Source organism: Marinobacter persicus, assembly GCF_002934325.1.
In the GTDB taxonomy this organism is placed as follows: domain Bacteria; phylum Pseudomonadota; class Gammaproteobacteria; order Pseudomonadales; family Oleiphilaceae; genus Marinobacter; species Marinobacter persicus_A.
On sequence record NZ_PTIV01000018.1, the window covers coordinates 1 to 57,671 of the forward strand.

Genomic DNA, 57,671 nt, shown 5'->3' on the forward strand with positions numbered 1-57,671 from the left:
AGTGCTTGAAGCGAGGCATCTGACAGCTCCTTGTCTGTTTGCCTGATCCTACCAAACTGACCCTCGGATTCGGAGTTTTTCTACAGCCTCAACGCCCCGTGCAGGGTGATCGTGTTGCCGGCTCTGGAGAAAACCGATGAGCCGGCCGAGAACGCCGACAGCGCTGACTGCAATAGCGAACACTAGTTCTGGTCAGCCAGTCGAGCCAGGTCCTCACTGATTTGCTGTGGCGAGAGGTCTGGGCGCAGGAGTAATCGGGCCTGGCCTTTGTGGTCGAACACATAGACGGCACTGCTGTGAGAAACGTTGTAGTTGCCGTTTTCATCCGGTTCGTCGTAGCCGAAGGTCGTGCGATAGCGTTTGCTGAGAGCGCGCAGTTGAGGTTCGGTGCCAGTCAGGCCGGTTATTCGTTCCCCAAAGAAATCCACGTAGCTGGCCAGTCGCTCGGGGGTGTCCCGTCCGGGGTCCACACTGACAAAGAGTACATCTACCTGTTGGCGTTGGGGTTCGGGAAGTTCGTTGATGGCCATGCGCAATCTGGCCAGGGTATCCGGGCATACGTCCGGGCACGAAGTGAAGCCAAAATAGAGCATTCTCAGGTGGCCAGCAGAGTCTCCGGCGTGCACGGGCTCGCCGTTGGTGCCAGTGAGCTCGAAGGCCAGTTCTGGCATCAGCCCGCTGATATCCTTGCCGTGCCAGTCAGCGTCATTGCTGCAGCCGGCCAGCAAAGTTCCTAGAGCCAGCAGTGCAGTTAGCAAATACCTCACGACACACCTCCATTGGCCAGGGATTGAGACCGGGATTGATGCGGTCGCGGTGTATCCCCGTGCATGGCCCGGCGCAGCAGAATCAGTATGCCCAGGATGCTCATCATCGCCGGGGGAATCCAGGTCAGCAGGCCGCCCAGCAGTTGGTCGGTCTCCGGGGCCATGGGCCAGGCGCGACCACACACCTCGTATACGTCGTAAACCATTTCCCGGGAAAACACGATCCAGGCGCCCAGCACCATCTGGGGCAGGGCCGCCAAGGCCAGCATCAGCATGCGCTTTCCATAGCCCAGGGCGGCGCTGGTCGCCGGTGAACGCGGGTCAAGGATGAGCCACCAGAACAGCAGGCCATCCAGCAGCATGCTCCAGTTCATCAGCCAGTACAGATCCCGGGAAAGCATGGCGTCGAAGTGCACGGTCGGCCACAGCCAGAAATAGATCAGGCCAACGAACAGGACCGTGGCAATGACCGGTTGTTGCAGCACCCGATACAGCCAGGCGAGGGGCCGAAGCCAGGGTTTGCTGGCCAGCCCCAGCGTCCGGTGCCAGAAGCGAAGCACCGGCAGGGGATTGGACAGGGCAATCAGGAACGGCCCCAGGTGGTGGAGGATCAGATGCTGGCCCCGATGCACGAAGAACATGTACTGGGAGTAGTAATCAAAGCGCGTCTGCATGACCCCGTAACACAGCAGCACGCCGATCACGAAGGTCACCACTTTGCCGGGTCCCGGGCGCTCATGCGCCGGCATACGCAGCAGCGCCACGCCATACAGCCCGAGCGCCAGCAGGGAGCCGGCAACGGTCAGGGGCGAAAAATCATAGGGCAACAAGTAATCAACGCCGGACATGGGGCCACTTTATCTTTCTTATTGGACTGCCTTGAGTTTTGCTGGCATCCCCGGCTATTTCAAGCTGGCATGCCCGGCTACTTCGAGAAAGGAGAGTGATACCGGCGTTTGACACATCAGGCATGGGGTGTAGCGTGGAAGTAAGGCGACAGTCTTCAACACACTGGAGAGGAGGACGTAGCCATGATGCTTGATCTTTATACCTGGAGTACGCCGAACGGGCAGAAAGCCTCGATCATGCTGGAGGAATCCGGGTTGCCGTACCGGGTGACGGCGGTCGATATCTCCAAGGGTGAACAGCATGACCCTGAGTATCGAAGAATCAGCCCGAACGGCAAGATTCCCGCCCTGGTGGACCACGATGCCGAAGGCGCGGCCGGCCAGCCCCGCCGTATTTTTGAGTCAGGCAATATTCTGATTTACCTGGCCGAGAAAACCGGGCAGTTGTTGCCCCAGGCCGGCGAAGCCCGCACCGAGGTTCTGGGCTGGCTATTTTTCCAGCAGGCCCATCTCGGCCCCATGGTAGGGCAGTGGCACTGGTTCAAGAACGCCGCGCCGGTTGAGAGTGACATTGGAATCAAACGTTATCGCGAAGAGAGCCTGCGCCTGCTGGAGGTCATGAACGGTCGCCTGGGTGAGGCTTCCTACCTTGGCGGGTCGGACTACAGCATTGCCGATGTGGCCAGCTACGCCTGGACCAAGACAGCCATTGACGAACTGGCCCGGGAAGATGCCGAAGCGGTGGCGGGCTTGCGGCCGTTGCTCGACTGGCTGAAACGGGTCGGTGAGCGGCCCGCCGTGGAGCAGGGCATGGCCATTCCTAATGATGAGCAGAAACAGGACACCGCCGACCGGGCGCCGTTTAAAGGCCCGGCTGGCGGTGGCAGCGTGTTGCCCTGACAAGGCCCCGGGCTGGGTCGAAGATCGTTGACGGTGGGTTTTGTACTCAGGGCTGTTTCATTTTTTGACCAGTAAGGAGCTTTAATGCGAGTCAGGGCTTACCGTTCTGAACAATCGCCCAAACAGTCGCAGCATGACGATGAGGGACCGCGGAAACCGTCAGATCCCATGGTGGAGCCGGGCCAGAAGAACCAGCCTCCGCAGTGGCTTCGGGTGGTGAACTTTCTGCTGCTAACCTTCTTGATCTTCTATGCCGTGGAAATGTTGACCCAATCCAATGCCCAGGAACTAACGTTCACCGAGTTCCGGGAGCGGGTGACCTCCGGCCAGGTTTCCGAGGTCACCATCGAGGGTCACCAGGTACGGGGTATGCTGAAAGCCACCGAGGGTTCCAGTGACGCATCCGGGGAGCAGCCGTTCCAGAGCTATGTGCCCGAAGTGGGCGAAACCCGCATCGTGGAATTACTCGAACAGAACAATGTGCCCATTACGGCGAAAGAGTCCGGACCGGACCTGTTGTCGCGGTTGTTGGTCAACTTCCTGCCCTGGCTGATCATTTTCGGCATCTTCCTTTACATCTGGCAACGGGTTGCCCGCCAGATGACCAGCCAGCAGGGGGGTGGCGGTCTGTTCAGCATGGGCAAGAACAAGGCCAAGCGCTTCCGGGAGGACGACCCCCAGAAAACCTTTGCCGACATCGCCGGTTCGGACAACGCTAAGAAAGACCTGACCGAGATCGTCGATTACCTGAAAAATCCGTCCTACTACCAGCGCCTGGGCGCCAAGCTGCCGCGCGGCGTGCTGATGGTGGGGCCGCCGGGCACGGGCAAGACCCTCATGGCCCGGGCCGTGGCTGGGGAAGCCGGCGTGCCGTTCTATTCCATTTCCGGCTCGGAATTCATTGAAATGTTTGTCGGCGTCGGCGCCTCCCGCGTTCGCAACATGTTCGAGGAGGCCCGCAAGGAATCCCCGGCGATCATTTTCATTGATGAACTGGACGCCATCGGCCGCTCCCGGGGCGCCGGTGTGGGCGGCGGCCATGACGAACGGGAGCAGACCCTGAATCAGATCCTGTCGGAAATGGACGGCTTCTCGCCCCACGAAACCGTGGTGGTCATGGCCGCCACCAACCGTCCGGACGTGCTGGACCCGGCCCTGCTGCGCCCTGGCCGGTTTGACCGGAAGGTGACCCTGGACCGGCCGCACCGGGAGGCCCGGGAACGCATTCTGGGCATACACACCAAGTCCAAGCCCCTGAGTGATGATGTGGATCTGGCGGCGGTTGCCCGCCGGACGGTGGGCTTCTCCGGGGCGGATCTGGAGAACCTGGCCAATGAGGCGGCCTTGTTTGCCGGCCGTGAGGAAAGCCAGTTGATTGAACCACGCCACTTCGACCTGGCCCGGGACAAGATCCTGATGGGCGCCGAGCGTGAACAGGTGCTGAGTGACGATGAGAAACGGGTGATCGCGTTCCACGAATCCGGCCATGCCCTGACGGCCCTGCTGTTCCCCAAGGCCGATCCGCTGGAGAAGGTCACCATCATTCCCCGGGGGCAGGCGCTGGGGCTGACCGAGCAGGCACCGGACGAGGATCGCCTGAACATGAGCGCCAGCTACGCCCGGGACCGGATTGCCGTCATGCTTGGTGGTCGGGCCTCGGAGCAGCTCATTTTCAATGAAGTGAGCAGTGGCGCGGAGAACGACATCGAGCAGGCCACCAAGTTGGCCCGTCGCATGGTGTCGCGCTGGGGGATGAGCGATGTCATTGGCCCCGTGTCGGTGAGTTCCAGCCAGGAAGAGGTGTTCCTGGGGCACGAGATTTCGAGGGAGCGGGACTTCAGTGAAGCCACGGCCGAAAAAATTGATGATGAAGTCCGCAAACTGATCATGGGCATCGAAAAGGACGTGGCCCAGCGGCTGGCGGATAACCGCAAGCGCCTGGAGCGCCTGGCCACCACCCTGCTGGAGGAGGAGACCCTGGAAGCGAAGGAAATCCAATCCCTTTTGGACATCGACGATCAGGCGGGTCAGTCAGAAAAACAGGGCTCGGTGGACGGCAAGCAGGAAAACCAGGATTGAGGCAGCGGCGCGGTTGTTACCGCGCCTCACCCTCACAGCGTCTCAATCTGTTCGAGTAGCTGTTCGGCACGCCGGAGCAGGGCGGCGCGCCTTTCCGGTGCCTGCTTGTCCCAGTTGCGGTACATCATGCCCATGCGCGGGTTACTGGCGAAATCGTCTCGGTGCCGGTCGATAAAATGCCAGTACAGGGCGTTGAACGGGCAGGCCCGCTCGCCGGTGGCGTCCTGTACCTTGTAGTGGCAATGCTTGCAGTGATCCGACATGCGCTGGATGTATTTGCCGCTGGCGGCGTAGGGCTTGGAGCCCAGGTAGCCTCCATCCGCATGCATCACCATGCCCAGCACGTTGGGCAGTTCCACCCAGTCGTAAGCGTCGGCGTAAACCGCCAGGTACCAGTCGCAGATCTCCTCGGGTTTTATTCCGGCCAGCAATGCAAAATTGCCGGTGACCATGAGCCTCTGGATGTGATGGGCGTAGGCGTTGCGTCGGGTGGCGTCGATGGCCTTGTGCATGCAGCGCATTTTTGTGTCCCCGGTCCAGTAGAACCAGGGCAGGGCGCGGGTGTTGCACAGGCGGTTTTCCCGGGCATAGCCGGGCATGTTCAGCCAGTAGATGCCCCGGACGAACTCTCGCCAGCCCAGGATCTGGCGAATAAACCCTTCCACCGCGTTCAGGGGCGCGCGCCCGGAATACCAGGCCTGGGCGGCCGCCTCACACGCGGTTAACGGATCCAGCAGGCCGCAGTTGATGTACGGCGAGAGAATGGAGTGAAACAGCCAGTCCTCGCTGTCGGACATGGCATCCTGGTAATCCCCGAAACAGGGGAGGGCGAAGTCGAGAAAATGATCCAGGGCGGCCCGGGCGTCTTCAGCCGTGACGGCAAAGTGGAAGTCGTCGGTGGTGCCGAAGTGGTCGGCGAAGTGGGTGTCCACCAGCTCGATCACCTCTTGGGTGATGGTATCCGGCTCCACCCGAAATGGCGCTGGCGCCGGCGGTTTGCCAGTCCACTTTTTCCGGTTGTCGGCATCGAAGTTCCACTGCCCGCCCTCGGGCTCGCCGTCCGGCGTCATTAGCAGGCCGGTTTTTCGGCGCATCTCCCGGTAGAAAAATTCCATGCGCAGCTGTTTTCGGCCCTTGGCCCAGCTGGCAAATTCGCCCTTGCCGGCGATGAAACGGGTGTCCGGGCGAATCTCCACCGGCACGCCCAGGCGCTCGGGCCACTGCTGGATCTGTTCGTGCAGGCGCCACTCGCCGCACTCGGTGGTGACGATCCGGTCGAAGGCGCCGCTGCCCAACTGGTCGGCGATCACGGCTTCGAGACTCTGGTGAGGATTGTCCGGGTGAAAGCGCTGGTAATGCACCTGCCAGCCGTGGTCACGTAACTGGTCAGCAAAGTGGCGCATGGCACTGAACAGCAGCACGAGTTTTTTCTTGTGGTGGTTGGTATAGCTGGCTTCCTCGGCCACTTCCGCCATGACTATTCGGTCTCGGGTTTTGTCGGCGTGTTCGAGGGCAGAAAGCTCGGGTGACAGCTGGTCGCCCAAGACAAGAATCAGGTTGGCCATGGCCGGCTCCGTTTCAGTTTTATCCTTTGGGATTATCCACAAGAGGTAGGCACAATACGCCATGGGCGCAAGGGTGGTTCAGTGCGCAAACTGGTACACTGCCGTGATTCGAATCAATCGATCAAGCGTGCCGGTCAGGCATAATGCCCGCCTTCCCGCACGCCGATATTATTTACGTTCAGAGTGTTAACTATGGCCTCCGATACCGCTGCATCCGCACAGACCGTTGAACTGCCCGAATTCATCTGGGATGAAAACCTGATCCGCCGCTATGATCTGAGCGGCCCGCGTTATACCTCCTATCCCACGGCGGTGGAGTTCGATCGGAACTATTCCGTGGAAGATATGGTGAAAGCCGCCGGGCGCAGCAAGCAGGCCGGTGGTCCGATTTCCCTGTATACCCACCTGCCGTTCTGTGCGCACCTTTGCTACTACTGCGCCTGCAACAAGGTGATCACCAAGAAGCGCGACAAGGCGATGCCTTACGTGGAGCGGTTGCTGAAAGAAGCCGCCATCCAGGCCAAGCTTTTTGGCGCTGACCGGCCGGTTAAGCAGCTGCACTGGGGCGGTGGTACGCCTACTTTCCTGCCGAAAGACGTGATGCAGCATCTGATGGCCGGCTATGGCGAACTGTTCAACCTGCAATCCGGCGATGATCACGACTACAGCGTGGAGATTGACCCGCGGGAAGTGGATCAGGATACCCTGCCCACGCTATGGGATCTGGGCTTCAACCGGATCAGCCTGGGTGTTCAGGACGTGAACCCGCAGGTACAGAAGGCCGTTAACCGCATACAGCCCCAGGACATGACCCAGGGTGTGCTGGACGAAGCCCGGCGCATTGGTTTCCAGTCCATCAACCTGGACCTGATTTACGGCCTGCCGTACCAGACCCCGGAGAGCTTTGCCGAAACGCTGGAAGAAGTCATCAAGATGTCTCCGGATCGTCTCTCGGTGTTCAGCTATGCACACCTGCCGGATCGCTTTTACCCGCAAACCCGGATTCAGGCGGATACGCTGCCAAGCCCGCAGCAGAAGCTGACCATCCTGCACAACACGATCAATCGCCTGCTGGAAGCCGGTTACGAATACATCGGCATGGATCACTTCGCCAAGCCCGATGACAGCCTGGCCGTGGCCCAGCGCCAAGGCCGGCTGCACCGGAATTTCCAGGGCTATACCACGCATTCGGATTGCGATCTGGTGTCACTGGGCGTATCGGCCATTGGCCAGACCGACGATGCCTATTTCCAGAACAACCACGACCTGGAAGCCTGGGAGAAGTCAATCGATGCAGGACAACTGGCTATTATTCGTGGCGTAAACCTGAGCCGCGATGACCGGGTTCGCCGGTGGGTGATCGGCCAGTTGATCTGCCAGTTCCGGCTGGACCGTCAGCAGTTTGCCAATGAGTGGAACGAGGATTTTGACCGGTATTTCGCCGACGAGCTGAAGCGCCTGAAGCCGATGATCGAAGATGAACTGATTGGCGATGATGGGCGGGTGCTGCAGGTACAACCGGCAGGGCGCTTGCTGATTCGCGCCATTTGTCAGATCTTTGATCTGTATCGCAAAGAGGGCGCCAGCCAGCGTTTCTCCCGGATTATCTGAACAAACCCGGGCCGGCTGTCAGCCGGCCTTTCTCTGGCGCCAGGCTGCGGGTGGTTTCCAGGTCTGGCGCCAGGAGTCAAACTCGTGCGCCGGCATGGGCCGGGCGATACCAAAGCCCTGCGCATTGAGGCAACCGAGTTCGATCAGGGTGCAGCCCTGTTCTGTGGTTTCCACGCCTTCGGCAATCACATCGAAATTGAAGGCTCTGGCCAGTCCGATGATGCCCTTGATGATTGCCCTGTTGCCTTTGTCGTCTTCCATGTCACGGACGAATGACTGATCAATCTTCAGCGTGTCAGCTGGTAGTCGCTTGAGGTAATCCAGTGCAGCGAAACCGGTACCGAAGTCATCCAGCGAGACGTGCACGCCCAGTTTCCGGCATTCGGTCAGTACTTTGCCGGCCAGCTCGATATCATTGATGGCCGTACTTTCCAGAATTTCCAGTTCCAGACTGGCGGGATTAAAGCCGGGATAACGACGGATGTGGCCGCGTAACGTTGATATAAAGTCCGGGTCCAGCAAGTGCACGGCATTGATGTTCACGCTGACGCTGACGTCGATGCCCCGGGCTTTCCATTTTTCAACCTGGGAGATAGCGGTATCGAGAACCCAGTTGCCGATGTCGATGGAAATCGGGTGCTGTTCCACCTGAGGCAGGAATGCGCCCGGCGGTATCATGCCACGCTCCGGATCCTGCCAGCGTAACAAAGACTCAACACCCAGCAGTTCTCCGGTGGCCATATCCACCTTCGGTTGATAGTGCAGACAGAGTTCGTTTTCGACAATGGCCTTTTCCAGCCGATGGAGCAGTTGTGAAAACGCGCTCTGGTCACGTCCCTGTTCCGGATCAAACCAGCTGAGGCGGGCCCTGCCATTGTGTTTGGCCTGGTGCAGAGCTTCGGTGGCGTGGCGAATCAGGGTGTCGGCGTCACCGTCATCTTCCGGGAAGGCGGTGGCGCCGATGCTGGCAGTCAGAGTCGTCGTGAAGCCATCGAATTCGATGGGTTGCGCCAGCTCCTGTTGCAGGCGTTCCAGCAAACGACGACCCTTTGCCGGGTTCTCAAGTTGTTCAATGACAACCAGCAGTTCGTCGCCGCCTGTGCGGGCAATGGTGTCGCAATCGCGCATGATGGATTGCAGGCGCCGTGCAATGCGTTCAATCAGTACGTCGCCGGCGGCATGGCCGTATTTCTCGTTGATCTGGCTGAAGTGGTCGAGGTCAAACGCAGCCACAACGATCTGGTCATTTGAGTGTTTTGCCAGCATGAGCGCGTGTTCCAGCCGGTCTCTGAGCAGGATCTGGTTGGGCAGGCCTGTAAGCGGGTCGTGGTAAGCCCGGTACTCCAGCTCGCGCTCGTGTTGAGCCGCTCTGTCAGTAATGTCGGAGGATACTGAGACATAGTTTTCAATATTGCCATGGCGGTTGGTGATGGCGTTGATGGTGGTCAGCTCGGCAAAAAACTCGCCATTCTTGCGCCGGTTCCAGATTTCTCCCTGCCACTTGCCGGTGGTTTTCAGTTCCTGCCAGAGCTGCTTGTAGAACTCCGGGCCCTGCCGGCCGGACTGAAGCATGTTCGGATTGTGGCCCAGAACCTCCTGGCGGGAGTAACCGGTGTTTCGGGTGAAGGCGTCGTTCACTTCGATAATGTTGGCCCGGCTGTCGGTTACGGTAATCCGGTCATGGGTGTGCTCGAACACGGCTTTGGTCAGCAGGAACCTAAACTGTGTTTGCTGGAAAATCAGTACCGCAAAGGTAAGGCAGGCCAGCAGCGTCAGTGGTGAAATGAGTAGATAGCGCCAGAGCTCTTCCCGGGCCGAGGCCAGAAGCTGGTCCGTTTCACCGCGAATGGTCTCGGCGAGTCCGGTCTCCAGGCGGGTAAGTAGCCTGGCTCTGTCAGACTGCTGAACAAACCATTCTTCGGGGCGCGTTTCCTGCAAAAGCGTTGAGGGCTCGGAACTGTTGATCAGCCGGTTGCGTAATGCCGTTATCGGCGATTCGAGCGTCAGGTCTGCATAGCTGGCACTGTTATCGATCTGGCTGCGATAGCCCGTTAACACGGTCTGTTGTTTGGCTGCCAGGGCCACCAGCTGTTGCTGCTGCGGGTCTGTCAGTTCATGGGAGATAATGGCCCGGGCAATGATCAGGCGCTCCTGGCCGAGTAACTCCTTGAGACGGTTGAGAATAAAATAGGCATTGAGCTTGCGCCCGATCTGGTTGTGCTCTGTCATTGCTGACAGGCGGCCGATCAGGTTGTTGAGCTGTTCGATCCGACTGGTGAAGTATTGATCTGTTTTGTCAGAAGTGGTTGTTTCCTGATCAATCCCGGACCGAATGTCTGCCAGCTCGTATAATGAGTGGCTGAGCGTTCTCAGATCACTTAAATAGGAGGAGCTGGCACTCCGGGGCATGGGCTGATCGAGTTGCACCCGGAGCGAGGTAAGGTGATTGTCGGTGGCGGTCCGGGCTTCGCGTAGATATTCCCGGAGCTTGGCCGGGTTGTCGCTCTCAAGGAGCGTGATGCTGGTGCTGCGTTCGCGCTGTAACTGGCCAACCAGGTTCCCGGCCTCTACAGCCAGCGATGTGTGTCTTTCCAGCCGTTCGAGATCGCGGGTGACCTGATAGCGATCTGCCGCACTGAAGAATGTCATCCACACCACGGCAACCACCAGTGGTGTGAATGCGAGCAGAAAGCGGACTGACAGGGGAAATCGGTCAAACTTTCTGAGAGCTTTGGTTAGCCAGGGAGTCGAGTCGTTCAAGCTTGGTTATCCGGCCTCATGCATTATGGTCATTAACCTTGAATTCGTTAGCCAGATCCTGTAGCTCTCGAGCAAGCCGTGCCTGCTCTTGGGTTACTTCCGTGATCTCCTGCGACCCAGTCAGGGACAGCATAGCAACTTCACTGACAGATTCCATGCTGGTGGCCAGTTCCCGGGTCACCGCTACCTGCTCTTCCGAGGCAGTGGCAATCTGGGTGGCCATGTCTGAAATCCCGTTTACGTCAGTCAGGATTTCAGCAAAGGTTTTCTCCATCTCTGAAGCCTGTTCACTGGTTTCGTTAGCCAGTGTGTGGCTTGAGACAACGGAGCGGCTGGCGCTGCCAGTGATGTCCTTGAAGCCGTTGATGATTTCTTCTATCTGGGTAGTGGACTCATGAGTCTGTTGAGCGAGGGTACGAACCTCATCTGCCACTACTGCAAATCCTCGCCCGTGTTCACCGGCACGGGCTGCCTCAATCGCTGCGTTCAGCGCCAACAGGTTGGTCTGGTCCGCAACCTTGCGGATGACATCCACTACATCACTGATAGAGCCGCTGCGTTTTTCAAGCTCTTCAATGACTTGATTGACCTCCTGAACTGATTCGGCCAGAGAGCGAATCTGAGACACGCTTGAGTGTAACACACGCTCGCCGGTCTGGCTTTTTTCCATGGCGCGGCTGGCGGCATCGGCGACTTCCTGGGTGTTCTGGGAAATTTCCTCTGAGGTGGACGACATTTCCTCAGTAGCGGCAGCCACCTGTTCGATCTGTTGCTGCTGTTTTTTAAGCTGGCTGGCGTTCTGGGTAGCGGTACTGCTGGTTTCCTCAGTCGCCGTGGCCAGTTGGACGCTGGAACGGTCAATCTGCAGCAGTGCGACGCTGAAGTGTGAGAACAGCTGGTTGATAGCCTCGGCAATGGTGCCGATTTCATCCTTGCTGGTCACCGGAATCTCGAGGCTCAGATCTTTGTTGTCCATGGCCTCATGCAGTTTGCTGCGCAGGGTATGTACCTGACAATGAATGGCATGGATGATCACGAGCATCAGGATGATTACCAGAGCTGTAGCGGCAGCCGCTATGGTCGAGACGGTAATCAGACTGTTGCGCGCGCGGGAAACCGCCTGTTCGGCCATGCTGTCTACCTGCTCCAGCATCTGACCTCCGATGCTGTTCATGGCCTCAATCCGTGTGGTTGATGCTGAAAACCACTCGGCTGCTTCCAGTGCGTACATGCCCGCAGCGCTGCTGAGCAGTGTTTCTCTCTGCTCCAGCAGTGCCCGGTTTTCCGGAGTGCTCAGGAAGGCTTCAAGCTTTTCGCGGACGCTGCCTTCGGCTGACAGCAGGGTCAGGGCTGAATGGAGGTAAGCATCCTGACGACCGGCCAACGACGTAATCTGGCCCAGGCGGGGCAGATTAAAGTTTCCACTTCGAATCAGGCTGGCGCCGGCAGCTCGCTCACGCCCTGACATTTCGCCCGCTTCTGCAAGCGCAAAGTAGGCATTGAGCTGACGGGTAAGTTCGGGGTCGGTGGCCCGGCGTATAAGCAGCGGGACCCGGTTTACAATCTCCATGATAACTTCGGTATATCGACCGCCGGATTCCGGTGCCGCGATATTGCGGTTGTCGATCTGCTGTCGCAGAGCAGGCAGGCTCTTGGTGTGTTGCTCAAAGCGTTCGATGCTGCTCTGAACCACACCGTCAAAGGTAGAGTCCGCAAGCAGGTTTTCGAGCTCAGAGCGGTAGCTGGACACAGCACGGTCGGTGGCCTCTCGTTGGGACTGCAACGCCTGAGCTGCCTGGCGGGCCGCATCAGAACCGGCACCGCTGGCCAGCAAAACAGCAGAACGACCCCGTTCTTTTTGCAGTTGCTCGACCACGGGGTCGCCAACTTCTGCAAGCCGGACCATGTCTTGCAGTTGCTGCATGCTTTTCAGTTCACCGGCCGTGTCGGTGATGTTTTGCGCCGCAAACAGAATGAGAGCGATAAGCGGGGGAAGCACCAGTGTGATCAGTTTTCCGCGCATCGACAGATTGTTGATGAGATTCATGCCTGAGCCTCTTGGGTAGATAGGCTGGCGATTATGACCAAGTGCAGATGAGTGGGGTATCGGCGGATTGGGGTAAGTGTTTAGGTAGAGGATTTTTCGTAACGCATTGTAAGTAAAATGTTAATCGGCTGATTCCGTGAGGTTTTCAGGGTGGGTCAGGGGTAGTACGTAGAGTACCTCTTTGTAGTTGTAGGTATTACCAGCTTTCGATGGCTGTGCTGATAAAGGTCAAGGTGTGTGGGGCGGCCTCTGGTTATGGTGCCGATATGCTTCCTCTGGAGAGTGCCATGGAACTTGTGTGCCCCGCCGGCAGTCTGCCGGCTCTGAAAAAAGCAGTGGATAACGGTGCCGATGCCGTTTACATCGGCTTCCGCGACAGCACCAATGCCCGCCAGTTTGCCGGCCTGAACTTCAACGACAAACGCGCCCGCGAAGGCATCGAATACGCCCATGCCAGAGGCAGTCGGGTATTCTGCGCCATTAACACCTACCCGCAACCAGACGGCTGGGAGCAGTGGAAGGGGGCGGTTGACCATGCCGCGAGCCTGGGTGTGGACGCCATCATCCTGGCTGACATGGGCCTGCTGGATTACGCCGCCAACAAATACCCGGATACACCCCGGCACCTGTCCGTTCAGGGCTCGGCCACCAGTTACGAAGCCCTGGCGTTCTACAAGGACAACTTCGATATCCGCCGGGCGGTTCTTCCCCGTGTGCTGTCATTGGACCAGGTACGGGGCGTGGCCAGACACAGCCCGGTGGAGCTGGAAGTTTTTGCGTTCGGCAGTCTTTGCATCATGGCCGAAGGGCGCTGTTACCTGTCCTCCTACCTGACCGATGAATCTCCCAACACCCGGGGTGCCTGCTCGCCGGCCAAGGCCGTGCGTTGGCAGGAAACACCGCAGGGGCTGGAATCGCGCCTGAACGATGTATTGATTGATCGGTATGGTCAGGGCGAGTCGGCCGGTTATCCCACCTTGTGCAAAGGCCGCTTCGACGTTGAAGGCAGTGTGTATCACGCCATTGAAGAGCCGGTCAGCCTGAACACCATGGACTTGCTGCCAGAATTGCAGGAACTGGGCATCAGCGCCGTAAAAATTGAAGGCCGCCAACGCAGCCCCGCCTACATTGCCGATGTTGCCCGTACCTGGCGCCAGGCGCTGGACAGAGTGCAGGCTGATGCTGAGCACTTTGCCGTGGACAGCGCGTGGCATCACACGCTGTCGGGACTTTCCGAAGGTGGATTGACCACCATCGGCGCTTATCATCGCAAGTGGAAATAAGGTGTACCGTTTATGATGAAGCTCTCTCTTGGCCCGATCCTGTGGTTCTGGAGCAGGCAGTCCGTTTTCGACTTCTATGGCGAGGCTGCGGAATGGCCAGTGGACACCATTTATCTGGGTGAGGTGGTGTGCTCCCGTCGTCGGGAACTGAAACCGGACGACTGGCTGGATCTGGCGCGGGATCTGAAGGCCTGTGGCAAGAACGTGGTGCTGTCCACGCTCACGCTGATCGAGTCGGAAGCGGACCTGCGCCGCCTGCGCAAGTTCTGCGAGCAGGACGAGTTTCTGGTGGAAGCGAATGACCAGAGCGCTCTGCAGGTGGCCATTCGCAACCGCATCCCGTTCATTACCGGCCCCTCAATGAATATCTACAACACCGCTACCCTGAAAATTCTTGCGAAACAGGGATTGCAGGGCTGGAACCTTCCGGTGGAACTGGGCAAGGAAACACTCGAGCAGCTGATTGCTGAACTGAAACACGAAGATCTGGACTTGCCGGCGGAAGTGTTCTCCTGGGGTTTCCTGCCCCTGGCCTGGTCGTCCCGCTGTTTTACCGCCCGCCATTACAACCTGCCCAAGGACAACTGTCAGTTCCGCTGCCTGGAGCATCCGGACGGGATGGAGCTGCGTTCCCGGGAAAACCAGGAACTGTTCCGCCTGAATGGCATTTCGACGCTATCTGGCTCGCGCTACGATCTTATGCGGGAACTGCCGGATATGGAGCAGATGGGGGTTTCCACCGTGCGCCTGAGCCCGGAGCATCAAGGGATGGGCGAAGTGGTCAAACGTTTTGACCAGGTTCGGCGAGGGGAAGCTCCCGATACTGACCCGCTACAACTGGTAGAAGCGCCTCCTTGCAACGGTTACTGGTATGGCAGGCCGGGGATGGATCTGCAAAAAGGGAGTTCCTGAATAGATAGGATTCATAATAGATACGATTCATAATAGATCCTGGTTGTCGCTGTAATATCACAGCTTAGGAGAATCGATGAGTAAGGACGTGCCGTGCATGCAACGTTGGTACGCACATTTTCCCGGCGTGATCCGGGTGTGGTTGTGCATTTATGTGACGGTAACGTCGTTCCAGTATCTGATTTCGGGTGAGCACTTCAGTCTGTTGACGTTTTTTTTCAATGGAGGGCTGTTACTGGTTGCCCTGCTGGATATAGCGCGGCGCCTGGAATCTACTCGATTGCTGGTTATCTTCACCATCCTGGTTTTCGGTTCTGACTGGTTGCTAAAGACGGTGCTGGCCGGGCAACCGATCATCGCCTCCCTGACGATGACATCGACTCTTATTCTACAAGGATGGCTTGGATACCTCTTCCTGTGTTTTGCCGGCTTGAATCGTGATCTGCCAGACACACAGAAGAAAGTGATCTGGTTTTCCTGGGCTGCCGCACTGTTTCCGGCCTTGATTTCTTCATTCCTTGTGGTCTTGCTGTCTCTTTATCTGAACGGCCCGGCAGACTGGAAAACCTTCGGAAATGATTTTCTCTGGTGGTCCGTCTCACGTTTTACCTCCATTGCACTAGTCGCCCCGGCCATACTGTTTCTTATCGAGCAATACGAATCAGATAGCGGCTTCAGTGATGAATTTTTTGATGGTCACTTCCCTTTATTTGCTTTTGGTGCTGTTATTGCCGCGCTGGTGTTCTTCTCTGTGGCCAACCCGCCAGGGCCAGAGTTACCCAGTTACAGTTACTTTTTGCTGCCGGTTCTCTTGGTAGCGTCTGTGCGCTACCCGCTTTACCAGAGCCTTTTTGTGTTGTTGCTTGTTGGGCTCGCGAGCTATACGGCTGATGCGATTGCCTCTTCCAGTCCGGATGAACTGCGGGAAAGCGGGCTCGCGTTAGCGGTCTTTCTTTGTATAAGTAGTGCTGTTGTATGGCACATGGGTGTGCTGGACAGAGAGCGAAGCCATTCCCTGGCGTATTTGAAGCAAGTGGCTGAAGTGTTTCAGCACAGCCAGGAGTCGATCATCATCGCGGACTCAAAAGGCACGATTCTGAACGTTAACCCGGCGTTTACCCGCATTACAGGCTACGCCCGCGGTGAGGCCGTGGGTAACAACCCTCGAATCCTGAATTCCGGCAAGCAGAACCGGCATTTCTACGAAGATCTGTTCAAGCAACTACGAGCCAAAGGCTTTTGGTCTGGCCAATTCTGGAACAAGCGGAAAAACGGCGAATATTACCTGCAGCGAGGGACAATCTCCGCCGTGTTTGCGGACAACGGTAAGCCAGAACACTACATATCCATTATGGAAGACGCTTCGATTTACAACGAAGCTGAAGAAAGGATCCAGACTCTGGCCAACTATGACCCGCTGACCGGACTGCCCAACAGAGTATTGCTGAAGGAGCGTTTTTCTGAAGCTTTTGTCCATGCCCGGGAGACGAGGGGCGTCTGGTCACTTCTGTTTATTGATCTGGATGATTTTAAACAGGTAAATGATGCGCTGGGCCATTACTATGGCGATGAATTGCTCAAAGCCGTATGTGAAAGACTGAAGCTCCACGTGAGAAAAGCAGACACTCTGTGTCGATTTGGTGGGGATGAATTCATTCTTCTGATGCAGGGCGGCGCGAAAGAAGCTGGCCAGCTGGCTCGGCAGCTGATAGATGCAATAAAACCGGTGTTTGATATTGAGGGTGCTCAGCTGCATGTGGGGGCGAGTGTGGGTGTCGCGGTGCTTTTTCTGGATGGAGATACGTTAGGTGAGCTGATACAGGCGGCCGACACAGCCATGTATCACGCAAAAAATGAGGGGCGTGGCCGGGTCAGTTTTTTGCTAAATCCATGCAAGATAAGGTGCAGTTCCGGGTTGCTCTGAAACCAGCATTGCAAAAAGCCATTACTGAAGATGAACTGTTCCTGTTGTACCAACCGAAAGTTGAGCGTTCTGCGGATGGTCGCTTTCGGGCGGTTGGATACGAAGCCTTGGTCCGGTGGAATAATCCGGAGACCGGAATGGTGTCTCCTGGCGAGTTCATTCCGGCAGCGGAAGACAGCGGGCAAATTGTTGAGGTTGATCGTTGGGTAATGAAGGCAGCTGTCGCCCAGTTGGCCCAATGGTTAAAAGAGCCACAGACACAGGTTTTACCCGTTGCGATCAACGTTTCAGCGGCGCTTTTCTCCCGGTCGGAATTTGTTGACGATCTGCGAGCTATTGTTGAGTCCTCCGGGGTGCCTTCCAGCCTGATAGAATTGGAGATAACCGAGCATGCCGCAATCGTTGATATGGAAAATACCCTGAAGACGCTCCGAGAACTGAGAGCTATGGGGTTTCGGCTGGCTATTGATGATTTTGGTACCGGGTATTCAAGCCTGGCCTATCTGAGAGAATTCCCGATCGATCATTTGAAAATTGACCTGAGCTTCGTGCGAGACGTCCATATCGACCCCCAAAAACAGGGCCTTGTAAAGGCGATTATTGCAATGGCGCATTCGCTGGGTTTGAAAACAATCGCAGAGGGAGTGGAAGGCAGAGAAGAGCTTGAACTTCTCCTTACCAACGACTGTGATGCCTTTCAGGGCTACTACTTCAGCAAGCCGATTCCCGCCTCTGAGTGTGGCAGGATAAAACTGCCCTCTGTGACCGCCTGATGAAGGTATCAGGCGGTCTCGCGGTCACTTCCCGAGGGTGTTGACGCCGGGAAAACGATCAGAAACATACTGACTATGGCACTGGATGCAGTTGCCGGTCATTTTATCAAAGATTTCTCGTTGCTCGGCGGTATTTTGATTTTTACCGGCTTCCGCCAGAGAAGCAGCAAGCTTGTGAAATTCCTTATCCAGCTTGATAAACCCCTTCGGAACGGCTGACATCAGGTCTTTTCTATCCTGGTCGGTCAGCTTTTGTTGCAGGATGAAGCTGTCATGGATTTTTTGGGCGTTTGTTGCCACAGCTTCGTGCTGCCCCATGACCATCCCGGAATGAATGGTACCCATGGCGGTTTGTACCGAGCGCATTTCTTCCTGCAGCAGCCTGCTCAGCTTGTCCGTCAGTTTTGGAGTGACAGGTTCGGCCGCCAGCGAGCTGGTAGATACCGCTAGCCCGAGTAAAAACGTAGCCATGTATTTGCCTGTTGTAGAAGCCATAAAATGATTCCTTTTGCTTGTATGTTTACCTGACCATAGCAGTATCGCCAGGCTTTTTCAGGGCCGGGTTTTTTGTCCAGCCCAGATCTTCGAGAATGGCGTAGAGTGCCGGTAGTGCCAGCAGTATCAGTACTATAGAGACCAGCAAGCCGAACACCACAGAAATCACCAGTGGAATCACCGCCATGGCCTGGGTGCTGGTTTCGGCCAATAGAGGCAGCAGGCCTGCGACCGTTGTGCTGGTGGTAATCAGGATCGCCCGGAAGCGGGCCCGGCTGGCGGCACCGGCAGCTTCCCGGGCGCTCATGCCCTGTTGCCGGTAGCTCTTGATGAACTGCACCAGCAGGATGGCATTGTTCACCACAATGCCGGCCAGTGAGGCGGCACCGATCAGTGAAGGCATCGACAGGTTGTAGCCCATGATCAGGTGGCCCCACACCGCACCCATAAGCGCCACCGGGATCGTCAGCATTACGATAATCGGCTCCAGGTAACTGCGGAACTGGAACGACAGGATCAGGAAGATTCCCAGCAGGCCGATCAGCAGCCCCCGGGCAATGGACTGGCCGGTTTCCCGGGAACGGGCGGTCTGGCCTTCCACTTGCAGGCTGATTTCAGGCCATTGTTCCTGAAGTTTTGGAAACACCTGGCTCTGCAAATCCGTCACGATGGCATCGGCGTTGGTTGTCTGGCCGTTTACATCGGCAGACACGGTAACCGTGCGCAGGCCGTCAACCCGCGTAACCTGCGCCCATTGGCGTTCCTCGGTAATATCCGCAACCTCCCGCAGCGGCACCATCCTGCCTTTGCCAGTGGTGATCACGGTATCTTCCAGAAACTGTCGAGTGTTGCGCTCGGCACTGGTCTGGCGCACCAGAATTTCGATGTGCTGGTCACCAATCTGCACCGTATCGACAATATCCCCGAGCAGTCCGGATCGGATCTGGCTGGCCACTTCGGATGCCGTCAAACCGAGGGACAGGGCGCGGTCGTTCAGGCTTAGGGTGCGCTGTGGCTTGCCCGGACGAAGATCATCCAGCACGTTGAAAGTGCCGTTATAACTGGCAACTTCATCACCCAGATACCGGGCCGCAGCTTTCAACTCATCCAGGTTGCTACCCTGCAGGCGCACTTCAATGGGAATACCGGCGGGCCCGAATCCGGGCTCCTGTATATTGAGGGCAATCACCCCCGGAATCTCACCGATTTCCTGATACCAGCGATCGGTGAGGGTGGCGAGATCCACCGTACGCAGCTCCGCCGTCAGCAAATCAGCCATCACGGTGGCCACATGGGCGCCTTTTTCGCCCGCTCCAGCGTGCTGGTTGAACCTGGTCTGGATGTTTTGCACCAAGGGTTGCTGGTCGGGCTGGTCTGGTGTGTATTTGTCATTAAGCTGCAGCATGGCGGAAGTGATGTGTTGGGTAATGGCCTGGGTCTGGTGCAGTGGCGTCCCCTGTGGCATCAGTACCCGGGCTTCAAGCACGTCGCCTTCGATTTCCGGCATGGCCTCCATGCGTACATGGCCGCCGGCCATCAGCCCCACCGAACCCAGCAGTATCAGCAGCATGGCGGCCAGCACGCCATATCGGAAACGGATGGCACCGTCTGCCAGACGCCCGACTTGCTCCCGGGCTTTTTCAAAGCCGTTGTCGAAGGCAGTGCGAAAGTGGGAAGGGGCTTTCTCGCGCTTTTCGTCCAGTCCGATTTTAAGGTGATGGGGCAGTATCCAGAAGGCCTCAATCAGCGAGGCGGCCAGTGCGGCAATCAGCACAACCGGCAGCACCTCCAGCACCGCCCCCAGCTCCCCGGCCAGAAACGCCAGCGGGATAAACACGGAAACGGTGGTCAGGAAGGACGACAGCACGCCCGGCAGGATCTCCTGCGCGCCCTTGGTGGCAGCTTCCAGCGGCGAGTTGCCGTGGGCCTGCCACCGGGCAATGTTATCGGTGATCACCACGGAGTCGTCCATCACAATGCCGATTGCCATCAACAGGGCTACCAGGGTAATCATGTTCAGAGACAGACCGGTGATGGCCATCACTACAAAGGCACCGGCAAAGGCGGCCGGCAGGCCGAACAGCGCCCAGAAGGCAAGGCGGGGGCGGAAGAACAGGGCCATCACCAAACCTACCAGCAGCAAACCGGTAATACCGTTGCCGACCAGCATCTTTAGGCGATCTTCGACGATGGAGGTCATGTTCTGGGTGATTTCCAGCTCTACATTGCCGCCACGGCGGGCTTTTTCCTCGTTGATAAAGGCTTCCAGGGAATCCATCACCCGCAGGGCATCGTCGTGTCGGTTTTTGTGGATCTCCAGAACGATGGCGCGCTGGCCGTTGAAGTCCACCCGTTCCTCCTCCCGTTCGTGGGCCTCGGTGATGGTGGCAATATCGCCCAGCGTCAGTACAGCACCGGCTTCGCCGCCGATAACGGGCAGCTCGGCCAGAGCCTGCAGGGAACGGCGTTCATCCACAAACCGCAGCTGGATGTCCTGGCTGTCGGTTTCAATGGTGCCCAGGGGCATGTCCAGGTTCTGGCTGTTGATGGCCTTGGCGATGTCGCGCACGACCAGGCCATACTGGCGCAGCAGATCTCGGGACACTTCGATGTGCCACTGACGCTGGGACAGGCCCACTGGAATCACATCAGCCACTCCGTCCATGGCGAACAGACGGTCTTCCAGCTGGCTGGTGTAGGCCTCCAGGTGAGAGAAGCTCATGGGCCCATAGACTGCGATGGCCGCTACCAGACTGGTACGGTACAGCTCGCGAATGATCGGATCTTCGGCTTCTTCCGGCAAGTCGGTCAGGGCTTCGATCTCGGTGCGGATGTCGTCCAGAAAGCGCCCCATGTCGCCTCTGGGCTCCATGCTGGCAATGGTCTGAGCCTGATTGTCCCGTGCCGTGCAGCTGATTTCCTGCATGTAGTCTACCCGTTGCAGGGCTTCACTCAGGCGCTGACAGATGGCTTCTTCCACATCCGCTGCCGTGGCGCCGCGATATTCCATAGTTATGCTGACTTCCGGCGGCAGGTAGTCCGGAAAGGTCTCCCGGGTCAGATTGGGGGCGGCAAAAAGCCCGACCGCCAGAATCAGAATCAGCAGCAGGTTGCCTGCCGTGGGGTGCCCGGCGAACCAGCGGATCATGACTGATCTCCCGGGGCAGGTTGTTGTTCACTGTCTCCGGTGGCTTCCTCGGTTTGCGGAGCCAGCAGAGTGCCGGTGATGGCTGGCACCAGGTCATGCAGAACCAGTCGATCCCCGGGCTTCAGGCCTTCGGCGATCACGGTCAGGTCGCCTTGTTGCCAGTCAACGGCGACCTCCTGGCGCTGCAGGCGATTGTTGTCATCGGCGAGATACACCACGCCCTGGTGTACAGCACTGGCCGGAATCACGATAACCGGCTCAGGCGTCGTCGCGGCAATGCTGGCTTGAACGAACATGTTGCGCACCAGCGGCGGGCGGGTCGGTGGATTGGCGTTGCGATAAGGTTCTTCCACGGAGATTACTGCCTGAACCGTGCGCGTGGCCGGGTCAAGGCTGCTGGTCACGCGGGTAAGCTTGCCGGGCCAGTGGGCATCCGGCACATTGGTGGGCGTTATCCGGATGTGGAGATCGCCAAGGGGTAATTGTTCATGAAAGTCGGTAAAGCTGGAGGATGTGCCTGGCAGGCTGTCGCCCGACAGTTGCGACAACACCCGGCGTAACTCCGATACTTCCAGCTGTATCTTGGCCTCGGCTCGGGTGATATCGTCGGCTATGAACAGGCTCTGGCCCGGGCTGATGTGCTGGCCGGTGTCGATGTCGGCCTGATGCACCCGCATATCCCAGGGCGCATCAAAACGGGTGTCTTCCAGATCTTCCCGGGCACTGGCCAGCGCCGATTCTGTTCTGGCCATGCGAGCTTCCAGTGTCTCCCGCCTGGCCGGAATCAGGTTTTGTTGGTTTCTCAGGCTCTGGACCGCCTGTTCCTGTTGCAGCGTAACCCGCTGTTGCTCGTCGTATCGGGTCTGGGACAGGGCGCCCCGTTCGCTCAGGGTCTTGGCCCGTTCCAGCTCCCGCCTTGCCAGATCCAGCCGGCGTTTTTCCAGCTTCAATAATTCTCTGGTATTGCGCTCTTCTTGCGCCAATTGGCGCAGTTCGGCTTCAATGCCTGCCAAGTCCGCCCTGGCAGAGGCTTCGGCCAGTTCATAGCGGGTGGGGTCGATCTCAAGCAGCCGAGTGCCCTCGGCGATCATGTTGCCGCTCTCCAGCTTCGGGTGTTTCCAGATAACCCGTCCACCCACATTGGCCACGGCATTCCAGCTTTGGGCAGGGAGCACCTGGCCATAACCCCGGGCCTCGGTGCTGAATGGCCTTGGTATGATCTCCATTGTCTGCACGGGTGTCGCCGCTGTTTGCGACTCGGCCCGCTCCGGTGGCTGTTTCAGCTTGACCATGATGACAACAAAGGCAATGCCGGCGATCAGGGCCAGAACAAGCGTCAGTTTATTTTTCCGGCTCATCGGGTATCTCCTGAAGGCTGGCGTTGTAAAGTCTGAAGATCCGGGGTGCGGTTTGCTGGAGGGCATTGATCTCGCCACTGATCATCCCCTGAACTACCAACCCCTGAATGGCTCCGAGATACAACACCGCTGCCGCTTCAGTATCGATGCCGGAAGCGATGTGTCGCTGTTGGATGCCCTGGTTCAGCAGTTCGACCACCTTCTTTCGGTAGCGTGCGAGAGTCTGGCGGATAATGGATTTGGCTGGGCCGTTACCCGGCTTTTGCAACTCTCCGAGCATGAGACGCGGAATGCCCGGGTGCCGGACGATAAAATCCACGTGTGCGAGGAACATAGCTTCCAGTGCCTGGTCTGCCTGCTGATGCTCGTCGGCAGCACTGAAGACTTGCCTGGTGAGCTGTTCTGAGACCCAGCAGGCTACTGACTCCCAAAGTCTGTTCTTGTTGGGGAAGTGTTTGAACAGGGCGCCTTGTGACAGCCCAACTTCGTCCGCAATCCGCGCGGTGGTGAGAGTGGCCGGATCTTGTTCCGCACACAGCTGGACGACCGCCTCGATGGTGGTGGACTGGCGGAGCTCTGTGCTTTGGTAGGTGCGTTTGGCGCTAACAGGCATGGCGTTCCCAAAGAAAGTAATTAATTAATTACTTTTATTCTGGTCAAGCTTTAGCCTGTTTGCAAGAGTTCTCTGTCACCCCCTCTGTCAACATAACGCTGTTGCTTTGCTCATGCCTCGGAGCGCCAGCAACCTGCGGTTAAAACTGATCAAGGTCGGCGTGAGCAGCAAACAAGAAAATTCCTGCGCGCAACGGATTGAGTTGAATCAAAGAAAAACCCATATATGAAATTATACCCACAACGGGGGAGCGATTTTTCCGGTTCGTCCTTTTAGCATAATATAACAAATACTGCTAATGCATGAATGTGCCGGGTGATATATCCATGGGGAGGACTCAAGCCGCTGGGAGCAGGAAGTCAAATTGCCGTTACCCAAGTGTCAGGTGGCTTCACGTCTAGCTACAAAGCAGTTGATTGAGATTTGCAATTAAGCTATCTGCCAATGCAAGGTTTTTACTCAAGTTGCTCAAAAGCTGGAATGGGTGCAACTTTGCCATGGTGGTGCTGATGGTGGCGAGACCTTCCCGCTTACCTAACCTCCTGTCGGAAATTTTCTGAATTCGTTTAGTGCCCGTGTGCATTGTCCGCGCCGGGCGATTAAGTTATCTGGTGATTCGACCATGATGGAGATATTGCATGAATAAACCGGTACTCAAGCCCTTTACAGATGCCCAGGAAAACATGCTGGAGCAGGTTCAGCCCATTGGTCGGATTGAGTCTATTCCTCTGGATCAGGCCCTGGGGCGGGTGCTGGCCGAGGACATGGTCTCCGGCCTGAATGTCCCTGCCCATACCAACTCGGCAATGGATGGCTATGCCGTGAGCAGCGCTGGCCTGAAAGAGGGGCAGTTATTGCCGCTGCAGGGGCAATCGCTGGCGGGCCATCCGTTCGACGGGGAACTGGTGCCGGACAGCTGCATCCGCATCATGACCGGTGCAGTGCTGCCAGCCGGCGCCGATGCCGTAGTTATGCAGGAAAACATGGCCATTGAAGAGCAGGGCGTGCGTCTGCTGAAATGCCCTGGGGCTGGCGAGAACGTGCGTCTGGCCGGTGAAGACATTGCCGAGGGTGCTTGTGTACTGAATGCCGGCAGCCGCCTGAAAAGCGTGGATATCGGCTTGCTGGCTTCGCTGGGCATTGCCGAGGTGCCGGTGTATGAACGGCTTCGGGTCGCAGTGCTTTCTTGCGGTGATGAGCTGGCGCTGCCGGGGCAGCCGCTGGCCGCCGGGCAGATCTACGACAGCAACCGCTATGTGCTCAGAGCAATGCTGAGCCGACTGGGTGTAGAGATTGTTGACCTGGGGCTGTTGCCGGACAAACCCGAGGAGATTGAAGCAGCGTTCCAGCGGGCCATGAAGACGGCCGATCTGCTGCTGACCAGCGCCGGTGTGTCCGTGGGTGATACCGACTACACCCGTCAGGTGTTGAACCGGCTGGGGGAGGTAAACTTCTGGAAAGTGGCTATGAAGCCCGGCAAACCCTTTGCCTTTGGCAAGCTTGGAGACGGTTGGTTCTTTGGCCTGCCGGGCAATCCCGTGGCGGCAGTGGTCACCCTGGACCAGCTGGTGCAGCCAGTGCTGCGCCGGATGGCGGGTGAAGCGCCGGCCGAGCCCGAGACTTTCACTGCCGAGTTGGCTGAGCCGGTGCGCAAGCAGCCGGGGCGGATGGATTTTCAGCGCGGTGTGTTCTGGCAGGAAGCCGGTGTGCTGAAAGTGAAGCCTTCCGGCCCGCAAAGTTCGGGCATGCTGACCTCGGTGTCCCGCGCTAATTGTTTTATATTACTACCCCAGGAAGCGGAGAGTCAGTCGGTTGGTGCGAGAATTCAGATCCGTCCCTTTGATGCGCTGTTAGGCTGAGAAGCCGGGTGGTGGTTTCAGTGGATCGCCACCGCTTTGATCTGGGCAAACACCCGCATACCTTCCTCTAATTGAAGCCGCTGTTGCGAATTTCGGGTAATCAGTGCCTGCAGCGGCTGTCCTTCCACGTTTAGCCGTATCAGTACTTCCGCCTCATGGGGCGCGGGACTGATCGCCTCAATCCGGCTTTCCAGCTGGTTGCTGATGCTACTGTCCTGCAGTCGGTTCAGGCTCAGGCTGACATCCCGGGCCTGCACGCGCAGGCGACATTCGGTTCCGTTCAACGGCAGCGCGGGTACCTTCATGCGCTGCTGGCCCAGGGCCAGTTCCAGCATCGCACCCTCGTTGTGACAGATGCGGCACGCCAGCACTGACAGGGCACCAAAGCGGGCGAACTCCGGGCGGCTCAACTGTGACTGCAATGGCCCGGCACTGACAATCTGTCCCTGCTCCATCAGGATCAGCTGATCGGCAAACTGCACCACTTCGTCCAGATGATGGCTGACAAAGAGGACCGGGATGCGGCTATGGCGGATCATCCTCAGCAGGTAGGGCAGGATTTCGGCTTTACCAGCGTGGTCCAGCGCCGCCAGGGGTTCGTCCAGCAACAACAGCTCGGGGCTGCGCAACAGCGCTCGCCCCAGTGCCACCCGTTGTGCCTGGCCGCCGGATAGCTGGCTGGTTCGCAGCGTGAGCAGCGCCGACAGATCCAGCATCTTGATAACGTCATCCGGGTCCATGTGGCGCCGGGCCGGTGGCGTACGTTTATAGCCGAACAGCAGGTTGTCACGAACGCCAAGATGGGGTAGTAGGCCCGGTTGCTGGAATACCATCGCCAGCCGCCGGTGTTCGGGCGGCAGACTTTTTTTGCCGTTCAGCCAGTGGTGGTCATTAAAGCTGATTTGACCCTGGCAGTCCGGCTCGAGTCCGGCAATGGCCCGTAACAGACTGGTTTTGCCACATCCGGAGCGGCCGAACAGCGCATGCACGCCCCGGGACTGGAGACTCACGTTCGCGTTCAGGGTGAACTGCTCCCGTGGCAGCCTGAAATCCAGGGTCAGGCTCATGGCTTCACCTGATCAAAACGCTTCTGGGCACCATAAACAATAAATAAAACCACAAAGGCCGCCACCAGCATGCCCAGCGACAGGCTGTGGGCGGCGGCATAATTCATTGCTTCGGCATGATCGTAGATCAGCACCGAGAGTACCCGGGTTTCACCGGGAATGCTGCCGCCGAGCATCAGAATAACGCCGAATTCTCCCAGCGTATGAGCGAAGCTGAGTGTCGCAGCCACGATAAAACCGCCACGGCACAGAGGCAGGGTGACATGAACGAAGCGGTCGCGGGCCGAGGCGCCCAGGGTGGCGGCGACTTCCAGTGGCTGTTTGCCCAGGGTGACAAACGCCTGCTGTAGAGGCTGTACGGCAAAGGGCATGGAGTAGAGCACGGAGCCTACAAGAATGCCTTCAAAGCTGAAGGCCAGGTGGGGCAGGCCGAACTGATTCAGGGTTCCGCCGACCGCGCCCTGTGGCCCCAACAGCATCAGCAGGTAAAATCCCAGAACCGTGGGCGGCAGTACCAGGGGGAGAGCGACAATCGCCTGAACCGCAGTGCGCAGGCGGCTGCGCCCCCAGGCCAGCCACCACGCCAGCGGCGTGCCAATGATCAGCAGGATCAGGGTGGTCAGGCTGCACAGTTTCAGGGTCAGCAGTATGGCCTGCCAGTCCGCCGGCGATAGGGTGAAGCTCAAGACGGTTACTCCAGGGTGAAGCCGTATTTGTCCAGAATGCCGTGGGCGGCTTGCGTCTGCAGATAGCGACGAAACCGGTCAGCCAGTGGCTTGTCGACGGCCTTCTGTGTGGTGACATAGCCCTGGATCAGCGGCTGATGGCCCTCTTCGGGAATTAGGTAGTGGCCGTCAGTGGCCAGCTCCGGAAACAGCGCGAGAGACAGCGCAATAATACCGATATCAGCCGCGCCGGATTGCACCATCTGTGCGGTGTGGGCGATATTCTCGCCATAAACGAGCTTGGGTTTAACGGCGTCCCACACGCCAGCTGAGATCAGTGCTTCTTTGGCACGAGCACCGTAGGGTGCATGACTGGGCTGGGCGATGGCGATGCGTTGCAGGTCAAGTTCGGGCAAGTCTTCCAGGGTGAGTTCGGCAGCATCCAGACGGGTGCTCCAGAGCACAATTCGGCCACGGGCATAAGGCACCGGTTCAGAGGTGGTCAACCCGGCTTCAAACAGCTGTTGCGGGTAGCGGATGTCTGCCGAGAAAAACAGATCGTAGGGTGCACCGTGGGTGATCTGGCTGGTCATCTTGCCGGAAGAGCCGTACACCACATCAATGCGGGCGTCTGGTTCCTGCTGGCGGTATTCAGCCACGATGTCGTCCAGGGCGTAGCGCAGGTCCGAGGCGGCGGCGATGGTCAAGCGTTCGCCGGCGAAAACCTGGGTATAACCGAGCAGGCACAGGCCCAGCAGCAAAAATCGCATTAGTGATCGGTCTCGTTGATCGGTCGCCAGCGGGAGGCAGCCTGGTCGTCGCTGCCTCGTGCCTCTACCCAGTGATCGCCATTGACAGTGTGTTCTTTCTTCCAGAAAGGCGCCCGGGTTTTCAGGTAATCCATGACAAACTCGGCGGCCGCAAAGGCATCTCCCCGGTGCGAGGAGCTGACGGCCACCAGCACGATCTGCTCATTCGGGCCGAGGCGACCGACCCGGTGAACAATCTCCAGTTCACCGATTGGCCAGCGGGTGCAGGCGTCCTCGGCAATTTGGTGCAGGGCCTTTTCGGTCATGCCGGGGTAGTGTTCCAGTGTCAGACCTTTCAGGCCGCCTTCGGCCAGATCACGCACCAGACCGGTGAAGGTCACCAGCGCCCCGCAGCGGGGATTGTCACGCAGACGGGCGTGTACCTTGCCAAGGTCAAAATCTTCGGTCTGGAGAGCAATGCGAATCGCCACATCAGCCCCCGGTTACTGGTGGAAAAAGCGCCAGTTCATCTCCGGGACAAACCTGGGCGTTAAAGTTAGCAACTTCCTGATTCACAGCACAGAGCATTCGGCGATTGACGAGGGGCTGCCATTGCTCTGACTGTGCCAGGAGCGTGTCAATCACGGCCTGGACTGTCATTGGTTGATCAATTTCGAACTGTATCCGGTCACAGCCTACCCGTTCGCGCAGTGAGCCAAAAAATATCACATCAAGCATCGGTTGGATCCTCACGTTGCCAGTGTCCTCGCTTGCCGCCTTGTTTTTCCAGCAGGCGGATATCGCTGATCTTCATGGCGGGGTCGACCGCTTTGCACATGTCGTACACCGTGAGTGCCCCAACGGATGCCGCCGTGAGGGCCTCCATCTCCACGCCGGTCTGGCTGGTGACAACGCACAGTGTCTCAACTTCGATTCGGCCATTGTCGGCATAAAGGCGGAAATCAACGGCGACCTTGCTTAAGGGCAGAGGATGGCAAAGAGGAATCAGGTCACTGGTTTTTTTCGCGGCCATGATGCCGGCGATGCGTGCGGTAGCCACCACATCACCTTTCTTGATCAGGGCCTGCTCGATCAGCTCGATCACATCTGGTCGGGTCTGGATCACCGCACCGGCACGGGCTTCTCGTCGGGTGGCGGTTTTGCCGGAAACATCAACCATGGCTGCTGCGCCGCCAGAGTCGAGATGAGTTAGTTCTTGCATAAGTTGGTTTCCCTTTGCGCCTCTACGGGCTTGAGATGGGAGTAAAAGCTGCAGGGCCGGGTGCGACTGTCGAGCTGTGGTTGGATGAGCTCGTGCCAGGCCAGTTCGCAGGCGTTGCCTGAGCCTGGTACGGCGATCACCAGCGTCTGATTGGCCAGTCCGCCAATGGCGCCAGACTGCAGGGCCGACGAACCCAGTTGTTGATACGAGAGCTGACGGAACAGTTCGCCAAATCCAGGCACCTCGCGGTCAAACAGTGGCTGAAGCGCCTCTACGGTGCTGTTGCCTTCTGAAAAACCGGTGCCGCCATTGATCAGCACCACCTGAACCTCATTGCCGGCGATCCACTGGCTGACACAAGCGCGCAGCTGGTACCGATTGTTTGGCAGTAGTTTGCGTTCAACAACCTGATGGCCCGCTTCCGTGGCCAGGTTTTTCAGCAGATCACCACTGGTGTCGTCTTCGTGAGTGCGCCTGTCGGAAACCGTCAGAATCGCCAGTGTCAAAGGATGAAAAATACTTGTGTCGGATTTACCCATGTTGATTCCTGATCTGTAGTTGTTGCCGGCAATGCTGCCAGTCAGTCGGGGTGTTGGCGTTAAAGAGTTCGTTCTGTTTCAGTTCGATGGCGCGGGCATTAGCAAAGTCCAGCACCCGATGCATGGCAGCTTTCTGGTTCGGGTCCATGAGTAGAGACCGCACATAATCAGACACCAGCTTATTGCTGTGCAAAACGCAGGGCAGGGGGCTGTTGTTGCCGAAAACGGGGTGTGACTCAGCGGCGGACACGAGTTTTTGTAACGTCGAGGTACTCAGGAGGGGCGTGTCGACCGCCAGAACCAGAACCCGCAGGTGGCGGCAGTGGGGCAGGCAGGCTTCAAGTCCCGCCAGAGGCCCGCCTCCGGAAAAGTTGTCAGGAATAAAGCCTGGGGCATTCCGACTAACTAGAATGTCGTCACTGTCAGCGGAGCGTGCCAGTGCTTGCATGTGATGGAGCAAAGATAGGGATCCGGTGGTCAACAACGCCTTGTCCTGCCCCATGCGCGATGACAGGCCACCGGCCAAAATAATGGTGCTAAATGTCATGCGTCACTTCCTTCACCCCAGGCTCATGGCCAGGTGCCGGGTTGGGTATGCGCAACACCCAACGCCGCAGATAACCAAACCGACGCGAACAGACGCCTATCAGCATGACACACCTTTCCAAGTTCGGGAGGTCAGGCCGTTTCCAGGCTGACCCGGTGGCTGGAGCCACGGCTAACGGTCCATGTACCCAAAGGGTGTTTAGGCTCAGCAGCTCGGCGTTAATTTCGGTAGATTGGTATAGTTTAAAGACTCATGTCAAGTCAATGAATTCGTATCGACAGGCATGTCCACATGCTATGGGCGAAAAGATCAAGTTTTAGGGCGAAACGGTTTAATAACGGCTTCATCACATTCCAGATAGGGGCCGTTCATAAGATCAATGCAGTAAGGCACTGCGGGAAATACAGCGTCCAGACACTGTCGGATGGCCTTGGGCTTGCCCGGTAAGTTTATGATAAGCGTATCACCCCTCAGACCGGCAGTCTGGCGGGACAGAATTGCTGTTGGCACGTATTTGAGAGATTCCAATCGCATCAGTTCACCGAACCCGGGCATCATTCGATCACAGACTGCTTCTGTTGCCTCTGGGGTTACGTCACGGGTGGCTGGGCCTGTGCCGCCGGTCGTCACAATCAGGCAACACCCCTTTTCATCGGCCAGCTCTTTCAAAGTAGCCTCGATCACCGGTCGCTCATCAGGAATTACCCGGTACTCTGACTGCCACTCGGAAGTTAAATAGGCGTCAAGTGTTTCGATAATCGCAGGGCCTGACAGGTCGTCATAAACCGCCGAGCTGGCCCGGTCACTAATAGTCATGATACCGATTGTGGCTTTGATACTCATGGTTAGTCTGCCTCTGATATTTCGGGTTTTGATGAGTTAAGTCAGCGCAGAATACTCTCTTGATCGGATCGGCGGCAATTCCGTACTTGGAAAAAAGGAGCTTGTACCGACTGTTGCTCTCGTCTGCGTCGCACTATCTCCCTTCCGATTTAAAGTTCTGCACTTGGCGGTTGGCAGGGAGTTCGTTATACGGGGATATAAAGTCCTACCACCTCAGTGGTAGGAGTGAGTTATATAGTAGTAACCACGCTGATTTTATTGCTCTCGTGGCAGAAAATGAGTCGAATTCGGAGCTAATTAGAACAGCATCAAAAGAGCGATCCGGCAGACTGCAAGAGCGGAGAGAGACCATGAGTCATTTGATCGACAAACTGAACTACTTCAGGAAAAAGCGCGAGCCGTTTGCGGACGGCCACGGTGAAACCCACGATGTCGGCCGCGAGTGGGAAAACAGCTACCGCCAGCGCTGGCAGCATGACAAGATCGTGCGTTCCACCCACGGCGTAAACTGCACCGGCTCCTGCAGCTGGAAAATTTACGTAAAGAACGGCCTGGTCACCTGGGAAACCCAGCAGACCGACTATCCCCGTACCCGTCCTGATCTGCCCAACCACGAGCCCCGAGGCTGCCCCCGTGGTGCCAGCTACTCCTGGTATATGTACAGTGCGAATCGCCTGAAATACCCACTGATGCGCAGGCACCTGATGCAGCTCTGGCGCGCCGCGAAGGTTGAGCATAAAGATCCGGTGAATGCCTGGGCATCCATCGTGGAAGACCCGAAGAAAACCGCTGAGTACAAACCCCGACGCGGCATGGGCGGATTTGTGCGTTCCGGCTGGGACGAAGTCAACGAGCTGATTGCTGCCGCCAACGTTTACACTGCCAAAAAGCACGGCCCGGACCGCATCCTTGGTTTCTCGCCGATTCCGGCCATGTCCATGGTGTCCTACGCGGCTGGCAGCCGCTACCTGTCGATGATTGGCGGCGTCTGTATGAGCTTCTACGACTGGTACTGCGACCTGCCGCCGGCTTCCCCGCAGACCTGGGGTGAGCAGACCGACGTGCCCGAGTCCGCCGACTGGTACAACTCCGGTTACATCATTGCCTGGGGTTCTAACGTACCCCAGACCCGTACCCCGGATGCCCACTTTTTTACCGAGGTGCGTTACAAGGGTACCAAGACCGTTGCTATCACCCCGGACTACGCCGAAGTCTCCAAGCTGTCTGACGAATGGATGAACCCGAAACAGGGCACTGACGCTGCGCTGGGTATGGCCATGGGCCATGTGATTCTGAAGGAATTCCACGTTGACAACCCAAGCGAGTACTTCACTGATTACGTACGCCGTTACACGGACATGCCGTACCTGGTCATGCTGGAGCAGCGTGAGGATGGCCGCTATGTGCCGGGCCGCTTCCTGCGAGCCAGCGACCTGGTGGATGGCCTGGGGGAAGAGAACAACCCCGAGTGGAAAACCATCGCCATTGATCAGAAAACCAACGAGCTGACAGCGCCTAACGGTTCTATCGGTTACCGCTGGGGTCAGAAGGGCAAGTGGAACCTGAAGCAGACTGCTAACAAGTCCGATGTGGAACTGCAGCTGTCGATGGTTGAGAAGCACGATGAAGTCGTTGATGTTGCCTTCCCGTACTTCGGTGGCATTGAGCACGATCACTTCCAGCACGTTGAAATCAGCGACACCCTGACCCACAAGCTGGGCAGCCGCAAAGTTCAGCTGGCTGATGGCGCGGAAGGTCGCGTGGTGACCGTCTATGACCTGATGGTGGCCAACTACGGCATCAGCCGTGGCCTGGGCGATGACGATGGCGCTACTTCCTACGACGAAGTGAAGCCCTATACCCCCGCCTGGCAGGAAAAGATCACTGGCGTACCCGCAGACAAAGTAATCCGCATTGCCCGTGAGTTTGCCGACAACGCTGACAAGACCAAGGGCCGCTCCATGGTCATCGTTGGTGCCGGTATGAACCACTGGTACCACATGGATATGAACTACCGTGGCCTGATCAACATGCTGATCATGTGTGGCTGTATCGGCCAGAGCGGTGGCGGCTGGGCCCACTATGTCGGTCAGGAAAAACTGCGCCCGCAGACCGGCTGGCAGCCGCTGGCCTTTGGCCTGGACTGGCAGCGCCCGCCGCGCCACATGAACTCTACGTCTTTCTTCTACGCCCATTCCGGCCAGTGGCGCTACGAGAAGCTGGGAGTGGACGAAATTCTGTCACCGCTAGCGGACAAATCCAGGTTCGGTGGCAGCCTGATCGATTATAACGTCCGTGCCGAGCGCATGGGCTGGTTGCCGTCTGCGCCGCAGTTGAACCGCAACCCGCTGGGTATTGCTGCAGAAGCTGAAAAAGCTGGAATGGAAGTGTCGGACTACGTGGCCCAGTCCATGAAAGACGGCTCCCTGGCCTTCGCCTGCGAAGATCCCGAAGCGCCCCAGAACCATCCGCGCAATATGTTCATCTGGCGCTCCAACCTGCTGGGTTCTTCCGGCAAGGGCCATGAATATATGCTCAAGTACCTGCTGGGTACCAAGAACGGTCTGCAGGGCAAAGACCTTGGTGAAGAAGGCGGTGCCAAGCCGAAAGAAGTGAAATGGCACGACGAGGCGCCGGAAGGCAAGCTCGACCTGCTGATCACTCTGGACTTCCGCATGTCCACGACGTGTCTTTATTCCGACATAGTTCTGCCGACCGCAACCTGGTATGAAAAGAACGACCTGAATACGTCTGACATGCACCCATTCATTCACCCGCTGACTGCCGCCACCGATCCGGCCTGGGAAGCGCGTAGTGACTGGGACATCTACAAGGGCATTGCCAAGGCTTTCTCAAAGGCGACCGAGGGTCACCTGGGTGTCGAGAAAGACGTGGTCACCCTGCCGCTGCTGCACGACGCACCGGCAGAGCTGGGTCAGCCTTTCGATGTCAAGGACTGGAAGCGGGACGAGTGCGAGCTGATCCCGGGCAAGACCGCGCCCAACTTCGTTACCGTTGAGCGGGACTACCCCAACACCTACGCACGCTTTACCTCGCTTGGGCCAGCGCTGGACAAGCTGGGTAACGGTGGCAAGGGCATCAACTGGAACACTGAGAAGGAAGTAAGCTTCCTTGGTGACCTGAACCACAAGCATATCGAGGGTGCGAACGCCGGTCGTCCGAAGATTGAAAGCGCCATTGATGCGGCGGAAGTCATCCTGAGCCTGGCGCCGGAAACCAATGGCCAGGTAGCGGTGAAAGCCTGGGCGGCGTTATCCGAGTTCACCGGTCTGGATCATTCCCATCTGGCCCTTAACAAGGAAGACGAAAAGATCCGCTTCCGGGACATAGTGGCGCAGCCGCGCAAGATCATCTCCAGCCCGACCTGGTCTGGCCTGGAAGACGAGCACGTGTCCTACAACGCCGGTTACACCAACGTCCACGAGCTGATCCCCTGGCGCACCCTGACCGGTCGTCAGCAGTTCTATCAGGACCACGAGTGGATGCGGGCCTTCGGTGAGAGCCTGTTGGTATACCGTCCGCCCATCAACACCAAGACGGTCAGCAGCATGCTGAACCAGCGTAGCAACGGTAACCCGGAGAAGGCGCTGAACTGGATCACCCCGCACCAGAAGTGGGGCATCCACAGCACCTATAGCGACAACCTGCTGATGCTGACTCTGTCCCGCGGTGGCCCGATTGTATGGCTGAGTGAGGACGATGCCAAAGAGATGCAGATTGAGGATAACGACTGGATTGAACTGTTCAACGCCAACGGTGCCATCGCGGCCCGGGCGGTGGTCAGCCAGCGGGTCATGCCGGGCATGGTGATGATGTACCACGCCCAGGAGCGGATAGTGAATATTCCCGGTTCCGAGATCACCGGTACCCGTGGCGGCATCCACAACTCGGTTACCCGGGTCTGCCCGAAACCGACCCATATGATCGGTGGTTACGCCCAGTATTCCTACGGCTTCAACTACTACGGCACCGTAGGCTCTAACCGCGATGAGTTCGTGGTGGTGCGCAAGATGCACAACGTCGACTGGCTCGACGGCGAAGGCAATGACACTGTTCAGGAGGCTGTAAAATGAAAATCCGTTCCCAAGTTGGCATGGTACTGAACCTGGACAAGTGCATTGGCTGTCATACCTGTTCAGTGACCTGCAAAAACGTCTGGACCAGCCGGGAAGGCATGGAATACGCCTGGTTCAACAACGTCGAAACCAAACCTGGTATCGGCTACCCGAAAGAGTGGGAGAACCAGGACAAGTGGAAGGGCGGCTGGATGCGCAGTAGCTCCGGCAAGATCCGTCCGAAGATCGGTGGCCGTTTCCGGATTCTGGCGAACATTTTCGCCAACCCGGACCTGCCGCAGATCGACGACTACTACGAGCCGTTCGATTTTGACTATCAGCATCTGCACACCGCAGGTGACAGCAAGCACCAGCCGGTCGCCCGGCCACGCTCGCTGATCTCGGGCCAGCGGATGCAGAAAATTGAATGGGGCCCCAACTGGGAAGAAATCCTGGGTACCGAGTTCGCCAAGCGTCGCAAGGACAAGAACTTTGACCAGGTGCAGGCGGATATCTACGGCGAGTTCGAAAACACCTTCATGATGTACCTGCCGCGCCTGTGCGAGCACTGCCTGAACCCCACCTGCGTGGCCAGCTGCCCCAGCGGCGCCATCTACAAGCGGGAAGAAGACGGCATCGTGCTGATCGACCAGGACAAGTGCCGTGGTTGGCGGATGTGTGTTTCCGGCTGCCCGTACAAGAAGATCTACTTCAACTGGAAAACTGGCAAGTCCGAGAAGTGCATCTTCTGCTACCCGCGGATTGAAGCGGGTATGCCGACAGTGTGTTCCGAGACCTGTGTCGGTCGTATCCGCTACCTGGGTGTTCTGCTGTATGACGCAGACCGCATTGAGGAGGTGGCTAGCACCCCGGGTGAGCACGAGCTGTATGAAAAACAACTGGAAATCTTTCTGGACCCTGACGACCCCGCAGTGATCGAACAGGCGAAGAAGGACGGCATCCCCATGAACGTGATCGAAGCCGCCCAGCGCAGCCCGGTCTACAAGATGGCGGTGGATTGGAAACTGGCCCTGCCGCTGCACCCGGAATATCGGACCCTGCCCATGGTCTGGTACGTGCCGCCCCTGAGCCCGATCCAGTCCGCAGCGGAAGCCGGCAAGGTCGAGTTTGACGGTGTACTGCCGAAGATTGAAAGCCTGCGGATTCCGGTCAAATATCTGGCTAACCTGCTCACTGCCGGTGACGAAAAGCCGATTGTGCGGGCACTCAAGCGCATCATGGCCATGCGCCTGTACAAGCGCGCTGAAACTGTAGAGGGCAGGGAAGATCTGAGTGCACTGCAGGAAGCAGGTCTGACCAAGGCCCAGGCTGACGAAATGTACCGTTACCTGGCGATTGCCAATTACGAGGACCGCTTCGTGATCCCTACAAGTCATCGCGAATTGGCTAAGGAGGCGTTTCCGGACGCCCACGGCGAGCGCGGTGGTTGTGGCTTCAGCTTCGGCGACGGCTGCAACGGTGACAGCGAATTCAACATGTTTGGCAGCCGCAAGCAGACCACCAGCATGGTGCAGAAGCTGACCACCGTGAAACAGGTTGACCCGAAACAGCTGCAGGAATAAGGAAGCCGAGATGCAACTTCTAAAAGTAATGGCGCGGGTGCTTGAGTACCCCAACGAAGAACTCCAGGCTTCCAAAGATGCGTTGGTAGCCGTCGTCCTTGAGGACAGCCGGTTGCCCCGGCAAAATAAAGAGCAGCTGCTGACGTTCATCGACCGCCTGTGTGACGAAGACCTGATGGACGGTCAGGAATCCTATGTGGGTACCTTCGATCGGGGCCGGGCAACCTCTTTGCTACTGTTCGAACACGTTCATGGTGAGTCCCGTGATCGCGGCCAAGCCATGGTTGACCTGATGGAACAATACCGGGCCAACGGCCTGGAGATTGACGCCCGGGAACTACCGGACTACCTGCCGTTGTTCCTCGAATACCTGTCTACCCGGCCATGGAGTGAAATCCGGAACTGGCTTGAAGACATCCACCATATTCTCGGCCTGCTCGGCGAGCGGTTGTACCAGCGCAAAAGCGCCTACCACGTTGTGATGGATTCCCTGCTGGTCCTGTCTGGCCGCAAGACGGATCGCCAGGAACTGGCGCAGATCGTTGCCTCGGAAGAGCGCGACGACACGCCTGAAGCATTGGACAAAGTTTGGGAGGAAGAAATGGTGAAATTTGTGGACGACCAGGGGAGTTCCTGCAGCACCGGTGGAGTGGTTGGTCAACGCCGCCGCGAGCTCGAGCAGAGTCAGACCATTCACCTTAGTGACCAGTTGATGACGGACGCTACATCCAGTCCGGTGGGGCGCGCCTGAAGCGCAGGAGGAAAAGACAATGTCCTATATTAATACGCTCTTGTTTGGAATCTATCCCTATATCGCCTTGGTCGTGTTGTTTATTGGTACCTGGGCCCGTTACGACCATGGCCAGTTTACCTGGAAAGCTCATTCCAGCCAGCTGCTTCGCAAGAAGAACATGGTGCTGGCATCTGTGCTATTCCACGTAGGGGTGCTGGTGGTTTTCTTTGGTCATCTGGTAGGTCTGCTGACACCTCACTGGGCCTATGAATGGTTGGTGTCGCCCGGCCAGAAGCAGGTGATGGCGATTGTTGTTGGTGGTATTGCTGGCGTGATGGCCATCATCGGTGGAGGTATGCTTGCTTACCGTCGGATGACCGACCCACGGGTTCAGGCCAGCAGCAGTTTTGCTGACAATATGATCATCACCATCCTGGTAATTCAGTTGGCTCTCGGGCTGCTCACCATCTTGCCCACGATGGGACACCTGGATGGTGGCACTATGCTCAAGTTCACAGCCTGGGCTCAGGGAATCTTTACTCTTCAAGGCGGTGTCGCTGACCACATTGCTGACGTGCACTGGGTCTATAAGACCCATATTTTCCTGGGCCTGACCATCTTTGTACTGTTCCCGTTTACTCGCCTAGTACACATGCTCAGCGTACCGGTGGAGTATTTTGGACGAAAGTACCAAGTGGTTCGCAAGCGCGCTTGAATGTGAAATAGCCAAGGACGGCACAGACAATCACGGATGGCGAGTTTAATGCGCAGATCTTTTTTGTAAGTGCCAATCCTTGTCGTCCGTGTCCAAGAGTCTTTTGGAGAAGCAATATGCAGATCATCCCTGTTGGCGAAGCCGGTAAGCCCAGAAACCAATTCCCCCCGGTGTACGTCGGGGATACGCTCATCCACGAAGACGACATCGCTCGTGAAATGCAGCACCATCCGGCTGAAGAATTGGCTGAAGCCTGGCATGAAGCTGCCAGAAGCCTTGTCATTCGCGAGCTGCTCCTGCATCAGGCCAGAGGGCTGCACCTGGACAAGATCGAAGACGAAGAAGACCGCATTGCTCGGGTACTGGAACTCGAACTTAATGTTCCAGATCCCAGCGAACAAGATTGTGAACGTTTCTACGCGGCTAATCCCAGCCGGTTCCGTAGTCCTACCATCATGGCCGTCAGCCACATTTTACTTGCTGCGGCACCAGATGACGTCCAGGAACGCATGAGCCAGGAAGAAGTGGCTCGCCAACTGCTGTCATCACTACTTGATGGTCGCGCCCAGTTCTCCACGCTAGCAAAAGACTATTCTGCCTGCGAGTCCCGGCATCAAGGCGGTAGTCTGGGCCAAATATCGAAAGGCCAGACCGTCGAAGAATTCGAACGCCCGGTATTGAGTCTGAACGAAGGCCTCAATCCAGAACTGATCGAAACTCGTTACGGCTGGCACATTGTCCGGGTTGATCAACGAATCGACGGCGAACAACTTCCATACGAACATGTCAAACCACAGATTCGCCAATACCTGAGCGAAAGCGTTACCCGGAGAGCTTTCCGCCAGTACCTGCAAGTTCTTGCGGCGGAAACTGGCGTAGAAGGAGTAGACCTTGAATTACCTGACTCCCCCCTGATGCAGTAGTGGACCACTCCGATAGTGATGATAACTAACTGGTGGAGGGGCTCCTTCCAAGCCTGTGATGAATGTAGCAGCCAAGTCTGCGAAGAGATTCGCGGTCGCCAGATACCAGCAAGGACTTTATAAATGATCAGTAATTACAGCGACCTTATAGAAGCTACCCGCAGCCAGGAAGAGCCCCAGCGCTTGCTCTTCGTCTTCTGTAGGGCCGAACTTCCCGATGATGCCTCCGCCGAAGATAAAGCCGCTTTCGAGCGTGGTGAAGGCGGGGCTCTGACTCCGGTCATTTGCGTAGATAAGACTCCAGAAGAAGCACCGGAATTCGAAGCCCTTAAGGAGGAATCTCGGGCGACGGGTCAGTCGTGGGATGTTGTATTTGTTGCGGCAATGTCAGGCCGTGGAGGAACCACGCCTTCGACCGACGAAGTACAGCAGCCGTTAACTATGATGGTGGAATCGATCCGGCTCGGTCACTTGGGGAACTATCTGCCCTTAGACAGCAACGGCGAAGCGATTGATTTAAGTTAGCGCACCGAGTGCCCGACGCGTAAAGGGGGCTTTCAGCCCCCTGTCATATTCATAAATCGTAAAATCTGCACCTCGCCATTAGTGGAGAACTCGTGTCGTTCAGGCTTTAGATCCATGGCATTGATAATCGTTTCACGCAGTTTGTCATTAGTCACTGGGTAGCCTCGCAGTACACGGCGTAGATCTACAGAATGCTCATTGCCAAGACAGAGCAAAAGGCGGCCCTCCGCCGTCACCCTCACGCGATTGCATGTGGAGCAAAAGTTGTGAGAATGAGGCGATATAAAACCGATTCGAGTTTCACTACCTGGCATGCGGTAGTAACGGGCAGGACCACCGGAGTCCTCGGGCGTGGGTACTAGCTCGTGATGTTGAGTGATGATTTTACGGACTTCGTCACTTGTGCAAAGCACTTGCCCGCGGTCGTGGTCACTGATTTCACCGAGAGGCATTTCTTCGATAAAGGTTATGTCCACTTTCTTCTTTCGGGCAAATTCCACTAATTCTGGGACTTCATGATCGTTGCCCCCCTTCATCACCACCGCATTGAGTTTTATGCCTTCAAAACCCGCCTCCCTGGCCGCGTCGATGCCATCAAGCACCTGTTGTAGTTGGCCAGTGCGGGTAATGCGGTGAAATTTTTCAGCATCAAGAGAGTCTAGGCTGATGTTAAGTCGCTTCAGACCAGCCTTGCGAAGGGGTTCGGCCATGATTGGCAGCTGGCTACCGTTAGTGGTCATGGCAAAATCACGCAGGCCGTAGCTACCGATCTCCTTTACCAGCTCCAGAATGTCCTTGCGCACTAGAGGTTCGCCGCCAGTCAACCGGATTTTCTCTGTACCTAAAGAGACGAAAGTTCTCGCTACCCGGGCAATTTCTTCCAAAGTCAGCACCTGCTGGCGGGGGAGGAAAGTCATGTCCTCTGCCATGCAGTAAACACAGCGGAAGTCACAGCGGTCAGTTATCGACAGGCGCACATAATCGATGGTACGTCCGAAACGGTCTGACAGCTTGGCGTGATGGGGCATGGGAGTCGTTCCTGTACTGTGCTGTTGTGCTCTCCCATCGACGACGATAGCGAGAGCCAGTGAATTGTGGCAGATCATCCTTGCGAATCCGATACCCCCGCAGGAGTATCCCTACCTGCGTGGTACCGATCCAGTTCCCGCAATGCATCTGATTACCATTGGAGTCCTGAGCACCGTAATGCTCAGGCTGGTCTGGCAGCGTGCGAGGCGGACCCCGACACCTTCCTTGCAGCTTGCTGTCCTGTTCCGGCATGACCAGAATCGCCGGAAATGAATGGCTATCTCTACTGCGATCACGCCCTTGCCATTCGGATTGTCTTCTCCTCAGTCAGAGTGACTCAGCCTTTTTGCACTCGGACGGGCTTTCGCCCGGCCAACAAAAAGCCGGCCACAGGGGCCGGCGTCAGGTCACAATCCAAGCTAGTGCATCAAGGACTATGGGTTCTTGAACTCGGCTTTGGGGCCAAGGTAATACCACCAGTTCAATACCAGGCAGACTGCATAGAAAATGGCAAAGCCATAAAGTGCAGCTTCCGGCGTGGCCAATTTAATTTGCTCACCAAATACTTTCGGAATGATGAAGGCGCCGTAGGCGGCTACTGCAGAGGTCCACCCCAGTACCGGGCCCGCCTGTTCTTTCGGGAAGATCTGGGCAATGGTACGGAAGGTGGAACCGTTACCAATGCCGGTCGCCGCGAACAGCACCAGGAAGAGCAGCAGGAACGGCACGAAGAAGTCCTGCGGCGTAGCCGAGGCATAGGCCTGTTGCATGTAGTAGGCCACGCCCAGAGAGCTGGCGATCATGACGCCGGCCACGACCCCGGTAACCAGCGCGCCACCGATCTTGTCGGCCATCCAGCCGCCGACAGGGCGAATCAGCGCACCGATGAACGGACCCATCCAGGCGTACATGAGAGCCGAAGGGCCAGCCGGGTTGGCGGTGTCGTGGGTCATGACACCGTCCACCATCAGGTGCTGGTAACCGAAGATCACTTTGATCGCCAGGGCAAAGCCTGCTGAGAAGCCGATGAAGCTGCCGAAGGTCATGGTGTAGATGATGCTCATGACCCAAGTGTGCTTGTTATTGAAGATCTTGAACTGACGTTGCAGATTCGGTTTGATTTCACCCGGGATCATCTTCAGCAACACGACCGTGGTAAAGAGAATACCCGCAATAACCGGCCACTTGGACCAATCCGGCGCACCCATACCCACCGGTTGCGGCAGGATGATGTAGAGACCGACCGCAGCAGTGAAGAAGCCTACCAGCAGCATGCCGGTAATCTTGGAGAAAGCCCCTACCGGGGAACCGATGTTGGGAGAAACTTCCTCGGTGCGGATGTTGTTCATGCCAAACCAGCCGGCAACGGCCAGCGGGATGAGGAAAAGCAGCCAGAGATAGCCGGCGTTCTGGATCCAGGTTTCGCTACCAGCGGGGATCTTGCCGATCAGAGTGCCGGAACCATTCTCCAGAATCATCGGTTCGCCACCGAAGATACCGAAGGTCATGAATAGCGGTACCAGGATCTGCATGGTGGTTACACCCGCATTACCCAGGCCCGCGTTCAAGCCCAACGCCAATCCCTGCTGCTTTTTGGGGAAGAAGAAGCTGATGTTGGACATGGAAGAGGCGAAGTTACCGCCACCAATGCCGGAGAGGAACGCCAGTACCTGGAAGATCCAGAGCGGCGTTTCCCGACTCTGCAGCGCAATGCCGGTACCGATGGCCGGTAACATCAACAAGGCGGTGGTGAAAAAGATCGTATTACGTCCGCCGGCGATGCGAACGAAGAAGCTACTGGGAATCCGTAGCGTGGCACCGGTCAAACCGGCAATCGCTGTCAGCGTAAAGAGCTCCGCCTTGGGAATCGGGAACCCCAGGTTAAGCATCTGTACTGTAATAATGCCCCAGTAGAGCCAGACGGCGAACCCGCATAGCAAGCTGGGAATCGAGATCCAAAGGTTTCGGTTAGCAACCTTCTTCCCTTCGTTTTCCCAGAATTTGGGATCTTCTACATCCCACTTCTGAATATCACTCATAGTTTTTCTCTCTCACTTACTCGTTGATAAAGCTGATTGAGACCCCCACGCTTTTACACGGGCCCTTATGTCTGTTTATTACCAGTTTGATCACCACGCTCCTGGCCATAATCCAGCTGGATCTCGGGTAGATAGCGGGAAGTTTCTTCTTCGGTCAGTTCCGGATAGCGGCGGCGCTCCATGCGGATGATGGACACGTGCATCCAGATAAAGGAGACCAATACGATCAGGAACAGGAACATGAAGCAGCTTGTCCAGACCCCGGTAAGGTCATTCAGGGCGCCGAAGGTGATCGGTAGGACGAACCCGCCGAGACCGCCGATCATACCTACCAGGCCGCCGACTGAGCCGACATGACCAGGGTAGTAAACCGGGATGTGTTTATAGACTGCTGCTTTACCGAGCGACATGAAGAAGCCCAGGGCAACGGTCATGAAGACGAACAGGGCGACCGGAACCCCGAAGGAAAATGCGATCGGACCCTTGATGCCAGATACGACATATTGAGTCTCCGGGTAGCTGAGGATGAACAGACACAGCAGTGAAACACCGTAAGTCCAGTACATCACGGCACGAGCGCCAAACCGGTCAGACATCCAACCACCCAGGGCGCGGAAAATCGAAGCCGGCAGGGCGTAGAGGGCAGCCAACATACCCGCCTGCCCCAGGCTCATGTCGTAGGCGCCGACATAATAGCGGGGTAGCCAGGACGCGAGGGCCACGAAGGCACCGAACACGAAGAAATAGTAGAGCGAAAAGCGCCAGACTTGCAGCTTGGCCAGCGGTGCCAGTTGTTCCTTAAGGGGCATGGTTTCGCCACCCTCAGAAGCACGTTTGGTCAGCCGTGGATCATTTTCGGTGAGAAACCAGAACACGACGGCCATGCCAGCCAGCACTGCTGAGTAAACCACCGCGGTTTGTTGCCAGCCCAGAGCGACCACCAGAAAAGGCGCGCCGAAGTTGGTCACGGCAGCACCGACGTTACCGGCTCCGAAGATGCCCAGAGCTGTACCTTGGTGCTTCTTGTCATACCATTCTGAGGTGTAGGCGATACCCACAATAAAGGAACCGCCTGCTAGGCCGATACCGAGAGCGGCGACCAGGAACATGGCGTAGGTTTCAACGGACGAGAGAAGGTACACAGCGACCGAAGTAGTCAGCATCAGAATAGTGAATACCAGACGACCACCGAAGCGTTCCGTCCAGATCCCTAGAAAGATACGGCTGATCGAGCCAGTCAATACAGGTGTTGCAACCAAAAGGCCAAACTCGGTCTCGGACAGACCCAGCTCCTGCTTGATCTTGACCCCGATGATAGAAAAGATGGTCCACACTGCAAAACACACAGTGAAGGCTAATGTCGACATCCCCAAGGCTTTATGGGCCTTTGGCGGGTTGTAATCCTGTTCGCTTAGCATGGTGTTATTCCCGTTGTAGCTGTCATGTATCACCATTACTTCACAGAGCAGAATTCATAAACCTTGATGAATATCAAAATACCTCGTCACTCCGGAGTGCCTACCTCTTATGGATTAAAGGCACTACTCCCAACGCCCAGATCGAAAACATTCTGTTTTTGGTAAGGTTTCAAAGGAAACACTCAATTCGGGCGGCGCATCCGGCAGTGACGATTTGCATCAGGTGGTGCGCACGGCCGTGATCAACAAGCGCGCCGGCGGCATGGGACTGATTACGGGGCGTAAGGCCCTTCAGAAGCCTATGGCGGAAGGGGTGCAGTTGCTGCACGCGATTCAGAACGTCTATCTCAACGAAGCCGTGACTGTAGCCTGACCCACAACGACTTTTCGAGAACCCACACGCAAAAAAGGCAGATCAGTGAGTTACTGATCTGCTTTTTTTAATATGGTAGCGGGGGCTGGATTCGTTGCTGACCCGCAGCCACGGCAAGTGGCGATTAGGCTTTAAAAGCTATTCTGATAAAAGAAGGCCTAAAATAATCGTGATCAATGTCAAGGATAATCAGCGTTGGATGTGGAGAGATTTACGGGCACTTAAATCTGCTTTGGCTTGTTTTTTAAAATAAGTTAAAACAATGGGTTGCGCAGTAAATACATCTAATGGGGTGGCCTTATAGGTCAATAAGAGCAATGGAGGTAGCCAATCATTTCCGGCGTTGTTGGGTCCGCCTCAAATGTTTCCAGTTTTTCGGGAAGTGACATCTTTTTTGGTAAAACAAGCAAAAGCTTTAAAGCTTCTGGTCGATAACCTCTTAGCTAACTGATTCTGATTGGGTACGGCTGTTAGAAGTTATGTTCGTACGTAATACCTGAAACATTCTTTCTAGGGGAAGCCACATGCGTCCACGGGCACTTATATCCCATACTATTCAAATCATTCTGCGCTCCATCGGAGTGCGCAAACTCGACCACCAGTTTCTGCTCTCCTACGTACTGATCTTTCTTTGCGCCCTGGGTTCAGCTTCCTTCCTTTATTTCAGCACCGATCCGGGCGAAGCGAAATCCCTGAACGTGGCGGGGGCACAACGCATGCTCAGCCAACGGGTCGCCAAGGAAGTCCAGATGGTGGCCGCAGGTGTGGAAGAGAGTTCCCAGGCTCAACAAACCATTGATCAATGGGAGCGCGCCCACGGCTGGCTGCTGAATGGCAGTGAAGAGGCTGGCGTCCCTGCCGTGACGGATACGGCCATTCGTGCCCAACTGGAACATGTACTGACTCTCTGGCAGGACTACCGACCGGCATTGGTCGAATACATGGAGGCCCCCGACACACAAACCCTTGAACAGCTGCATGAGATGTCGCCACGGGTTCTGGCGGAGATGAATGAAGCGGTCGGCATGATGTCCACCCTTGCCGACCGCAACACTCAGTTCAACCAGATCATGTCCATCTCCATGGTCCTGGCAATTCTGGTACTGGTCATCCTCGGGCGCATGTTCGGTCTCACCTATCTGATGGACCAGATCCATATGTTGCGGGAGCGCCTCCTTGACCTTGCCAAAGGTGATTTTCGTCAGACAATGTCGCATGAGTTCAAGGATAACGAGATCGCGGAGATCGTCGAGGCCTATAACACCATGCGGAATCAGGTCGGAGAGCTGGTCGGAGGTGTTCGCGATGCCGCAAAGCAGATTGATGACAGCACGATCCATGCTGCTGATATCATTGAACAGGCGCGACAGGGCGTAGAACACCAGCGGTCTGATACGGATCAGGTGGCTACGGCTGTCAACGAGATGAGCGCCACGGTTCAGGAAGTGGCCCGAAACACCAGCGAAACAGCAGAAGCTACGGTCCGGGCCGACGAGCAGGTAGATGTCGGACAGAAAACGGTCTCTGAGGCCGCTCGTGTGGTGCAGGCTCTATCTGGCCGCATGGGCGAACTGAAAGATCTCACCACCCGCTTGCAGGAGGAAAGTAAGGAAGTAGGGACGGTGCTCTCCGTGATCACCGATATTGCTGATCAGACCAATTTGCTGGCGCTGAATGCCGCTATCGAGGCGGCCAGGGCAGGCGAGGCAGGACGAGGTTTTGCCGTGGTCGCCGATGAAGTCCGCGGACTTGCACGACGAACCCAGGAATCCATAGGAAAGATTGATGACATCGTTGGGCGCTTCCAGGCTGGAGCCGGCGAAGTTGCAGAAGCGATGCACGGCGGCCGTGAAGAGGCCCATCGTGGTGCTGATGCGATGAGTGAAGCCGAAGCCGTCCTGCGGGAGATTGCGGAAACAGTCACCACCATTCGCTCCATGGCCGACCAGATTGCCACGGCTACCGAGGAACAGGGCCAGGTGGCCGGAGAAATCGATCAACGCGTGGTCAAGATTGCCGAGGTGGCCGACCGCAATACCGAGGGAATGGCAGAAACGGTAACCGCCACCGGCGATATACAGAAACAGGTCCGGCGTCTCACTGGCCTGGTCGAGAACTTGCAGGTTTAGACCGGAGTTCCATCAATTCTTTGTCGGTTACCCCGATTCTACCACCAATCGGGGGAGCGATTTTTCCGACGCGTGGCTTTAGTGTTTTCAAGAAATATTATCAATGAATGATTTGGTGGGGCGTAGCGGAACGTCCGGAGGAGAACCATGAAACCGAGGAAGCAGCAACCACTGACACTGATCTACGCCTGCTTCTGTTGCAGGGTAGCCTGCTGTTGTTCATCCAGCCGGGTTTCGGACATGGCGTCGCGGGCCGCCAGGGTTTTCGCGCGCTCCAGTTCCTTTTGCGTCAGTGCCAGTCGCCGGTTTTCCAGATCCAGCAGTTCCCGGGTATTCCGTTCTTCCTGATCCAGTTGCCGTAATTCCGCCTGAATGCCGGCGATATCGGCTTTGGCCGAAGCCTCGGCCAGTTCGTAACGGGTCGGGTCTATCTGCAGCAGGCGGGTACCCCCGGGGATCAGGTTGCCGCTCTCCAGGTCCGGGTGTTTCCAGACAATCCGGCCACCCACGTTGGCTACGGCTTTCCAGCTCTGGGCCGGCAGCACCTGGCCAAAGCCGCGGGCTTCCGTGCGGAAGGTTATGGGCCTGGCCTCGATGATTCTTGCCGGTGTTGGCGTGGCCTGCTTTTCGGTTCGTTCCGGAGGCTGTTTCAGCGTTACCATCACCACCACAAAGACAATCCCCGCGAGCAGTGCCAGGACTGGAATGAGTTTATTCTTTCGGGTCATGGGCGCTCTCCCGGAAACTGGCGCTGAAAAGTTTGAAGATGCGGGGGGCGGTCTGTTCGATGGAGGCAATGTCGCCACCCACCATGGCCTGAACCACCAGACCCTGAATGGCTCCAATGTAAAGCACCGCAGCGGCTTCCGTGTCGATGGTCGGGGTTATGCATTTCTGCTCAATGCCCAGGTTCAGCAGGGCAACGATTTTTTGCCGGTAGAGGGCCAGGGTCTGGCGGACAATACGCTTGGCGGGCTGGTTGCCTGGTTTCTGGAGCTCACCGAGCATCAGCCGTGGAATGCCCGGGTGGCGGGCAATAAAGCCGATATGTGCGAGAAACATGGCTTCCAGGGCCTGGTCTGCCTGTTCGTGCCTGTCGGCTATACCGAATACCTGGTCCGTCAGTTGCCCGGCTACCCAGCCGGCGACGGATTCCCACAGGCTGCTCTTGTTGGGGAAGTGCTTGAACAGTGCGCCCTGGGACATGCCAACTTCGTCTGCGATGCGGGTCGTGGTGAGCGTGGAAGGATCCTGCTTGCTGCACAGGTGCACCACTGCCTCAATGGTAGCGGACTGGCGTTGTTCGGTGCTTTGGTAGGCCCGTTTTGTCGGTTCCGATGGAGGTGTCATATGCATGCCATAAAAGAAAGTAATCAATTACTTTATTCTGGTGAGGCTTCCGGAATTATGCAAGGTTGTTTTGAGCGGGGCGGAACAGGACTTGATAGCGCTGGCCGGAGTCAGTCGTAATATTGATAAGAATCATTATTGTTAGTGTTGTCTTGGGGTAAAGTGCTAGTGGTTCGTCAAGAGGCACCTTATGCGCCCGATTCCTGTCATAGATATTACCGAAAACGCCCGGCCTGGCCGTTTTGTTGATGCTGCCGGATCATTCGCTGGGCATCCGGTGATTGAACGCCTTCTCTCCCGCCTGGGGCCCTGGCTACCTTGGGTGCATGTCGCCATGTTCCTGGTTTTTGTGGCAGTTCTGGTTGTGCCGGTTTACCTCCCTGAGTCTTCCGAACAGGCTACCTTTCTGGATGATGGCCGGGTACTGGCCAACTATCTGCTGTGGGGCGTCTGGTTTCCGCTGGTGTTCTTTTCGGTGGTGATTACCGGTAGAAGCTGGTGTGGCTTCCTGTGTCCCATGGGCGCGGCGTCAGAACTGGCCAACCGCCATGGGCTGAAAAGGCAGACGCCCGCGTGGATTCGATGGCCAGGCACGCCCATCTTCAGCTTTATCATTATCACCCTGCTGGGCCAGACCACCGGCGTACGCGACCACCCGGAGGCGGCTCTGGAGATCTTTGGTGGCACCTTCGTAATGGCGGTCATCGTGGGGTGGCTCTGGGGCCGGAACAAGCGTGTGTGGTGTCGCCACCTGTGCCCCATCGGTTTGCTATTGGGCGTATTCGCCCGCCTGGGTGCGGTGCAGCTTTCTCCACGAAAGAGGAAGTCCGGCCCGGATCAACTCACCGACAAAACCATTTGCCCCACCTACATCGATTTGCCCCGCAAGCAGGCCGCCCGCCACTGCATTGAATGCCTGCGCTGCATCCTGCCCGGGCATACCGCCGGCCTGGCAGTGTCCTTCCGCCGCCCGGGTCAGGAACTGGAGGCCATTCGGCATCATGCCCCGGATGTCTGGGAAACCCTGTTTATCTTCCTGGGCGCCGGTGTGGCTCTGGGGGGATTCGTTTGGCTGGTGCTGCCATTTTACAACGACTGGCGGCAGGCGCTGGGCACGTGGTTTATCGAGCAGGGCCAGTACTGGATTGGCGAGCCAGGGCCGGCCTGGTTGATGAGTGTGCACCCGGAGCGCCGGGAGGTCTTTCGCTGGCTCGACTTCTTCATGATCACCGGCACCATGGTGACGGTGATGGCGTTGTCCGCCCTGGTGCTGAGTATGGCATCCCTGGCTAGCGCCGGGCTTGCCAGGTGGCGGGGCAGTGGGGAAAGCCTGTTCCAGGCCTTCGTCCAGATTGGCTATAGCCAGGCCCCTGTGGCGCTCATGGCACTGATGATTGGCCTTGCGACTGAACTGTTTACCCCCTTTGTGCGTCTGGGCATGACCACCGCACAGGTGAATGACGTGAAAGCCGCGATGATTCTTTTCGGGTTGTTCTGGAGCGTTTGGCTGGCCTGGCGAATTCTGCAGGGGTTGGGGGTTGACCGTGGCCGCTGGCTGGCGCTGTTACCGAGTGCGGCCGGCAGCAGCGCCATGGCCGCTGCCTGGTGGCTGGCGGTGCTTTGAGCCTTTTTACTCATATCTGAACCGATACGGAGAGTCTGATGTTGGTAGCGCGTGCGTTGTTTCTGTTATTGGCGATGTCGGCAGCCTGGGTGGCGCAGGCAGCGGATGAAGACTGGATGTCGGTGGCCGATCAGGTCATCGAACAGTTGGATACCGCCCTGACCAGTTATCAGGCAGGGGATGCCAAAACCGCCCGGCGGGAGGTCATCCAGGCTTACTTCGGTCCGTTTGAAGGAGAAAAGATGGAAGCAGCCATCCGCAGTCATCTGGGCATTGAGCCGGCTTTTCTGCTTGAGCGCCAGTTCGGTGCTATTCGCAAGGACATCAAGAGCGGGGCGCCGGAAAAGGAGGTGGCATCGGCGGTCAATAAGCTTAAACAGGCCCTGAAAGATCACGCAGAACAGCTCAATGAGGCAGGTGTTCCCCTTTCGGTGTACGAGGTAAACCAATGATTGCCCGGTGTCTGCTGTTTCTGCTGATGGCTCTCGGGGCGGGCACTAATGCTAATGCCGCCGCACAGAAAGTGGATGCCGATGCTGTCATCGGTGAACTGGTGACTAGCGGTGATGCTGCCCTGCAGGCCTACGAGCCGGAAAATGGCATGGATACCATGGACCGGTTTTCGGCCCTGTATTTCGATGTCTTCGAGGGCAAGGGCCTGGAAACCGTCGTTGGCATGAAAGATCCGCACCTGAAAACCCGGGTGGAATCCCGGTTCGGTGAGGTGATTGGCCTGTCCGCCAAGGGAGCTCCGAAAGGCGAGGTGTCCGGGGCCTGGTTGAAACTCAAGGGAGCTCTGACTACCGATGTCGCCAACCTGTTTACCGATGAGGACCTGAGTTTTACCGGACTGGTTCTGCAGTCTTTCCTGATCCTGTTACGCGAGGGCTTCGAAGCCATGCTGGTGGTCATGGCCCTGGCCGCCTACTTACGCCGTTCCGCCGGCGGCCGTGGTATGTCGTCGCTGTATGCCGGGGTAGGTCTGGCCCTGGTGGCCAGCTTGCTGACGGCTTACGGCATGAAAATTCTGTTTGATATCTCCGGTACGGCCCGTGAAGCGCTGGAAGGTATCACCATGCTCTTTGCCGCGGCTGTGCTTCTGTACGTCAGCCACTGGTTGCTGGCCAAGCAACAGTCCGACAAATGGCAGGCCTATATCCGCCGGAAGGTGGACCGCGCTCTTTCCAACGGTCAGCTGTGGGCGCTGGGGCTGGCGGTGTTCCTGGCGGTTTACCGGGAAGGGGCGGAGACCATCCTGTTCTATTACGCGTTGGCGGGGCAGGCGGAGAACGCCGCCTTACCCATGCTGCTGGGTTCAGCGGGAGCCGCCGGTGCGCTGGTGGTGACTTTCCTGATAATGCGCACCGCGTCTTTGCGACTGCCGTTACCCCTGTTCTTCAGTGCCACGGCAGCGCTGCTGTTCTATCTCGCCTTCAGTTTTGCCGGTACCGGCATCCTTGAACTTCAGGAAGCCGGCTGGGTGGACATTACCCCGCTGCCGGGCATTCCCCGGCTGGCCTGGCTGGGTGTCTATCCAACCCTCGAAACCCTGCTGGCCCAGGCTGTGGTGCTCTTGCCATTGATCCTGTCCGGTGGCTGGTTATGGTTGCGTCGCCGGGCGGCGGCGCAGGCCTGAGGCACGTCATACAAGTTTACCCATGAAAGAAGGAGCAATGCGATGAAAGCAATTACCCGAACCCTGGTCTCGGCCACCTTGCTGGCTGGCAGCCTGAGTGTGGCCGGTTCTGCCCTGGCCGGTGAGGTGATGATCGGCGAGCCGGTGGAAAAGCACGGCATGGAAATCGGCGCCGTATATCTGCAACCGGTGATGATGACTCCGGAACTGCCCGGCATGGGCGACAAGGATATCCATCTTGAAGCCGATGTGGTGGCCCTGCCCGGCAACAACAACGGGTTTGGCGCTGGCGCCTGGGTGCCCTATCTGGGCGTCACCTATACCCTGACCAAGGAAGGCTCGGACTGGTCAACGACCGGTGCCTTTATGCCGATGGTTGCCTCTGACGGCCCCCATTACGGAGCCAATATCAAGCTGGATGGTCCCGGCAAGTACCAGGTGACCTACCACATCGATCCGCCTCCGTATCAGGGCTTCTACCGCCACAAGGATAAGGAAACCGGCGTTGGCAAATGGTGGTCACCGTTTGATGTCGAGTGGGAATTTGCGTTTGTCGGTACCGGTAAGAAGGGCGGTTACTGATTGATTTCTGCCGCCTGTTGTTCAAGCAAAATAAATATTTGTTTTCCTTGAATCTGATTTTGTCAGCGTATATAGTAATTTTGTCTTGGTAAGCCACAACATGTTGTGTTTGTGGCAAGGAATCCGGTGAGAATCCGGAACTGACGCGCAGCGGTATTGGGGAACGACCGTGGCATGATGACACTGGCGCAAGCTGGGAAGTCGCCACGCAAGGCAGAGCCGAAAGGCTCACGCCCCTGAGTCCGAAGACCTGCCAGGATCACAAGCACTGCACCTTCGCGATTCAGGGTGAACAGTTGATCATGTCTCGGGCACTCGCCCGTGGCTGGCCTCCTGTATTCGCGAACGTTGCTGCAAATATTGCGACAACCTGACGCGCTTCCAGGAGGAACCTGATGTCTGCCCACACCACCTCGCACCCTGTTGATCCGGCCTTGCTGGATATCTCCGCTACTGTTGGTGAATACCTGCACCGCAGCGACTGGCGGGTGAACGCCAATGCCAACCAGGGCTATTCCCTCGGTGGCCTGATTCTGAACACCGCCGGCAAGGTTATTGCCAACTACTGGCTGAACGAGGTGTATACCCCGGAAATCGGCCAGGCCCACCGGCAAGCAGACCTTCACATCCACGATCTGGACATGCTCAGTGGTTACTGTGCCGGCTGGTCTTTGCGCACCCTGCTGCACGAAGGCCTGAACGGTGTGCCGGGCAAGGTAGAAGCGGGCCCGCCAAAGCACCTCTCAAGCGCCATCGGTCAGATGGTCAACTTTCTCGGTACTCTGCAGAATGAATGGGCTGGGGCCCAGGCCTTCAGCTCCTTCGACACCTACCTGGCCCCGTTTATTCGCAAGGACAACCTGGATTACGCCACCGTGCGCCAGTGCATCCAGGAATTTGTCTACAACCTGAACGTGCCATCCCGCTGGGGCACCCAGACTCCGTTCACCAACATCACCTTCGACTGGGTATGCCCGGACGACGTGCGCGAACAGATACCGGTTATCGCCGGGGAGGAAATGCCGTTCAGCTACGGCAACCTGCAGGCCGAGATGGACATGATCAACCAGGCCTACATTGAGGTGATGACGGCGGGCGACAGCAAGGGCCGGGTGTTCACCTTCCCGATTCCTACCTACAACATCACCCGGGATTTCAACTGGGAATCCGACAATGCCCTGCGGCTGTTTGAGATGACTGCCCGCTACGGCCTGCCGTATTTCCAGAACTTCCTCAATTCCGACCTGGAACCCAACATGGTGCGCTCCATGTGCTGCCGCCTGCAGCTGGACCTGAGGGAACTGCTCAAGCGGGGCAATGGCCTGTTCGGCTCAGCGGAACAGACTGGCTCCCTTGGAGTGGTCACCGTTAACTGTGCCCGGCTGGGTTACCTTAATAAAGGTGATAAGCCGGCGCTCTTTGCCCGCCTGGATCAACTCATGGGCCTGGCCCGGGACAGTCTGGAAACCAAGCGCCAGGAGATTGGCCGGCTGATGGTGGAAGGCCTGTTCCCCTATACCAAACGCTATCTGGGGACCCTGAGAAACCACTTCTCCACCATTGGAGTGAATGGCCTGAATGAAATGGTCCGCAACTTCACCGGTGACCAGGAAGATATCAGCAGTGAGCAGGGCCGGGCCTTTGCGCTGGAACTGCTGGATCATGTGCGGGAGCGGATGAAGCAATACCAGGAAGAAACCGGCCATCTTTACAATCTGGAAGCCACCCCGGCCGAAGGCACCACCTACCGGTTCGCGAAGGAAGACCAGAAGCGGTTTGCCGACATCCTGCAGGCAGGCTCACCGGATGCCCCTTACTACACTAACTCCAGCCAGCTTCCGGTGGGCTACACCGACGATCCGTTTGAAGCCCTGGATCTTCAGGATGAGCTGCAAACCCGCTACACCGGCGGCACGGTGCTGCACCTGTATATGCGCGAACGCATCAGCGATGCCGCCACCTGCGGCCGGTTTGTGAAAACGGTGCTGGCGAATTACCGGCTGCCATACATTACGGTAACGCCCACTTTCTCCATTTGCCCGGTGCACGGGTACCTGCACGGAGAGCACGAATTCTGCCCGAAATGCGACGAGCTGTTGCTCGCCGGGCAGCTATCACAGCTGGCAACGGCCGGCACTTCCCCAAAAAGCAAAGAAGGAGTTCAGCATGGATAACCAGAAACTGCCCGATGACAGTCAGCGCCAGCGCTGCGAAGTGTGGACCCGGGTAATGGGCTACCATCGCCCGGTCTCGGCCTTTAATAAAGGCAAGCAGTCCGAGCATCGCGAACGCACCCACTTCCGGGAGCGTTGAAATGACTGCGGATAACCTGGTGATAGGGGGCATGGCCGCCTTCTCCACCGTCGATTATCCGCAACACCTGGCGGCAACCCTGTTCCTGCAGGGTTGTCCCTGGCGTTGCCATTACTGCCATAACCCTCATCTCATACCACTGGAAGCCGGTGATGAAAACATAACCTGGCAAAAAGCTCACCGGCACCTGAAAAGCCGGCAGGGATTGCTGGACGCGGTGGTATTCAGTGGCGGCGAACCCACTATCCAGAAAGCCCTGCTACCAGCCCTGCAACAAACCCGGGCCATGGGTTTTCGCAACGGCCTGCACACCGGTGCTCCGCACCTGAAACTGCTGGAGCCGTTGTTGCGCTGGCTGGACTGGGTGGGGCTGGATATCAAAGCATTGCCCGCCGATTATGAAATCATCACTACCAGTCGTTACGCAGGTTCTGAGAGCTGGGCCGCCATTGAAGCGCTGCAAAATGCCGGTGTGGATTTCGAGTGCCGGATGACCTGGCATGGAGCTCTGCAGTCACCGGAACAGGTAACCACCGTTGGGGAGCGGCTGGCGGATCAGGGCGTACGCCGGTTTGCCGTCCAGATTGCACGAAGCGACCAGATGCTGAATGGCGCCATAGGCGCAGGGCACCTGAGTGCGGAAGACAAACAGCGGGTACGGAATACACTCTCGCCATTCTTTGAAACCCTGGATGTCCGGGCGTAGGCTGGCAAGTCTACACAGACATCAGGAGGCGTGCCTATGGACATTCGCCTGAAGCGAGCCTACGACACCGCCGCCCGCTCAGACGGCCCACGTATATTGGTTGATCGCATCTGGCCCCGGGGTGTGGCCAGGGAGGATGCTGACGTTGTCCACTGGTTGAAAAGGCTGGCGCCGTCTACCGAATTGCGCAAATGGTTTAACCATGATCCGGACAAGTGGTCGGAGTTCTGCGAGCGCTATCTGGAAGAGCTCCAGTCCGACGATGCCGCGGAGGATCTGAGCACGCTCCGGCAACTGCTTGATAAACATGAGCGCATAACGCTGGTGTTTGCTGCAAAGGATACCGAGCACAATAATGCCGTAGCGCTTCGGGACTATATCCTGAGCGACCATCTCTAAAGGCTTTCCGCAGCCCGCTTATCGACAGCCTTGTTGTAACAAACAGTTACTGTTTCGCCTGTTAACATGTATATAATATGAATCAAATAGAGGGCTTGGAGTATCGTTATGGGTTTGTGGCCGTTCATGAAACGTTCGGAAGCACTGGAATCGGAACTGTCGACACTAAACCGGGCATTTCTCGAAGTCAGCGAACAGAGCAGCATGCTGGAAGCAAAGCTGGAAGAAGAACGCCGCGCGCTGGCGCATAGCCAGGCCGAACTTCAGATCAACCGTAGACTGATGGCCGGTCTCGGCCAGTTCGGTTCCTCACTGACGGAACTCAAGGGGTCTTTCAGCGACTTGTCGGATCTGCTCGGCTCGCGCCGCAGTGAAGCCTTAAGAACCCGTGATGAATCCGGTCAGGTGCGGGACGGCATGGCAACGCTGGTTCAGCGTCTGGATGGTGCCCGTGAGAGGGTGGTGAGTTCGGCCGGGCAGATGGAAGCGCTGGAGACAGAAACCGGAAGCATAACGTCACTGGTTGATGTCATTGATGGTGTGTCTGACCAAACCTCATTGCTTGCCCTGAACGCCAGTATCGAAGCGGCCCGGGCTGGTGAGCATGGCAGGGGGTTCAGTGTGGTGGCAACGGAAGTTCGCAACCTCGCATTCAGGGCCGGCGAGGCCACCCGGGAAATCGACGAAGCCATCAACCGGATCCGCAGCCAGACGACTGCCGTCTCCGGTGCCAGCAAAGCAAGCAGTGAAGAAATGCAGACGCTTGCTGAAGAAGCTGAAACTGCCCGGGACCGTTTAATGTCGCTGATCGGTCTTGCAGACAACTCGTCCACGGCCCTGGGCAACGCCGCCCTTCTGGCGGAAATTGAACTGGCCAATCTGGAAGAGCTGGAAATCAAACTCACCGTTTATCAGATTCTGGCCGGCCTGTCAGACCGCAGCGCAGACACTCTGCCAGCGGAAACCGAGTGCCGGCTTGGCCAGTGGTATTACCAGGGCGACGGCAATGAACAATATTCAGGGCGAATGGACTTCAAGGCGATTGAAGAACCACACCGGCTGGTGCATGTGTACGCCGTCGAAGCAGTACAGGCACACGAGAACAACCGGCCCGAAGATGCCCTGAAAGCATTAGAAGCTATGGAAACCAATAATCTGGATGTGATGAGCCGATTGAGAAAGCTGGTTTCTGTTGATTAATCGCTGAAAAATGCTGGTCAGTCTGAAGTGGCTCGTAGGCAGGCTACTTCCTGAGGAGTATGTTTTTACTATAAAAGAGTCATTGAAAATATATCTATATTGGTTCATTACTGAAAGAGCCTCACTGAAGAGGTCTATAAATTGATGAGAGCCAAGGAGATAAAAATGATGAAACCAAGAAATAATATTCTGGCAGTTTGTGCGGCTTTGATATTGAGTCTGCCTCTTTCGGTACAAGCAGAGGAGGATGGGAAGGCGAATGTGTGGCTGCCGAGTCTGATTACTGAAACGCCACAAGAAGGTTTTGAGCTGGCGATTAAGCTGGCCCGGATGGGAGTAAAAAGTACGCAATCTGATAAAGAGACGCTGTTTCGTGAGCGGGAAAAATACTCACAGGATGGTGAGGCGCTTATCCATGCGTCCGAGGTGATTGCGGTTCATTTTCAGACAGTGGCTGCTGCCAATAACCACTGGAAATGATGCTGGTGATGGCGGCCAACAAGGCCGCCACTTCGAGACAAGAGCTGACCTTTATCGCTTTCCGATAACCATTGGCAGGTAACTGAAACCAGTTGTCGGGAAGACTGCCCGCTCGGGCTTAGCCTCAGGCGATGGCTCCAATTGGACGCTCGGGTTTGTTGGCCATGGCAAATCCTCGGCAAGAAAACAGGTTCTGCCAGATTATCAGGGAGCCACATTATCTTCTTGAGGATAAGTCAATTGGTGCCTGGTGAAATGATTCGGGTCAGTAAGTCGCCATGGATAGTCAGACTCTTTCCCGTAACAGCATGATTTTGATATGACCGATAGCTTTCATGGGGTTCAGCCCCTTCGGGCAGTACGCTGTGCAGTTGCCTATCCCACGGCAGCGGAACACGCTGAACGGGTCTTCCAGTTTCGCCAGGCGCTCGCGAGTAGCAGTATCTCGCGAATCTACCAAAAACCGGTAAGCCTGCAACAGTCCTGCTGGCCCGATGTATTTTTCCGGGTTCCACCACCAGGAGGGGCAGGCGGAAGTGCAGCAGGCGCAGAGAATACACTCGTATAATCCATCCAGCTTTGCGCGGTCCTCAGGACTCTGCAGTCTCTCGATTGCCGGATCCGGAGTATCATTGACCAGCCAAGGGGTAACACGTTCGTACTGTTTAAAGAACAGTGACTGGTCAACCACCAGATCACGGATCACTGGCATGCCCGGGAGTGGCCGAATTTCAAGAACCTCTTTCTTGTCCAGGGCATCCTCCACGTTGGCAATGCAGCCCAGGCCATTGCGGCCATTGATATTGAGTCCGTCTGAGCCGCATACGCCCTCGCGGCAGGAACGACGGAAAACCAGCGTGGTATCCCGGGTTTTCAAGTGCTCGAGTACATCCAGCACCATGCGATTTCTGAACTCGTCGCCAACCTTGATCTCCTGGCTGTAGGGTATTTCATCTTGTTCGGGGTTGTAGCGATACAACCTGACGATAAACCCACTCATGACGTTGTTCTCCCTCACATTGATTTGATACATCCGGAAAGGTGTATTCATGATGGAGGTTAGCAGATGATTCGTACAATTAAATCGAAAATACGGAACCAGGAGTCTATCCCACAAGCTTGTAGCTAGTGTCCCGGTTATAAGACCCTCCGAAAAAGTTCGGGGCAAGTAGGTTGGTGCTTTCCTCCGTCCAAATCGCTTCAAGGTAATTTGAAGTTTGTCTTATTATAATGTATTCGTTATACATGTTAAGTAAGTTTGTTC

At 57.0% G+C, this 57,671-nt stretch carries 48 protein-coding genes, 2 pseudogenes and 2 riboswitches; of the genes and pseudogenes, 26 read left to right on the forward strand and 24 right to left on the reverse strand.

The features are described from left to right. Positions 1-182: 182 nt before the first annotated feature. Positions 183-767, reverse strand: a complete 585-nt coding sequence (locus BY454_RS10325; protein ID WP_258075623.1) for an SCO family protein — start codon at positions 765-767, stop codon at positions 183-185. Beyond that, positions 764-1,615 (reverse strand): cytochrome c oxidase assembly protein, encoded by an 852-nt coding sequence (locus tag BY454_RS10330; RefSeq protein ID WP_104416384.1) that lies wholly within the window; start codon positions 1,613-1,615, stop codon positions 764-766. Before BY454_RS10330 ends, BY454_RS10325 begins: the two co-directional genes overlap by 4 nt. Before the next feature lie 183 nt (positions 1,616-1,798). Here BY454_RS10330 and BY454_RS10335 point away from each other — a divergent pair, with 183 nt between their 5' ends. Continuing rightward, positions 1,799-2,515, forward strand: coding sequence for a glutathione S-transferase family protein (locus BY454_RS10335; protein ID WP_219820636.1), 717 nt, complete (start codon positions 1,799-1,801; stop codon positions 2,513-2,515). An 84-nt stretch (positions 2,516-2,599) separates the two neighbouring features. Continuing rightward, a complete protein-coding gene (ftsH, locus tag BY454_RS10340; protein WP_104416383.1) occupies positions 2,600-4,594 on the forward strand; it encodes an ATP-dependent zinc metalloprotease FtsH in 1,995 nt (664 codons plus the stop codon). Positions 4,595-4,626: 32 nt separating this feature from the next. On the opposite strand, the gene BY454_RS10345 is transcribed toward ftsH, so the two are convergent. After that, entirely contained in the window at positions 4,627-6,159 is a 1,533-nt protein-coding gene (locus BY454_RS10345) for a cryptochrome/photolyase family protein (protein ID WP_104416382.1), read from the reverse strand. 192 nt (positions 6,160-6,351) lie between these two features. Between BY454_RS10345 and hemN the strand changes: the two genes are divergently transcribed. Further along, the gene (gene hemN, locus BY454_RS10350) at positions 6,352-7,770 is read left to right on the forward strand and encodes an oxygen-independent coproporphyrinogen III oxidase (RefSeq protein ID WP_104416381.1); all 1,419 of its coding nucleotides are present in this window, start codon (positions 6,352-6,354) and stop codon (positions 7,768-7,770) included. 18 nt (positions 7,771-7,788) lie between these two features. Here the strand turns inward: hemN and BY454_RS10355 are convergent, their stop codons facing one another. Continuing rightward, the gene (locus BY454_RS10355; RefSeq protein ID WP_104416380.1) at positions 7,789-10,530 is read right to left on the reverse strand and encodes an EAL domain-containing protein; all 2,742 of its coding nucleotides are present in this window, start codon (positions 10,528-10,530) and stop codon (positions 7,789-7,791) included. A 16-nt stretch (positions 10,531-10,546) separates the two neighbouring features. Next, entirely contained in the window at positions 10,547-12,577 is a 2,031-nt protein-coding gene (locus BY454_RS10360; RefSeq protein WP_104416379.1) for a methyl-accepting chemotaxis protein, read from the reverse strand. 287 nt (positions 12,578-12,864) lie between these two features. Here BY454_RS10360 and ubiU point away from each other — a divergent pair, with 287 nt between their 5' ends. From ubiU to BY454_RS10380, 4 genes are all read left to right on the forward strand, one after another. Further along, a complete protein-coding gene (gene ubiU, locus BY454_RS10365) occupies positions 12,865-13,860 on the forward strand; it encodes a ubiquinone anaerobic biosynthesis protein UbiU (RefSeq protein ID WP_104416390.1) in 996 nt (331 codons plus the stop codon). 12 nt (positions 13,861-13,872) lie between these two features. Then, positions 13,873-14,772 carry a U32 family peptidase gene (locus BY454_RS10370; RefSeq protein ID WP_104416378.1) on the forward strand — a complete coding sequence of 300 codons (900 nt, stop codon included), beginning with the start codon at positions 13,873-13,875 and terminating at the stop codon, positions 14,770-14,772. A 76-nt stretch (positions 14,773-14,848) separates the two neighbouring features. Further along, positions 14,849-16,696: a diguanylate cyclase domain-containing protein gene (locus tag BY454_RS10375; protein WP_104425560.1), complete on the forward strand. Its 1,848-nt coding sequence runs from the start codon at positions 14,849-14,851 to the stop codon at positions 16,694-16,696. Continuing rightward, positions 16,663-17,469 (forward strand): putative bifunctional diguanylate cyclase/phosphodiesterase, encoded by an 807-nt coding sequence (locus BY454_RS10380; RefSeq protein ID WP_104425561.1) that lies wholly within the window; start codon positions 16,663-16,665, stop codon positions 17,467-17,469. The genes BY454_RS10375 and BY454_RS10380 overlap by 34 nt, the downstream gene beginning before the upstream one ends. A gap of 24 nt (positions 17,470-17,493) precedes the next feature. Here BY454_RS10380 and BY454_RS10385 read toward each other — a convergent pair whose 3' ends face one another. Genes BY454_RS10385 through BY454_RS10400 form a run of 4 tightly spaced genes read right to left on the reverse strand, consistent with a single transcriptional unit; the run spans position 17,494 to position 23,083 of the window. After that, complete coding sequence (locus tag BY454_RS10385) at positions 17,494-17,964, reverse strand: cytochrome c (protein WP_104416376.1); 471 nt, start codon at positions 17,962-17,964, stop codon at positions 17,494-17,496. Between the two features lie 25 nt (positions 17,965-17,989). Continuing rightward, complete coding sequence (locus BY454_RS10390) at positions 17,990-21,112, reverse strand: efflux RND transporter permease subunit (protein WP_104416375.1); 3,123 nt, start codon at positions 21,110-21,112, stop codon at positions 17,990-17,992. Further along, a complete protein-coding gene (locus BY454_RS10395; RefSeq protein ID WP_104416374.1) occupies positions 21,109-22,470 on the reverse strand; it encodes an efflux RND transporter periplasmic adaptor subunit in 1,362 nt (453 codons plus the stop codon). Before BY454_RS10395 ends, BY454_RS10390 begins: the two co-directional genes overlap by 4 nt. Then, positions 22,454-23,083, reverse strand: a complete 630-nt coding sequence (locus BY454_RS10400) for a TetR/AcrR family transcriptional regulator (RefSeq protein WP_104416373.1) — start codon at positions 23,081-23,083, stop codon at positions 22,454-22,456. The genes BY454_RS10395 and BY454_RS10400 overlap by 17 nt, the downstream gene beginning before the upstream one ends. A gap of 638 nt (positions 23,084-23,721) precedes the next feature. Here BY454_RS10400 and moeA point away from each other — a divergent pair. After that, positions 23,722-24,942 (forward strand): molybdopterin molybdotransferase MoeA, encoded by a 1,221-nt coding sequence (gene moeA, locus BY454_RS10410; protein WP_104416371.1) that lies wholly within the window; start codon positions 23,722-23,724, stop codon positions 24,940-24,942. A 17-nt stretch (positions 24,943-24,959) separates the two neighbouring features. On the opposite strand, the gene modC is transcribed toward moeA, so the two are convergent. From modC to mog, 9 genes are all read right to left on the reverse strand, one after another. Continuing rightward, positions 24,960-26,009: a molybdenum ABC transporter ATP-binding protein gene (gene modC, locus BY454_RS10415; RefSeq protein ID WP_104416370.1), complete on the reverse strand. Its 1,050-nt coding sequence runs from the start codon at positions 26,007-26,009 to the stop codon at positions 24,960-24,962. After that, complete coding sequence (modB, locus tag BY454_RS10420; protein WP_104416369.1) at positions 26,006-26,695, reverse strand: molybdate ABC transporter permease subunit; 690 nt, start codon at positions 26,693-26,695, stop codon at positions 26,006-26,008. The genes modC and modB overlap by 4 nt, the downstream gene beginning before the upstream one ends. A 5-nt stretch (positions 26,696-26,700) precedes the next feature. Then, positions 26,701-27,444, reverse strand: a complete 744-nt coding sequence (gene modA / locus BY454_RS10425) for a molybdate ABC transporter substrate-binding protein (RefSeq protein WP_104416368.1) — start codon at positions 27,442-27,444, stop codon at positions 26,701-26,703. Then, positions 27,444-27,908, reverse strand: a complete 465-nt coding sequence (gene moaE, locus BY454_RS10430; protein WP_374953550.1) for a molybdopterin synthase catalytic subunit MoaE — start codon at positions 27,906-27,908, stop codon at positions 27,444-27,446. Before moaE ends, modA begins: the two co-directional genes overlap by 1 nt. Positions 27,909-27,915: 7 nt before the next feature. Continuing rightward, a complete protein-coding gene (locus BY454_RS17190; protein WP_104416366.1) occupies positions 27,916-28,161 on the reverse strand; it encodes a MoaD/ThiS family protein in 246 nt (81 codons plus the stop codon). Continuing rightward, positions 28,154-28,645, reverse strand: coding sequence for a cyclic pyranopterin monophosphate synthase MoaC (gene moaC / locus BY454_RS10440; protein ID WP_104416365.1), 492 nt, complete (start codon positions 28,643-28,645; stop codon positions 28,154-28,156). The genes BY454_RS17190 and moaC overlap by 8 nt, the downstream gene beginning before the upstream one ends. Beyond that, positions 28,633-29,184: a molybdenum cofactor biosynthesis protein B gene (gene moaB, locus BY454_RS10445; RefSeq protein WP_104416364.1), complete on the reverse strand. Its 552-nt coding sequence runs from the start codon at positions 29,182-29,184 to the stop codon at positions 28,633-28,635. The genes moaC and moaB overlap by 13 nt, the downstream gene beginning before the upstream one ends. Further along, positions 29,177-29,731, reverse strand: coding sequence for a molybdenum cofactor guanylyltransferase (locus BY454_RS10450; protein ID WP_104416363.1), 555 nt, complete (start codon positions 29,729-29,731; stop codon positions 29,177-29,179). The genes moaB and BY454_RS10450 overlap by 8 nt, the downstream gene beginning before the upstream one ends. A 94-nt stretch (positions 29,732-29,825) precedes the next feature. After that, positions 29,826-29,961: riboswitch (molybdenum cofactor riboswitch) on the reverse strand. A 79-nt stretch (positions 29,962-30,040) separates the two neighbouring features. Beyond that, a complete protein-coding gene (gene mog, locus BY454_RS10455) occupies positions 30,041-30,574 on the reverse strand; it encodes a molybdopterin adenylyltransferase (protein ID WP_104416362.1) in 534 nt (177 codons plus the stop codon). Between the two features lie 350 nt (positions 30,575-30,924). On the opposite strand from mog, the gene BY454_RS10460 reads away from it, so the two are divergent. The 6 genes from BY454_RS10460 (at position 30,925) to BY454_RS10485 (ending at position 39,129) form a co-directional block, all read left to right on the forward strand. Continuing rightward, the gene (locus BY454_RS10460; RefSeq protein ID WP_104416361.1) at positions 30,925-34,668 is read left to right on the forward strand and encodes a nitrate reductase subunit alpha; all 3,744 of its coding nucleotides are present in this window, start codon (positions 30,925-30,927) and stop codon (positions 34,666-34,668) included. Continuing rightward, positions 34,665-36,233, forward strand: coding sequence for a nitrate reductase subunit beta (narH, locus tag BY454_RS10465; protein ID WP_104416360.1), 1,569 nt, complete (start codon positions 34,665-34,667; stop codon positions 36,231-36,233). The genes BY454_RS10460 and narH overlap by 4 nt, the downstream gene beginning before the upstream one ends. A gap of 10 nt (positions 36,234-36,243) precedes the next feature. Further along, entirely contained in the window at positions 36,244-36,984 is a 741-nt protein-coding gene (gene narJ / locus BY454_RS10470) for a nitrate reductase molybdenum cofactor assembly chaperone (protein ID WP_104416359.1), read from the forward strand. Positions 36,985-37,003: 19 nt separating this feature from the next. Then, positions 37,004-37,681: a respiratory nitrate reductase subunit gamma gene (gene narI, locus BY454_RS10475; protein ID WP_104416358.1), complete on the forward strand. Its 678-nt coding sequence runs from the start codon at positions 37,004-37,006 to the stop codon at positions 37,679-37,681. Between the two features lie 116 nt (positions 37,682-37,797). Then, positions 37,798-38,604 (forward strand): peptidylprolyl isomerase, encoded by an 807-nt coding sequence (locus BY454_RS10480; protein ID WP_104416357.1) that lies wholly within the window; start codon positions 37,798-37,800, stop codon positions 38,602-38,604. Between the two features lie 123 nt (positions 38,605-38,727). Continuing rightward, the gene (locus BY454_RS10485; RefSeq protein WP_104416356.1) at positions 38,728-39,129 is read left to right on the forward strand and encodes a ribonucleotide reductase subunit alpha; all 402 of its coding nucleotides are present in this window, start codon (positions 38,728-38,730) and stop codon (positions 39,127-39,129) included. 32 nt (positions 39,130-39,161) lie between these two features. Here BY454_RS10485 and moaA read toward each other — a convergent pair whose 3' ends face one another. From moaA to BY454_RS10500, 3 genes are all read right to left on the reverse strand, one after another. After that, the gene (gene moaA / locus BY454_RS10490) at positions 39,162-40,157 is read right to left on the reverse strand and encodes a GTP 3',8-cyclase MoaA (RefSeq protein WP_104416355.1); all 996 of its coding nucleotides are present in this window, start codon (positions 40,155-40,157) and stop codon (positions 39,162-39,164) included. A gap of 435 nt (positions 40,158-40,592) precedes the next feature. Beyond that, a complete protein-coding gene (locus BY454_RS10495; RefSeq protein WP_104416354.1) occupies positions 40,593-42,197 on the reverse strand; it encodes an MFS transporter in 1,605 nt (534 codons plus the stop codon). Positions 42,198-42,262: 65 nt separating this feature from the next. Continuing rightward, positions 42,263-43,615: an MFS transporter gene (locus BY454_RS10500; protein WP_104416389.1), complete on the reverse strand. Its 1,353-nt coding sequence runs from the start codon at positions 43,613-43,615 to the stop codon at positions 42,263-42,265. Positions 43,616-43,781: 166 nt separating this feature from the next. On the opposite strand from BY454_RS10500, the pseudogene BY454_RS10505 reads away from it, so the two are divergent. Both BY454_RS10505 and BY454_RS10510 read left to right on the forward strand, forming a co-directional pair. After that, positions 43,782-43,988, forward strand: a pseudogene (locus tag BY454_RS10505) (hypothetical protein); the annotation flags it as partial. A 524-nt stretch (positions 43,989-44,512) separates the two neighbouring features. Then, positions 44,513-46,117, forward strand: coding sequence for a methyl-accepting chemotaxis protein (locus BY454_RS10510; protein WP_104416353.1), 1,605 nt, complete (start codon positions 44,513-44,515; stop codon positions 46,115-46,117). Positions 46,118-46,299: 182 nt separating this feature from the next. Here the strand turns inward: BY454_RS10510 and BY454_RS10515 are convergent, their stop codons facing one another. Together BY454_RS10515 and BY454_RS10520 are read right to left on the reverse strand one after the other, a co-directional pair. Further along, positions 46,300-46,845 carry a hypothetical protein gene (locus tag BY454_RS10515; RefSeq protein ID WP_104416352.1) on the reverse strand — a complete coding sequence of 182 codons (546 nt, stop codon included), beginning with the start codon at positions 46,843-46,845 and terminating at the stop codon, positions 46,300-46,302. After that, positions 46,829-47,467, reverse strand: a complete 639-nt coding sequence (locus BY454_RS10520) for a TetR/AcrR family transcriptional regulator (protein WP_181049716.1) — start codon at positions 47,465-47,467, stop codon at positions 46,829-46,831. Before BY454_RS10520 ends, BY454_RS10515 begins: the two co-directional genes overlap by 17 nt. 190 nt (positions 47,468-47,657) lie before the next feature. Between BY454_RS10520 and BY454_RS10525 the strand changes: the two genes are divergently transcribed. The 10 genes and pseudogenes from BY454_RS10525 to BY454_RS10570 all read left to right on the forward strand — a co-directional run bounded on the left by BY454_RS10525 (position 47,658) and on the right by BY454_RS10570 (position 56,407). Then, positions 47,658-49,091 (forward strand): 4Fe-4S binding protein, encoded by a 1,434-nt coding sequence (locus BY454_RS10525; RefSeq protein WP_104416350.1) that lies wholly within the window; start codon positions 47,658-47,660, stop codon positions 49,089-49,091. 38 nt (positions 49,092-49,129) lie between these two features. Further along, entirely contained in the window at positions 49,130-49,543 is a 414-nt protein-coding gene (locus BY454_RS10530; RefSeq protein WP_104416349.1) for a hypothetical protein, read from the forward strand. Next, on the forward strand, positions 49,540-50,727 hold the full coding sequence (locus BY454_RS10535; protein WP_104416348.1) for an FTR1 family iron permease: 1,188 nt from the start codon (positions 49,540-49,542) through the stop codon (positions 50,725-50,727). Before BY454_RS10530 ends, BY454_RS10535 begins: the two co-directional genes overlap by 4 nt. Before the next feature lie 42 nt (positions 50,728-50,769). Further along, positions 50,770-51,309, forward strand: coding sequence for an iron transporter (locus tag BY454_RS10540; RefSeq protein WP_219820650.1), 540 nt, complete (start codon positions 50,770-50,772; stop codon positions 51,307-51,309). A 69-nt stretch (positions 51,310-51,378) separates the two neighbouring features. Continuing rightward, a riboswitch (cobalamin riboswitch) is annotated at positions 51,379-51,581 on the forward strand. Between the two features lie 150 nt (positions 51,582-51,731). Next, positions 51,732-53,483: pseudogene (locus BY454_RS10545) on the forward strand (ribonucleoside triphosphate reductase); the annotation flags it as partial. After that, a complete protein-coding gene (nrdD, locus tag BY454_RS10550; protein WP_048496192.1) occupies positions 53,476-53,622 on the forward strand; it encodes an anaerobic ribonucleoside-triphosphate reductase in 147 nt (48 codons plus the stop codon). The pseudogene BY454_RS10545 and the gene nrdD, both read left to right, overlap by 8 nt. A gap of 1 nt (position 53,623) precedes the next feature. Beyond that, positions 53,624-54,328, forward strand: coding sequence for an anaerobic ribonucleoside-triphosphate reductase activating protein (locus BY454_RS10555; RefSeq protein ID WP_104416347.1), 705 nt, complete (start codon positions 53,624-53,626; stop codon positions 54,326-54,328). Between the two features lie 36 nt (positions 54,329-54,364). Further along, entirely contained in the window at positions 54,365-54,727 is a 363-nt protein-coding gene (locus tag BY454_RS10560) for a DUF488 domain-containing protein (protein WP_104416346.1), read from the forward strand. A gap of 108 nt (positions 54,728-54,835) precedes the next feature. Next, a complete protein-coding gene (locus BY454_RS10565) occupies positions 54,836-55,927 on the forward strand; it encodes a methyl-accepting chemotaxis protein (RefSeq protein ID WP_104416345.1) in 1,092 nt (363 codons plus the stop codon). Positions 55,928-56,092: 165 nt separating this feature from the next. After that, positions 56,093-56,407, forward strand: coding sequence for a hexameric tyrosine-coordinated heme protein (locus BY454_RS10570; protein WP_219820652.1), 315 nt, complete (start codon positions 56,093-56,095; stop codon positions 56,405-56,407). 286 nt (positions 56,408-56,693) lie between these two features. Here the strand turns inward: BY454_RS10570 and BY454_RS10575 are convergent, their stop codons facing one another. Then, the gene (locus tag BY454_RS10575; RefSeq protein ID WP_104416344.1) at positions 56,694-57,407 is read right to left on the reverse strand and encodes a succinate dehydrogenase iron-sulfur subunit; all 714 of its coding nucleotides are present in this window, start codon (positions 57,405-57,407) and stop codon (positions 56,694-56,696) included. Positions 57,408-57,671: the final 264 nt, after the last annotated feature.

Excerpts from the sequence above, each read along its gene's own strand:
- BY454_RS10495 (WP_104416354.1), bottom strand. The coding sequence starts at position 42,197 with ATGAGTGATATTCAGAAGTGGGATGTAGAAGATCCCAAATTCTGGGAA.
- hemN (WP_104416381.1), top strand. The coding sequence starts at position 6,352 with ATGGCCTCCGATACCGCTGCATCCGCACAGACCGTTGAACTGCCCGAA.
- narH (WP_104416360.1), top strand. The coding sequence starts at position 34,665 with ATGAAAATCCGTTCCCAAGTTGGCATGGTACTGAACCTGGACAAGTGC.
- BY454_RS10515 (WP_104416352.1), bottom strand. The coding sequence starts at position 46,845 with ATGACCCGAAAGAATAAACTCATTCCAGTCCTGGCACTGCTCGCGGGG.
- BY454_RS10450 (WP_104416363.1), bottom strand. The coding sequence starts at position 29,731 with ATGACATTTAGCACCATTATTTTGGCCGGTGGCCTGTCATCGCGCATG.
- BY454_RS10335 (WP_219820636.1), top strand. The coding sequence starts at position 1,799 with ATGATGCTTGATCTTTATACCTGGAGTACGCCGAACGGGCAGAAAGCC.
- BY454_RS10520 (WP_181049716.1), bottom strand. The coding sequence starts at position 47,467 with ATGACACCTCCATCGGAACCGACAAAACGGGCCTACCAAAGCACCGAA.
- modA (WP_104416368.1), bottom strand. The coding sequence starts at position 27,444 with ATGCGATTTTTGCTGCTGGGCCTGTGCCTGCTCGGTTATACCCAGGTT.
- moeA (WP_104416371.1), top strand. The coding sequence starts at position 23,722 with ATGAATAAACCGGTACTCAAGCCCTTTACAGATGCCCAGGAAAACATG.
- BY454_RS10380 (WP_104425561.1), top strand. The coding sequence starts at position 16,663 with ATGCAAGATAAGGTGCAGTTCCGGGTTGCTCTGAAACCAGCATTGCAA.
- moaB (WP_104416364.1), bottom strand. The coding sequence starts at position 29,184 with ATGGGTAAATCCGACACAAGTATTTTTCATCCTTTGACACTGGCGATT.
- BY454_RS10485 (WP_104416356.1), top strand. The coding sequence starts at position 38,728 with ATGATCAGTAATTACAGCGACCTTATAGAAGCTACCCGCAGCCAGGAA.
- BY454_RS10530 (WP_104416349.1), top strand. The coding sequence starts at position 49,130 with ATGTTGGTAGCGCGTGCGTTGTTTCTGTTATTGGCGATGTCGGCAGCC.
- BY454_RS10460 (WP_104416361.1), top strand. The coding sequence starts at position 30,925 with ATGAGTCATTTGATCGACAAACTGAACTACTTCAGGAAAAAGCGCGAG.
- BY454_RS10535 (WP_104416348.1), top strand. The coding sequence starts at position 49,540 with ATGATTGCCCGGTGTCTGCTGTTTCTGCTGATGGCTCTCGGGGCGGGC.
- BY454_RS10540 (WP_219820650.1), top strand. The coding sequence starts at position 50,770 with ATGAAAGCAATTACCCGAACCCTGGTCTCGGCCACCTTGCTGGCTGGC.
- ftsH (WP_104416383.1), top strand. The coding sequence starts at position 2,600 with ATGCGAGTCAGGGCTTACCGTTCTGAACAATCGCCCAAACAGTCGCAG.
- BY454_RS10395 (WP_104416374.1), bottom strand. The coding sequence starts at position 22,470 with ATGAGCCGGAAAAATAAACTGACGCTTGTTCTGGCCCTGATCGCCGGC.
- BY454_RS10500 (WP_104416389.1), bottom strand. The coding sequence starts at position 43,615 with ATGCTAAGCGAACAGGATTACAACCCGCCAAAGGCCCATAAAGCCTTG.
- BY454_RS10330 (WP_104416384.1), bottom strand. The coding sequence starts at position 1,615 with ATGTCCGGCGTTGATTACTTGTTGCCCTATGATTTTTCGCCCCTGACC.
- mog (WP_104416362.1), bottom strand. The coding sequence starts at position 30,574 with ATGAGTATCAAAGCCACAATCGGTATCATGACTATTAGTGACCGGGCC.
- moaA (WP_104416355.1), bottom strand. The coding sequence starts at position 40,157 with ATGCCCCATCACGCCAAGCTGTCAGACCGTTTCGGACGTACCATCGAT.
- BY454_RS10525 (WP_104416350.1), top strand. The coding sequence starts at position 47,658 with ATGCGCCCGATTCCTGTCATAGATATTACCGAAAACGCCCGGCCTGGC.
- ubiU (WP_104416390.1), top strand. The coding sequence starts at position 12,865 with ATGGAACTTGTGTGCCCCGCCGGCAGTCTGCCGGCTCTGAAAAAAGCA.
- BY454_RS10385 (WP_104416376.1), bottom strand. The coding sequence starts at position 17,964 with ATGGCTTCTACAACAGGCAAATACATGGCTACGTTTTTACTCGGGCTA.
- BY454_RS10560 (WP_104416346.1), top strand. The coding sequence starts at position 54,365 with ATGGACATTCGCCTGAAGCGAGCCTACGACACCGCCGCCCGCTCAGAC.
- narJ (WP_104416359.1), top strand. The coding sequence starts at position 36,244 with ATGCAACTTCTAAAAGTAATGGCGCGGGTGCTTGAGTACCCCAACGAA.
- BY454_RS10375 (WP_104425560.1), top strand. The coding sequence starts at position 14,849 with ATGAGTAAGGACGTGCCGTGCATGCAACGTTGGTACGCACATTTTCCC.
- modC (WP_104416370.1), bottom strand. The coding sequence starts at position 26,009 with ATGAGCCTGACCCTGGATTTCAGGCTGCCACGGGAGCAGTTCACCCTG.
- BY454_RS10510 (WP_104416353.1), top strand. The coding sequence starts at position 44,513 with ATGCGTCCACGGGCACTTATATCCCATACTATTCAAATCATTCTGCGC.
- narI (WP_104416358.1), top strand. The coding sequence starts at position 37,004 with ATGTCCTATATTAATACGCTCTTGTTTGGAATCTATCCCTATATCGCC.
- BY454_RS17190 (WP_104416366.1), bottom strand. The coding sequence starts at position 28,161 with ATGCTTGATGTGATATTTTTTGGCTCACTGCGCGAACGGGTAGGCTGT.
- BY454_RS10370 (WP_104416378.1), top strand. The coding sequence starts at position 13,873 with ATGATGAAGCTCTCTCTTGGCCCGATCCTGTGGTTCTGGAGCAGGCAG.
- BY454_RS10345 (WP_104416382.1), bottom strand. The coding sequence starts at position 6,159 with ATGGCCAACCTGATTCTTGTCTTGGGCGACCAGCTGTCACCCGAGCTT.
- BY454_RS10570 (WP_219820652.1), top strand. The coding sequence starts at position 56,093 with ATGATGAAACCAAGAAATAATATTCTGGCAGTTTGTGCGGCTTTGATA.
- moaC (WP_104416365.1), bottom strand. The coding sequence starts at position 28,645 with ATGCAAGAACTAACTCATCTCGACTCTGGCGGCGCAGCAGCCATGGTT.
- BY454_RS10565 (WP_104416345.1), top strand. The coding sequence starts at position 54,836 with ATGGGTTTGTGGCCGTTCATGAAACGTTCGGAAGCACTGGAATCGGAA.
- nrdD (WP_048496192.1), top strand. The coding sequence starts at position 53,476 with ATGGATAACCAGAAACTGCCCGATGACAGTCAGCGCCAGCGCTGCGAA.
- BY454_RS10390 (WP_104416375.1), bottom strand. The coding sequence starts at position 21,112 with ATGATCCGCTGGTTCGCCGGGCACCCCACGGCAGGCAACCTGCTGCTG.
- BY454_RS10555 (WP_104416347.1), top strand. The coding sequence starts at position 53,624 with ATGACTGCGGATAACCTGGTGATAGGGGGCATGGCCGCCTTCTCCACC.
- BY454_RS10400 (WP_104416373.1), bottom strand. The coding sequence starts at position 23,083 with ATGCCTGTTAGCGCCAAACGCACCTACCAAAGCACAGAGCTCCGCCAG.
- BY454_RS10480 (WP_104416357.1), top strand. The coding sequence starts at position 37,798 with ATGCAGATCATCCCTGTTGGCGAAGCCGGTAAGCCCAGAAACCAATTC.
- BY454_RS10360 (WP_104416379.1), bottom strand. The coding sequence starts at position 12,577 with ATGAATCTCATCAACAATCTGTCGATGCGCGGAAAACTGATCACACTG.
- BY454_RS10575 (WP_104416344.1), bottom strand. The coding sequence starts at position 57,407 with ATGAGTGGGTTTATCGTCAGGTTGTATCGCTACAACCCCGAACAAGAT.